62 protein-coding genes and 1 riboswitch (2 of these 63 cut by a window edge) are annotated in these 57,671 nt (G+C 34.6%); of the genes, 51 read left to right on the top strand and 11 right to left on the bottom strand.

All coding sequences use genetic code 11. The annotated features are described in order from the left end of the window. From DPQ31_RS15150 to lepB (DPQ31_RS15060), 19 genes are all read left to right on the top strand, one after another. Window positions 1–946: the 3' portion of an alpha/beta hydrolase gene (locus DPQ31_RS15150; protein ID WP_208730600.1), read on the top strand. Its footprint begins 182 nt before the window's first position; only the last 946 of its 1,128 coding nucleotides appear in the window; its start codon lies off the left edge, out of view; the stop codon is at window positions 944–946. Window positions 947–1,117: 171 nt separating this feature from the next. Then, on the top strand, window positions 1,118–2,446 hold the full coding sequence (locus tag DPQ31_RS15145) for a YjiH family protein (protein ID WP_208730599.1): 1,329 nt from the start codon (window positions 1,118–1,120) through the stop codon (window positions 2,444–2,446). 114 nt (window positions 2,447–2,560) lie between these two features. After that, entirely contained in the window at window positions 2,561–3,148 is a 588-nt protein-coding gene (locus DPQ31_RS15140; RefSeq protein ID WP_000402594.1) for a GNAT family N-acetyltransferase, read from the top strand. Window positions 3,149–3,473: 325 nt separating this feature from the next. After that, window positions 3,474–4,106: a YdcF family protein gene (locus DPQ31_RS15135; RefSeq protein WP_000662220.1), complete on the top strand. Its 633-nt coding sequence runs from the start codon at window positions 3,474–3,476 to the stop codon at window positions 4,104–4,106. A 238-nt stretch (window positions 4,107–4,344) separates the two neighbouring features. Continuing rightward, window positions 4,345–5,493 (top strand): acyl-CoA dehydrogenase family protein, encoded by a 1,149-nt coding sequence (locus DPQ31_RS15130; protein WP_208730598.1) that lies wholly within the window; start codon window positions 4,345–4,347, stop codon window positions 5,491–5,493. 316 nt (window positions 5,494–5,809) lie between these two features. Continuing rightward, window positions 5,810–6,265 (top strand): VOC family protein, encoded by a 456-nt coding sequence (locus DPQ31_RS15125; RefSeq protein ID WP_000414361.1) that lies wholly within the window; start codon window positions 5,810–5,812, stop codon window positions 6,263–6,265. A 741-nt stretch (window positions 6,266–7,006) separates the two neighbouring features. Beyond that, on the top strand, window positions 7,007–7,684 hold the full coding sequence (locus tag DPQ31_RS15120) for a copper homeostasis protein CutC (RefSeq protein WP_000895104.1): 678 nt from the start codon (window positions 7,007–7,009) through the stop codon (window positions 7,682–7,684). 23 nt (window positions 7,685–7,707) lie between these two features. Beyond that, complete coding sequence (lepB, locus tag DPQ31_RS15115) at window positions 7,708–8,259, top strand: signal peptidase I (protein WP_097954340.1); 552 nt, start codon at window positions 7,708–7,710, stop codon at window positions 8,257–8,259. 159 nt (window positions 8,260–8,418) lie between these two features. Continuing rightward, window positions 8,419–9,252: a DNA alkylation repair protein gene (locus DPQ31_RS15110; protein WP_208730597.1), complete on the top strand. Its 834-nt coding sequence runs from the start codon at window positions 8,419–8,421 to the stop codon at window positions 9,250–9,252. A 442-nt stretch (window positions 9,253–9,694) separates the two neighbouring features. Then, window positions 9,695–10,447 carry an IclR family transcriptional regulator gene (locus DPQ31_RS15105; RefSeq protein WP_208730596.1) on the top strand — a complete coding sequence of 251 codons (753 nt, stop codon included), beginning with the start codon at window positions 9,695–9,697 and terminating at the stop codon, window positions 10,445–10,447. Window positions 10,448–10,461: 14 nt separating this feature from the next. Beyond that, a complete protein-coding gene (gene pxpB, locus DPQ31_RS15100) occupies window positions 10,462–11,175 on the top strand; it encodes a 5-oxoprolinase subunit PxpB (RefSeq protein WP_000672292.1) in 714 nt (237 codons plus the stop codon). Further along, on the top strand, window positions 11,166–12,155 hold the full coding sequence (locus DPQ31_RS15095) for a 5-oxoprolinase subunit C family protein (protein ID WP_097954336.1): 990 nt from the start codon (window positions 11,166–11,168) through the stop codon (window positions 12,153–12,155). The genes pxpB and DPQ31_RS15095 overlap by 10 nt, the downstream gene beginning before the upstream one ends. 18 nt (window positions 12,156–12,173) lie before the next feature. Then, window positions 12,174–12,935 (top strand): 5-oxoprolinase subunit PxpA, encoded by a 762-nt coding sequence (gene pxpA, locus DPQ31_RS15090; RefSeq protein WP_208730595.1) that lies wholly within the window; start codon window positions 12,174–12,176, stop codon window positions 12,933–12,935. Between the two features lie 22 nt (window positions 12,936–12,957). Next, complete coding sequence (locus DPQ31_RS15085) at window positions 12,958–13,653, top strand: DUF969 domain-containing protein (RefSeq protein ID WP_000593386.1); 696 nt, start codon at window positions 12,958–12,960, stop codon at window positions 13,651–13,653. Between the two features lies 1 nt (window position 13,654). Next, on the top strand, window positions 13,655–14,617 hold the full coding sequence (locus DPQ31_RS15080; protein ID WP_001021667.1) for a DUF979 domain-containing protein: 963 nt from the start codon (window positions 13,655–13,657) through the stop codon (window positions 14,615–14,617). A 15-nt stretch (window positions 14,618–14,632) separates the two neighbouring features. Beyond that, on the top strand, window positions 14,633–15,280 hold the full coding sequence (gene pcp, locus DPQ31_RS15075) for a pyroglutamyl-peptidase I (protein ID WP_087970888.1): 648 nt from the start codon (window positions 14,633–14,635) through the stop codon (window positions 15,278–15,280). A 75-nt stretch (window positions 15,281–15,355) separates the two neighbouring features. Beyond that, window positions 15,356–16,081, top strand: coding sequence for an NAD-dependent protein deacylase (locus DPQ31_RS15070; RefSeq protein WP_140158614.1), 726 nt, complete (start codon window positions 15,356–15,358; stop codon window positions 16,079–16,081). A 368-nt stretch (window positions 16,082–16,449) separates the two neighbouring features. Then, a complete protein-coding gene (locus tag DPQ31_RS15065; RefSeq protein ID WP_087970886.1) occupies window positions 16,450–18,603 on the top strand; it encodes a peptidoglycan D,D-transpeptidase FtsI family protein in 2,154 nt (717 codons plus the stop codon). Between the two features lie 74 nt (window positions 18,604–18,677). Next, complete coding sequence (lepB, locus tag DPQ31_RS15060; RefSeq protein WP_000656825.1) at window positions 18,678–19,199, top strand: signal peptidase I; 522 nt, start codon at window positions 18,678–18,680, stop codon at window positions 19,197–19,199. A gap of 34 nt (window positions 19,200–19,233) precedes the next feature. On the opposite strand, the gene DPQ31_RS15055 is transcribed toward lepB (DPQ31_RS15060), so the two are convergent. Beyond that, complete coding sequence (locus DPQ31_RS15055) at window positions 19,234–19,857, bottom strand: cephalosporin hydroxylase family protein (RefSeq protein ID WP_073990597.1); 624 nt, start codon at window positions 19,855–19,857, stop codon at window positions 19,234–19,236. A 167-nt stretch (window positions 19,858–20,024) separates the two neighbouring features. On the opposite strand from DPQ31_RS15055, the gene DPQ31_RS15050 reads away from it, so the two are divergent. Then, complete coding sequence (locus DPQ31_RS15050; protein WP_315969871.1) at window positions 20,025–20,567, top strand: NUDIX hydrolase; 543 nt, start codon at window positions 20,025–20,027, stop codon at window positions 20,565–20,567. A 177-nt stretch (window positions 20,568–20,744) separates the two neighbouring features. On the opposite strand, the gene DPQ31_RS15045 is transcribed toward DPQ31_RS15050, so the two are convergent. Then, window positions 20,745–21,506: a class I SAM-dependent methyltransferase gene (locus tag DPQ31_RS15045; protein WP_000817560.1), complete on the bottom strand. Its 762-nt coding sequence runs from the start codon at window positions 21,504–21,506 to the stop codon at window positions 20,745–20,747. 197 nt (window positions 21,507–21,703) lie between these two features. Here DPQ31_RS15045 and DPQ31_RS15040 point away from each other — a divergent pair, with 197 nt between their 5' ends. Then, window positions 21,704–22,195 (top strand): DUF2716 domain-containing protein, encoded by a 492-nt coding sequence (locus DPQ31_RS15040; RefSeq protein ID WP_208730593.1) that lies wholly within the window; start codon window positions 21,704–21,706, stop codon window positions 22,193–22,195. A gap of 80 nt (window positions 22,196–22,275) precedes the next feature. On the opposite strand, the gene DPQ31_RS15035 is transcribed toward DPQ31_RS15040, so the two are convergent. The 3 genes from DPQ31_RS15035 to DPQ31_RS15025 form a co-directional block, all read right to left on the bottom strand. Continuing rightward, a complete protein-coding gene (locus tag DPQ31_RS15035; protein ID WP_208730592.1) occupies window positions 22,276–23,046 on the bottom strand; it encodes a DNA alkylation repair protein in 771 nt (256 codons plus the stop codon). 33 nt (window positions 23,047–23,079) lie between these two features. Further along, window positions 23,080–23,385: an iron-sulfur cluster biosynthesis family protein gene (locus DPQ31_RS15030; protein WP_208730591.1), complete on the bottom strand. Its 306-nt coding sequence runs from the start codon at window positions 23,383–23,385 to the stop codon at window positions 23,080–23,082. Window positions 23,386–23,498: 113 nt separating this feature from the next. Continuing rightward, window positions 23,499–24,965: an amino acid permease gene (locus tag DPQ31_RS15025; RefSeq protein ID WP_208730590.1), complete on the bottom strand. Its 1,467-nt coding sequence runs from the start codon at window positions 24,963–24,965 to the stop codon at window positions 23,499–23,501. A gap of 112 nt (window positions 24,966–25,077) precedes the next feature. Beyond that, a riboswitch (Lysine riboswitch) is annotated at window positions 25,078–25,270 on the bottom strand. A 384-nt stretch (window positions 25,271–25,654) separates the two neighbouring features. Between DPQ31_RS15025 and DPQ31_RS15020 the strand changes: the two genes are divergently transcribed. Further along, window positions 25,655–26,104, top strand: coding sequence for a GNAT family N-acetyltransferase (locus DPQ31_RS15020; RefSeq protein ID WP_000764584.1), 450 nt, complete (start codon window positions 25,655–25,657; stop codon window positions 26,102–26,104). Window positions 26,105–26,144: 40 nt separating this feature from the next. On the opposite strand, the gene DPQ31_RS15015 is transcribed toward DPQ31_RS15020, so the two are convergent. Then, on the bottom strand, window positions 26,145–27,155 hold the full coding sequence (locus tag DPQ31_RS15015) for a sulfite exporter TauE/SafE family protein (RefSeq protein WP_043323018.1): 1,011 nt from the start codon (window positions 27,153–27,155) through the stop codon (window positions 26,145–26,147). 98 nt (window positions 27,156–27,253) lie between these two features. Here DPQ31_RS15015 and DPQ31_RS15010 point away from each other — a divergent pair, with 98 nt between their 5' ends. From DPQ31_RS15010 to DPQ31_RS14965, 10 genes are all read left to right on the top strand, one after another. Then, window positions 27,254–28,054 carry a VOC family protein gene (locus tag DPQ31_RS15010; RefSeq protein WP_208730589.1) on the top strand — a complete coding sequence of 267 codons (801 nt, stop codon included), beginning with the start codon at window positions 27,254–27,256 and terminating at the stop codon, window positions 28,052–28,054. A gap of 10 nt (window positions 28,055–28,064) precedes the next feature. Beyond that, window positions 28,065–29,003: an aminoglycoside phosphotransferase family protein gene (locus tag DPQ31_RS15005; RefSeq protein WP_208730588.1), complete on the top strand. Its 939-nt coding sequence runs from the start codon at window positions 28,065–28,067 to the stop codon at window positions 29,001–29,003. A gap of 13 nt (window positions 29,004–29,016) precedes the next feature. Next, window positions 29,017–29,760, top strand: coding sequence for a metallophosphoesterase family protein (locus DPQ31_RS15000; protein ID WP_208730587.1), 744 nt, complete (start codon window positions 29,017–29,019; stop codon window positions 29,758–29,760). A gap of 123 nt (window positions 29,761–29,883) precedes the next feature. After that, on the top strand, window positions 29,884–30,552 hold the full coding sequence (locus tag DPQ31_RS14995; protein WP_208730586.1) for a nucleoside/nucleotide kinase family protein: 669 nt from the start codon (window positions 29,884–29,886) through the stop codon (window positions 30,550–30,552). Between the two features lie 27 nt (window positions 30,553–30,579). Then, entirely contained in the window at window positions 30,580–31,041 is a 462-nt protein-coding gene (locus tag DPQ31_RS14990) for a hypothetical protein (RefSeq protein ID WP_097954325.1), read from the top strand. A 92-nt stretch (window positions 31,042–31,133) separates the two neighbouring features. Further along, a complete protein-coding gene (locus DPQ31_RS14985) occupies window positions 31,134–31,958 on the top strand; it encodes a DUF2785 domain-containing protein (protein ID WP_208730585.1) in 825 nt (274 codons plus the stop codon). A gap of 105 nt (window positions 31,959–32,063) precedes the next feature. Further along, entirely contained in the window at window positions 32,064–33,050 is a 987-nt protein-coding gene (locus tag DPQ31_RS14980) for an alpha/beta fold hydrolase (RefSeq protein ID WP_208730584.1), read from the top strand. Between the two features lie 36 nt (window positions 33,051–33,086). After that, the gene (locus DPQ31_RS14975) at window positions 33,087–33,758 is read left to right on the top strand and encodes a response regulator transcription factor (protein ID WP_098711466.1); all 672 of its coding nucleotides are present in this window, start codon (window positions 33,087–33,089) and stop codon (window positions 33,756–33,758) included. Continuing rightward, window positions 33,755–34,744 carry a sensor histidine kinase gene (locus DPQ31_RS14970; protein WP_098711467.1) on the top strand — a complete coding sequence of 330 codons (990 nt, stop codon included), beginning with the start codon at window positions 33,755–33,757 and terminating at the stop codon, window positions 34,742–34,744. Before DPQ31_RS14975 ends, DPQ31_RS14970 begins: the two co-directional genes overlap by 4 nt. A 69-nt stretch (window positions 34,745–34,813) precedes the next feature. Next, window positions 34,814–35,128, top strand: a complete 315-nt coding sequence (locus tag DPQ31_RS14965) for a DUF3892 domain-containing protein (protein WP_098711468.1) — start codon at window positions 34,814–34,816, stop codon at window positions 35,126–35,128. A gap of 86 nt (window positions 35,129–35,214) precedes the next feature. Here the strand turns inward: DPQ31_RS14965 and DPQ31_RS14960 are convergent, their stop codons facing one another. After that, window positions 35,215–35,655, bottom strand: a complete 441-nt coding sequence (locus DPQ31_RS14960) for a YaiI/YqxD family protein (protein WP_000708763.1) — start codon at window positions 35,653–35,655, stop codon at window positions 35,215–35,217. A gap of 374 nt (window positions 35,656–36,029) precedes the next feature. Between DPQ31_RS14960 and DPQ31_RS14955 the strand changes: the two genes are divergently transcribed. Beyond that, window positions 36,030–36,623 (top strand): cupin domain-containing protein, encoded by a 594-nt coding sequence (locus tag DPQ31_RS14955; RefSeq protein WP_208730583.1) that lies wholly within the window; start codon window positions 36,030–36,032, stop codon window positions 36,621–36,623. A 302-nt stretch (window positions 36,624–36,925) separates the two neighbouring features. On the opposite strand, the gene DPQ31_RS14950 is transcribed toward DPQ31_RS14955, so the two are convergent. After that, the gene (locus DPQ31_RS14950) at window positions 36,926–38,368 is read right to left on the bottom strand and encodes a MocR-like pyridoxine biosynthesis transcription factor PdxR (protein WP_208730582.1); all 1,443 of its coding nucleotides are present in this window, start codon (window positions 38,366–38,368) and stop codon (window positions 36,926–36,928) included. Between the two features lie 125 nt (window positions 38,369–38,493). Between DPQ31_RS14950 and DPQ31_RS14945 the strand changes: the two genes are divergently transcribed. Continuing rightward, window positions 38,494–39,405, top strand: a complete 912-nt coding sequence (locus tag DPQ31_RS14945) for a DMT family transporter (protein ID WP_085450340.1) — start codon at window positions 38,494–38,496, stop codon at window positions 39,403–39,405. Window positions 39,406–39,439: 34 nt separating this feature from the next. Here DPQ31_RS14945 and DPQ31_RS14940 read toward each other — a convergent pair whose 3' ends face one another. Continuing rightward, window positions 39,440–39,892 carry an NUDIX hydrolase gene (locus DPQ31_RS14940; protein WP_098911275.1) on the bottom strand — a complete coding sequence of 151 codons (453 nt, stop codon included), beginning with the start codon at window positions 39,890–39,892 and terminating at the stop codon, window positions 39,440–39,442. A 97-nt stretch (window positions 39,893–39,989) separates the two neighbouring features. Here DPQ31_RS14940 and DPQ31_RS14935 point away from each other — a divergent pair, with 97 nt between their 5' ends. Genes DPQ31_RS14935 through DPQ31_RS14920 form a run of 4 tightly spaced genes read left to right on the top strand, consistent with a single transcriptional unit; the run spans window position 39,990 to window position 42,782 of the window. Further along, a complete protein-coding gene (locus tag DPQ31_RS14935) occupies window positions 39,990–40,391 on the top strand; it encodes a DUF3980 domain-containing protein (protein ID WP_085450492.1) in 402 nt (133 codons plus the stop codon). Between the two features lie 17 nt (window positions 40,392–40,408). Further along, a complete protein-coding gene (locus DPQ31_RS14930) occupies window positions 40,409–40,879 on the top strand; it encodes a GNAT family N-acetyltransferase (protein WP_001266061.1) in 471 nt (156 codons plus the stop codon). A 47-nt stretch (window positions 40,880–40,926) separates the two neighbouring features. Further along, window positions 40,927–41,817 carry an AraC family transcriptional regulator gene (locus tag DPQ31_RS14925; protein WP_087970873.1) on the top strand — a complete coding sequence of 297 codons (891 nt, stop codon included), beginning with the start codon at window positions 40,927–40,929 and terminating at the stop codon, window positions 41,815–41,817. A 23-nt stretch (window positions 41,818–41,840) separates the two neighbouring features. Beyond that, complete coding sequence (locus DPQ31_RS14920; protein WP_000846448.1) at window positions 41,841–42,782, top strand: serine hydrolase domain-containing protein; 942 nt, start codon at window positions 41,841–41,843, stop codon at window positions 42,780–42,782. Between the two features lie 219 nt (window positions 42,783–43,001). Here DPQ31_RS14920 and DPQ31_RS14915 read toward each other — a convergent pair whose 3' ends face one another. Continuing rightward, a complete protein-coding gene (locus DPQ31_RS14915; RefSeq protein WP_085450339.1) occupies window positions 43,002–43,757 on the bottom strand; it encodes a CPBP family intramembrane glutamic endopeptidase in 756 nt (251 codons plus the stop codon). Between the two features lie 229 nt (window positions 43,758–43,986). Here DPQ31_RS14915 and DPQ31_RS14910 point away from each other — a divergent pair, with 229 nt between their 5' ends. From DPQ31_RS14910 to DPQ31_RS14900, 3 genes are read left to right on the top strand one after another with little or no spacing between them, the layout of a single operon-like run. Then, window positions 43,987–45,012 (top strand): SDR family oxidoreductase, encoded by a 1,026-nt coding sequence (locus DPQ31_RS14910; protein ID WP_208730581.1) that lies wholly within the window; start codon window positions 43,987–43,989, stop codon window positions 45,010–45,012. Between the two features lie 30 nt (window positions 45,013–45,042). Then, window positions 45,043–45,579, top strand: coding sequence for a hypothetical protein (locus DPQ31_RS14905; protein ID WP_098711474.1), 537 nt, complete (start codon window positions 45,043–45,045; stop codon window positions 45,577–45,579). A 31-nt stretch (window positions 45,580–45,610) separates the two neighbouring features. Next, window positions 45,611–46,042 (top strand): SMI1/KNR4 family protein, encoded by a 432-nt coding sequence (locus DPQ31_RS14900; protein ID WP_000265757.1) that lies wholly within the window; start codon window positions 45,611–45,613, stop codon window positions 46,040–46,042. A gap of 61 nt (window positions 46,043–46,103) precedes the next feature. On the opposite strand, the gene DPQ31_RS14895 is transcribed toward DPQ31_RS14900, so the two are convergent. Next, entirely contained in the window at window positions 46,104–46,895 is a 792-nt protein-coding gene (locus DPQ31_RS14895) for a DUF4240 domain-containing protein (protein WP_000449135.1), read from the bottom strand. Window positions 46,896–47,091: 196 nt separating this feature from the next. Between DPQ31_RS14895 and DPQ31_RS14890 the strand changes: the two genes are divergently transcribed. The 10 genes from DPQ31_RS14890 to DPQ31_RS14845 form a co-directional block, all read left to right on the top strand. Next, the gene (locus tag DPQ31_RS14890; protein ID WP_199631328.1) at window positions 47,092–47,559 is read left to right on the top strand and encodes an NUDIX hydrolase; all 468 of its coding nucleotides are present in this window, start codon (window positions 47,092–47,094) and stop codon (window positions 47,557–47,559) included. Between the two features lie 21 nt (window positions 47,560–47,580). Beyond that, window positions 47,581–48,222, top strand: a complete 642-nt coding sequence (locus DPQ31_RS14885; protein WP_016091171.1) for a hypothetical protein — start codon at window positions 47,581–47,583, stop codon at window positions 48,220–48,222. A 269-nt stretch (window positions 48,223–48,491) separates the two neighbouring features. Next, window positions 48,492–49,850 carry an MFS transporter gene (locus tag DPQ31_RS14880; protein WP_199633539.1) on the top strand — a complete coding sequence of 453 codons (1,359 nt, stop codon included), beginning with the start codon at window positions 48,492–48,494 and terminating at the stop codon, window positions 49,848–49,850. Between the two features lie 129 nt (window positions 49,851–49,979). Beyond that, window positions 49,980–52,184 (top strand): helix-turn-helix domain-containing protein, encoded by a 2,205-nt coding sequence (locus DPQ31_RS14875; protein ID WP_208730580.1) that lies wholly within the window; start codon window positions 49,980–49,982, stop codon window positions 52,182–52,184. Window positions 52,185–52,333: 149 nt separating this feature from the next. Continuing rightward, window positions 52,334–53,155: a MerR family transcriptional regulator gene (locus DPQ31_RS14870; RefSeq protein WP_208730579.1), complete on the top strand. Its 822-nt coding sequence runs from the start codon at window positions 52,334–52,336 to the stop codon at window positions 53,153–53,155. 351 nt (window positions 53,156–53,506) lie between these two features. Next, window positions 53,507–53,809 carry a PTS sugar transporter subunit IIB gene (locus DPQ31_RS14865; protein ID WP_001244593.1) on the top strand — a complete coding sequence of 101 codons (303 nt, stop codon included), beginning with the start codon at window positions 53,507–53,509 and terminating at the stop codon, window positions 53,807–53,809. A gap of 42 nt (window positions 53,810–53,851) precedes the next feature. Beyond that, window positions 53,852–55,144 (top strand): prolyl oligopeptidase family serine peptidase, encoded by a 1,293-nt coding sequence (locus tag DPQ31_RS14860; protein WP_208730578.1) that lies wholly within the window; start codon window positions 53,852–53,854, stop codon window positions 55,142–55,144. A gap of 91 nt (window positions 55,145–55,235) precedes the next feature. Continuing rightward, window positions 55,236–56,018, top strand: coding sequence for a histidine phosphatase family protein (locus DPQ31_RS14855; RefSeq protein WP_199631324.1), 783 nt, complete (start codon window positions 55,236–55,238; stop codon window positions 56,016–56,018). Between the two features lie 33 nt (window positions 56,019–56,051). Further along, entirely contained in the window at window positions 56,052–57,353 is a 1,302-nt protein-coding gene (locus tag DPQ31_RS14850; RefSeq protein WP_208730577.1) for a PTS sugar transporter subunit IIC, read from the top strand. 116 nt (window positions 57,354–57,469) lie between these two features. Beyond that, window positions 57,470–57,671 carry the 5' portion of a PTS sugar transporter subunit IIA gene (locus DPQ31_RS14845; protein ID WP_199631323.1) on the top strand. 119 nt of this gene lie beyond the right edge of the window, so only the first 202 of its 321 coding nucleotides appear in the window; it begins with the start codon at window positions 57,470–57,472; the stop codon falls past the right edge of the window.

The following is a 57,671-nucleotide window of genomic DNA, read 5'->3' as shown; positions in this document are numbered from 1 at the left end:
AAATATGATGAAAATGGACGCTTCTGAAAAATCGGTAAAGAATATGAGAAAGCAGTTTAATGGTATTAAAAGCGTTCCAATCGTAACGAAAGATATAAATATTACGAATGAAACGGTTAAAGCGGAAGATGGATATGACATTCCGATAAGGATTTATAATAGTATTTCAAAACGAGAAAACGCGCCAATTTTATATTTTATTCATGGTGGTGGATTTATGGCAGGATCACCAGATGTGGTAGAAGAACTTGTGAAATTAATAGTAGAAAAAACAGATATATTAGCCTTTTCTATAGATTATCGATTAGCTCCAGAACATCCTTTTCCAACTGGACATACAGATTGTTACACTACTTTAAAATGGATTTATGAGAATGCTGAAGCATTCGGCGGTGATAAGAATAATATTTTTGTTGCGGGTGATAGTGCTGGAGGGAACTTAACACAGTATTGTACAACGAGAGATATGGAAGATGGTAGAAACTTCGTTAAAGGGCAATTACTTCTGTATCCTACACTTAACATGTGTGACTATGAAGACGAGTTTTATTCTTGGAGTATAGATAAATATGAGATTGCTCCGAAATATAAAAAAGGATTAGAAAAAATGCTTAATATGATGCATGCAATGGTCGGAGGGATGGCAGAAATACTTGGTACGGAAGACATTCATTCGAAGTATTTAAGTCCATACGTTGATGTATCTTCAGATTATCCAAGTACATTTATTACGGTAGGAGAACATGATTTTTTAATGATTGAATGTTTAGCGTATGCAGCTAAATTGACGAAACAAGGAGTGGATACTGAAACGATTCTCTATCGTGGTTTAGGGCACGCGTATGGAGATAATGTAGGTGTCTATCCTCAAAGTGAAGATTTAGCGATTGAGATGGGGAGTTTTATATTGAAGAATAGTAAGAAAGACTCGTACTTCGAGCAATGATTTTAAACTCTACTTTGTGCTTTAAGTGAGAATATCTAAAAAGTATATAAAAAGCCTAATTTGATCTAAATGTTTCAAATTAGGCTTTTTTATATGATTAAATATTCAAGATCAAAAGAAGGAATAAAACTACATTATACAGAATATTTAGATAATGGGAGGTGTCGAATTTTGAGTGAAATTGAATTAAAAAGTAATGTAATTAAGACAGGACGAGAGAGGAGTATGATTCTTCGGTTTATACTTGCTAGTCTCGTTGGGATGTTTATGTTTTTCGTACCTGTTACGATAAATGGAGCTTCTTCTATTATGATTGATCATATCGTATCGTGGATCCGTACTTCAGTTCCTGGCGTAGTACCTTATTATGCATTGTTTGTTATGGTGATTGGTGCGATTTATCCATTTTATACGAAGAAATGGAATGCATCTATCGTAGACATTTGCTTTTCTATTTTAAAAGTAGTTGGTGTTGTTTTTGGCGTATTATATTGTTTTAAAGTGGGACCAGCTTGGTTTTTTGCACCAGATGTTGGGTCGTTTTTGTATGAGAAACTAGTTATATCGGTAAGTTTACTCGTTCCAATTGGTTCGGCGTTTTTAGCGTTATTAGTCGGATATGGGTTGCTTGAATTTATCGGTACATTTTGCCGTCCGATTATGAGACCTTTATGGAATACGCCGGGACGATCGGCAATTGATGCGGTTGCCTCCTTCGTTGGAAGTTATTCACTAGCCTTATTAATTACGAACCGTGTATATAAAGAAGGAAAGTATACGACAAAAGAAGCAGCCATTATCGCTACAGGATTTTCTACAGTATCCGCAACATTTATGATCATCATCGCAAAAACATTAGACATTATGCATTTATGGAATGTTTATTTTTGGACTACACTTGTAGTAACATTCATCGTGACTGCTATCACCGTAAGAATCCCACCTCTTAGTAGAAAACCCGATACATATATTACGAAAGAAGGGTTCCCAGAGCCCGTTTATAAGGAAAAAATGTTAGAACGTGCTTGGGAAGATGCATTAGAAGTATCAAAATCTGCACCGAGCATTATGAAAAATATTGCAGTGAACTTAAAAGACGGTTTTATTATGACGATGGGAATTTTACCATCTATTATGTCAGTAGGGTTAATTGGTATCGTCTTAGCGAAGTTCACGCCAATATTTGATTGGATCAGTTATATTTTTTATCCATTTACATGGGTTTTACAATTACCAGAAGCAGACTTAGCTGCTAAAGCGGTATCAGTTGGTATTGCAGAAATGTTTTTACCATCATTATTAGTTGTAAGTGCGCCGCTCGTGACAAAGTTTGTCATTGCGGTTGTTTCGGTATCATCTATTTTGTTTTTCTCCGCTTCAATCCCTTGTATATTATCGACAGATATTCCGTTAAAAGTATCTGAACTTATTATTTTGTACGTGCAGAGAACGATATTAACGTTGCTTATTATTACGCCGATTGCTTATTTGGTGCTTTAATAGGAAACCCTCGCTTTCTATGTGAGCGAGGATTTTTGTTGTTAAAATCATTGTATATATTAATTTTGCGATTTTGATTCGTATGTTATAGTAACAAAAGAAGGGGGCTTACAAATGGAAATCATTCACGAAAGAGCAAAATTACGGTTAATGGATAGTGGTGATGTCGAAACTTTGTTTTCGATTGTAGAAGGAAATAGGCAAATTTGGGCGTATTTAATCTCTAAAATGGAAACTGTTCAAGATATGCAGCAATATGTTCAAAAAGCGATAAAGAGTTATGGAAAGGGTACACAAATCCCTTTCGCTGTAGTGGATCAACAGACGAACAAGATTGTAGGGAGTACACGTTTATATAATATTTCAGTAGAAGATAAAACAGTGGAGTTAGGGCAGACGTGGTACCATCCAAGTGTGCAACGTACGAGTATAAATACAGAATGTAAGTATATGCTTCTCCAGTATGCTTTTGAAAAACTGCATATGCTACGAGTGCAAATTAAGACGGATGTAAGAAATGAAAAAGCACAACGAGCAATTGAAAGGTTAGGCGCGGTAAAAGAAGGTGTGCTAAGAAATGAAAGAAGATTGCCGAGCGGTCATGTGAGAGATGCAGTTGTGTACAGTATTATTGCGAGTGAATGGTCAGGCGTGAAAGGAGAATTGTTAGAAAAATTAGAGTTATACAAAGAAAAGCTATAATTCGTATTTTGTAAGGTATATGATCGTAATTTGCGAATAATATACCTTTTTTTCTTACAAAACACTAACTTATTTAATTTACTTTTGTTTCATCATTCCCTTCTGAGAAAAAATTCGTTACAATGTAGTTGTATGGTAATAAACTAATGAATTAAAATTGTAATGAAAACCGCAAATGAAAAATGAATTGATAATCCTCAATTTTAAATGAAAACCCTTTTATATATAATAAGTAAAATACCTTCTTTTAAACAAACTCAAACAAAACGATTTGATATAAATGTTTTTTTATAGAAGTATGGATGATGTACGGAGGCAATTACAAATGAAAGAAAATAAGAAGAGTAAAAAAAGACGAATCTTTCAAGTGTTTTTATTAATGATTTGTTCTGCTATTTTGTATGTGAGCTATGCAGCTTACGATATTTGGAGTTATCGCTTTAAAACGGATGATGATGTGAAGACAGATGCTGGTATCGTGCTAGGAGCAGCTTCATGGAACGGAAAACCATCTCCTGTATTTAAGGAAAGAATTAATCACGCGATTTCTCTATATAAAAACGGAAACATTAAGAAAATTATTTTTACAGGTGGTACAAAGTTTGAAGCGGAGCTTGAGGAAGCTCGCACTGCTAGAGTATATGCATTGAAACAAGGTGTAAAAGAGGAGGATATTTTAATTGAAACAAAATCCCTTTTCACTGAAGAAAATTTAAAGAATGCGAAGGAAGTTGGAATAGAGAACGGAATACACTCATACACGATTGTAAGTGATCCACTTCATATGAAACGCGCAATGAGAATCGCAAAACATATTAACATTGAGGCATATGCTTCACCGACTCCAACATCAGCATATAAAACGTTAGATACAGAAATTCCATTCTTTTTTAAAGAATTATTCTCGTATATCGGATATGTAACCTCTTTGCCGCTAAAGGCATTGAAGGGGGATTAATATAAGAAAAGGACCTGTTTTTCTATAGGGATTTTTCTTATAATCCAAAAACATTGTATTTTTATCGGAATAGTGAAACAATAGAGAGGTAGCTTCATATAATCATAATGACAAAATGAACGGTTTATGAATCGAGCATTTACGGGCAGCCCGACTCCCACTGAACTTCTTTGCTCCACCTGAATTTTGAGGTGGGAGTTTTACTGCCCGCAAATAGCGGGATAAAGGAGATTATAGTATGGCACTCTCATTTGTTGAAACAGAAGAACAATCTTTCATTATTGAACAAATAAATAAATTGATTCCGAAGTTCATGGAAAGGGAGCATCAATTAAGTGAGTTAGGATCATTTCCGCATGAAAATATTAATAATTTAAAAGATATCGGATATACGAAATTAACGTTACCGAAGGAATTTGGTGGTAGTGCGATTTCTTTATATGACTTCGTTTTATTTCAAGGGAAAATTGCAGAAGGCTGTGGAGCTACTGCATTATCGATTGGATGGCATATCGGTATTGTAAAAGAGCTAGCTGAAAATCGCTCTTGGAATGATGGAATGTTCAAATGGTTTTGCGAAGAAGTGCGTAATGGTGCACTCTTTAATCGGGCAGCAACAGAACCGAAAACAGGAAGTCCGACGCGTGGTGGTAAACCAGAAACAATCGCGGTGCAACAAGGCGAGAAGTGGATTATAAATGGAAGGAAAACTTTTACAACGATGGCACCAGTACTTGATTATTTTATTATTTCTGCAAGTATGGAAGGCCGAGAAGAAGTTGGTGAGTTTGTCATTCCAAGAAATACGCTCGGTGTATCAATTGAAGAAACATGGGATAGCGTTGCGATGCGAGGAACTGCTAGCCACGACCTTGTCTTACAAAATGTGGAGATAGAAAACCGCTTCTTTACGAATGTATTGGGCGGGAAAGTGAAACAAAAGGGTATTGGCTGGTTGCTACATATACCAGCATGTTATTTAGGAATCGCACAATCAGCAAGAAATTATGCAGTTCAGTTTGCGGAATCATACAAGCCAAATAGTTTAAACCATTCTATTAGTTTATTACCGAGTGTTAGAAGATTAGTTGGAGAAATAGAGCTTGAGCTTATGCAAGCTCGCGTCTTTTTATATCAAATTGCGAAAAAGTACGATGAGGCAGAAGATAAACTATCACTACAAGCAGAACTAGCGGCAGTGAAATACGCAGTAACAAATGCGGCGATATCTATAGTAGATAAAGCAATGCGTATCGTAGGGGCAAAAAGTTTATCAGAAAAAAATCCACTTCATCGTTATTACTTAAATGTCAGAGCGGGTTTACACAATCCGCCGATGGATGATGCAACATTGTCTATACTGGCGGATGCAGCATTTCGGTCGTGATGTTTTAGGAGTAGATCTTATGAATTTAAATGTTATTGTTTATGGACAATATAGTTGTTTTGAAAGCACGTGTTTGATTAGTAATCGAACACGTGCTTTTTATTTGTTTGCCATCCTAGTTTGAAATGTAGTGTTTTCATATAAATGATTATCATGATTTGATGAATGTTCCTGGATGAAAAATATTTATTGTAATGCCAGTTTGAATGTAAACGGTGATAAGGTGTTTTTTGTTGGGAAGGAATTTGTAACTTTTAATAGAATAATTTATGAAGATGATTAGATAATAAATGTTTACACATAAGGAGATAAAACTATGGAAAAGAACAAATTACTAAGAATGGACAATGTCAGTATCGTTGTAGAATCTCTTGATGACGCAATCTCTTTCTTCGAGGAGATTGGCTTGAAACTCGAAGGGCGAGCTACTGTCGAAGGTGAATGGGCTGGTCGCGTAACCGGACTGGGCTCCCAGTGCGTAGAGATTGCTATGATGGTTACGCCAGATGGTCACAGCCGAATTGAACTTTCGCGATTTCTCACCCCACCTACTATATCAGATCACCGGACTGCTCCTGTAAACGCCCTCGGTTATTTACGCGTCATGTTCACTGTTGAAGACATTGACGAAATGGTATACAGACTCACGACTAAGTGTGGTGCTCAGCTCGTTGGCGAAGTGGTTCAGTACGAGGACTCGTATCGACTCTGTTACATTCGTGGAACCGAAGGGCTTCTAATTGGTTTGGCGGAACAACTCGGTAACAAATAAGAAAGTGACGTTTTATAAAAAAACTTTACTGAAATATATTACTGAAGTGAAAATTGAAACAGAATAGTAGTGTGAAAGTAACTTTAAGAAGTAGGGTACGTCATATAACATAACATGCAAGCGAAAGGACTCTCCGAACCACTTGGTCGCCGGGGAAGAAGCAGGGAAGAGATTCGGGCAACATCTCTGTGAAAACGTTATATGCTCATTCCTCTCAATTTGAAGAAATTTATTATTCAATAAAAGGGCTCTTCTCCAGAGCGACAAAAAAGCCAAATTCCTTAATTTTAATATTGAGAAATTAGGCTTTTAATTTTGGAATTTCTTTAACGTTGTAAATTCGTATTTTCCTGAGCTACCCTATGCTCATCAAACTAAGAAGAGCAAATACTCCAAAGCGAGAAAATTGACATCTCCAGATGAGGATGTACAATTTTTTGTTTTGAGGATGCGCCAAAATATTAGCTTGATAGCAATAGGCAGCATCCCTTGAATAGCTTCGAAGAACTCAATTCTAAAAAATACATCTGAACGAGAGATAATGGAATGTTCTTTTGTAAGATGTATATCTTTTTCTCTTTTTAGTAGTATTGTTCATGAAAAATAGCACATTACAAATAAGTGTTATCAATTGAAAAAATCTTTCTTTTCATTCTTCTTTTTATAGTTTTATAGGAGAAAGCTAGGCTTCTTATTTTTACTAATGTATAATAAGAAAAAAGCACGAAAAGAGGTTATCTCATGCTAGAGGTTATTGCAACATGTTTAGAAGATGTGAAACGAATTGAAAGCGCGGGTGGGAAGCGGATTGAATTAATTTCATCTTATACAGAAGGTGGATTAACGCCGAGTTATGCATTTATTAAAAAAGCGGTAGAAGCAGTAAATATACCGATTCACGTTATGATTCGTCCGCATGCGAAGTCTTTTACATATACGGAAGAAGAAATTGAAATGATGAAAGAAGACATTAGCGTTGCGCAGAAGTTAGGTGCAGCAGGCGTTGTATTAGGCGTATTAAACGAACAAAAAGAAGTTGATAAAGAGAAGCTAGCAGATTTGTTATCTGTTGTAGATGGAATAAATGTAACGTATCACCGTGCGATAGATGATATAGAAAACCTAGTAGAAGCGATGAGAACTTTAAAGGAATTCCATAAAGTGACTCACGTGTTAACTTCAGGTGGACAAGGAAATATAGTAGATAATATTCCAGTGCTTAAAGATATGCAAAAGGTAAGCGATGGTCAAATTCAACTTGTAGCTGGAAGTGGTGTAACGAAAGAAAATATAAAGCAGTTATTAGATGAAACTGGAATTTCGCAAGCTCATGTCGGTACAGCGGTAAGAGAAGGTAAATCATGTTTTTCTGAAATTGATCGAAGTTTAGTGCGAGAATTAGTTGAAATAATAAAATAATTGCATAAGAAAGAGGAGAAACGATGAAGGAAAATACGAAGAAAGAATTATTCTCATGGGCTAAAACGATAGGATTTACCCTTGTATTAATCGCAATTATTCGCGGTGTTTTATTTACACCTTCTTTAGTGCAAGGTGAATCAATGATGCCTACTTTAGAAAATAATGAGCGCGTTCTCGTGAATAAGATTGGTTATAGTATAAGTGGATTAGATCGCTTCGATGTTATCGTCTTCCACGGAAAAGAAGGGTACGACTTAGTAAAACGAGTAATTGGTTTACCAGGTGATACAGTTGAGTATAAAAACGATGTTTTATACGTAAACGGAAAAGTGATGGAAGAACCATATTTAAAAGAGTTTAAAGAAAAAGCAGTAGGCCGAGTATTAACTCCAGACTTTACGTTAGAACAAATCACAGGAAAAACGAAAGTGCCAGAAGGCCAAGTATTTGTTTTAGGAGATAATCGTGAAGTTTCTAAGGACGGTCGCATGTTTGGCTTTATTTCAGAAGATGAAATTGTCGGAAAAGGACAAGCTGTTTTCTGGCCGTTGAAACAAGTAAGAGCGTTATAAAGAAAAAGTATGGGAGAAATATTCTTCCGGTGGATTTAAATCACATTTTTTGTGAAACTGAATGTTTATTTAAGAAAGACAGACAGAGGTCATTTTGATTATTATTTTTCAAAATGGCCTCTGTTTATTTGAAGATAGTATTGCAAGGAGGGAATTTAAATGATAACGAAAGAATCAGAAGTTATCTTAAACAGGAAAGGAGCCAGGAAAGTAAACGAAATTCCTAAAGAGGTCTTACAATTACTACAGCAAGGGAAAGTAGAAAGTGTTAATCTAACAGAATGGCTAGCTATAAATCATATTGAACTACTCAAAAATGTCTTACCTTTAATAGGACTCAAGAATAGTTTGGAAAGCATAGTAGCTGAATTAGAAAAACAGAACGTGGAAACAGGGATGAAAGTCATACGAATAACAGGAACTTTATTGGATGAAATTATACTCAAAGAGAATGAAGGAAACAAGGAAGATGTATTGTTAAAATTATCTAATCATATTTCAGATAGTGTACGATGTTGGGCAGCGTTTATGAATAAAAAATCAAATAACACATTAAAAGATACATTAACGTACATTCGACCTTTTGCAGCGGATCATCATTTTGGTGTTCGAGAAATTGCTTGGATGTCTATTAGAGAAGATCTTTCACAGAATATAGAAAAAAGTGTGGAGTTGTTAGTAGAATGGGCAAAAAGTGAAGATGAGAATATTCGCAGGTTCTCTGTAGAATCTATTCGTCCTCGAGGTGTATGGAGTAAACATATTGAAACATTAAAACAAGAACCTGAAAAAGCACTGCCCATTCTTAATTTACTTAAATCAGATCCATCAAAATATGTCCAAGATTCGGTTGGAAACTGGTTAAATGATGCAAGTAAAACGAAACCAGATTGGGTAATGAACCTGTGTGAAGAATGGGAAAAGGATACTGACATAAAATCAACTAGTAGAATTATTAAAAAAGCTAAAAGAACGATTTTGAAAAATAAGTAATATGTAACTAATAGACTTGTTAGTTGAACGAAGGAACAATCAATCATGTTAAAAAAAAGAATACTTTGAATAACTATGAGAAGAGCATGTTTTGATCAAAAATTGATTCAAACATGCTCTTTATATTTTCTTTTATAGCAGTGTTATTAATGAAAAGTGATCAAATTTTATTTCAAATCTAAACTTCCGTACTTTTTTATTGTAACTATTATTCTAATAGTTCGTTCTTCACGTGTTAAAGTTTTGTCAATCATTCAAGGGCCTTTTATTTTATATAAATCACTTATTATTTGTGTTTTTTTAATAACGGACAAAATATATCGGATTATGTACGTGAAAAAAATATTGATAGAATTGAAAGAATATTTTATAATTTTAAATTATATCTTTGTTTCGAAAAATGGAATTAAAGTTCCGAAATTCGGAACAAAAAGGAGATAGGATGAGTATAAATAAAACGGCAGTGAAGACAATGGATATTTTAGAGTTATTTTATGAGCATGAAGAGTTAAGTTTAACAGAGATGGTTCAGCTTACAAATATGCCGAAAACATCTGTTTATCGTTTAATCGGTTCGCTAGAAGAAATGGAGCTTTTACAAAAAAATGAGAAGGGGAAATATCGTCTTGGAGTCGTTTTTTTAAGGTTTGGGCAACTTGTTTCACAAAGATTATCAGTAAGAAATATTGCGATTCCATATATGAAAGAGCTTAGAGATAGTTTAGGGCAGGCAGTTAATTTAATTATTCAAGATGGTAATGATGCAATTTACGTTGAAAAGATGGAAGGAGTTCAGCCGGTACGTGTTTATACAGCGGTTGGAAGAAGAGCACCTCTTTATGCGGGGGCATGTCCGAGAATTTTACTATCTTATTTTTCTGAGGAAGAGAAAAGGAAGTACATAGAGGAAACCGATTTAAAACAGTATGCGGATGGAACAATTGTGAATAAGGAACATTTGCTAGAAGTATTACAACTAGCGAAAAAGGAAGGTTACACAATTAGTTATTCTGAATTAGAAAATCATACAGCGGCTATAGCAGCTCCGATTTTTGCGAATGATGGAACGGTTGTAGCAGGTATTAGTATTTCAGGTTTAGCAATTGAGTATGGCGAAAGTAACATTTCATATTTTACTGCGAAAGTGAAAGAAACAGCATACCGCATTTCGAAAGAACTCGGCTTTTTGGCATAGAAAGAGGGAATGGGATGAAATTTTCTGCGTTAGGGGATCAAGCGATTATTGTTACGTTTGGTGAAGAAATTAGGATGGATATATACGGAAAAGTGCAGCGATTATTTCAAGCGTTGAAACAACATCCATTTACAGGAATGGTTGAATGTGTGCCATCGTTTACTTCATTAGCAATTTACTATAATTTGTACGAAGTATGGATGCAAAATGAGAGAAGTGAAAGGTCATATGATTACGTTTGCCAATATATACAGGAGCTGTGTGATTCATATAAAGAAGAAGTGAACCAGAATGTGAAACATATTTCTATACCAGTTTGCTACGGAGGCGAATATGGGCCGGATTTAGAAGAGGTCGCACATTATCAAGGTTTGCAAGTAGAGGATGTTATTCGTATACATAGCGAAACAACATATTTTGTGTATATGTTAGGTTTCACACCAGGATTCCCATATTTAGGGGGATTATCAAAACAATTAGAAACACCTAGAAAAGAAACACCACGGTTACAAATTGCTCCTGGTTCGGTAGGGATTGGTGGAAAGCAAACAGGTATTTATCCGCTTGAAACACCGGGTGGATGGAATATTATCGGCCGAACACCGATTTCATTATTTAATCCAAGAGAAGAATCACCTACCTATATTCAAAGTGGTATGTATTTACGTTTTATCCCGGTAACAAAGGAAGAATACGTATCGCTAGAGGGGGCTAAAGAATGGATGTAGAGGTTTTACATGCAGGGATGTTTACAACAGTCCAAGATTTAGGACGATTTCATTATCAACAGTATGGTGTACCAGTTGGCGGTGCGATGGATAAAAATGCACTTAGGCTAATCAATATGTTAGTCGGTAATGAAGAAAATGAAGCAGGTTTAGAAATGACGATAATGGGACCTAAATTGTTACTAAAGAAAACGACTTTGCTCGCGATTGGCGGTGCGGATTTGGAACCGTTATTGAATGGAGAACGAATTCCGTTATGGCGTCCTATTTTAGCAGAAGAAGGCAGCATGCTTTGTTTTGGAAAAGCAAAACGTGGGTGCAGAGCATATGTAACATTTGCTGGTGGTATTCATATTGATCATACAATGGGAAGTAAAAGTACATATATGCGAGCTGCTATTGGCGGGATTGAAGGAAGGATGCTCAAAAAGGGTGACTATTTTCAAATTGGTACGCACGCAGAAATGGCGAGTCGTTTCATTCAGAACTTACAAAAGGAAGAGCGAATAAAAACAAAATGGGCAATTCGAAATAACGTCTTACCAAAATATAAGAAGCATCCTACGCTTCGCGTCATAACAGATTTTGAATATAATCAGTTTACAGAAAAAAGTAAAGAGTCATTTTTTATGAAAGAGTATAAAGTGTCCAATTATGCTGATCGCATGGGATATAGGTTTGATGGGGAAGTTTTAAATAGAGAAATAGAACAAGAAATTCTATCAAGTCCTGTTACATTTGGAACCATTCAAGTTCCAAATGGTGGGCAGCCTATTATATTAATGGCAGATAGGCAAACGACAGGTGGCTATCCGAGAATCGGAAATGTCATTTCAGTAGATTTACCTCTGCTTGCCCAGCTGAAACCAGGGGACTATGTAACTTTTGAAAAAGTTTCTATAGAAGAAGCGGAGCGATTGTACATAGAGCAGGAAGAAAATATGAAACTATTAAAGAAGTTCATCGCTTTACGAAGCTGAGAGTAGGAGGGAAATATCGTGACGACAATCGATTTGAATTGTGATTTAGGAGAAAGTTTTGGAGCTTATAAAATGGGGAATGATGATGAGATTCTTCCGTTCGTTTCCTCTATAAATGTTGCTTGTGGTTTTCATGCGGGTGATCCGATCGTTATGCGTCAAACAGTTGAAAAAGCTTTGAAACATAACGTAGCAATAGGGGCGCATCCTGGATTTCCTGATTTAATTGGATTTGGAAGAAGAAACATGAATGTTTCAGCAAGTGAAGTATATGATTACGTTTTATATCAAATTGGTGCATTAGACGGGTTTGTGAAAGCGGCAGGGGCGAAGATGCATCATGTGAAACCGCACGGTGCCCTATATAATATGGCGGCAACTGACCCAGCAATTGCAGATGCAATCGTAAAGGCAATTTCTCATATGAACCCGGATCTATTACTTTACGGATTAGCAAATAGCGAGGCGTTTATACAAGCTGCAGAAAAATATAAAGTAACATTCATGCAAGAAGTTTTTGCTGATCGTACGTATAAGCAAGATGGGACATTAACAAGTCGTACAGAAAAAAATGCACTTATAACAGATGAAGGCGAAGCGATAAAACAAGTGCTTCAAATGGTAAAAGAAGGATATGTAGAAACGGTGAATGGAGAGAAAGTAACAGTTCAGGCGCAAACAATTTGTTTGCATGGCGATGGAGAGAAAGCGGTACAATTTGCGGGGAGAATATACAGAACATTCGAACTTAATGGTGTTTCTATATGTGCACCGAAATAAAAAATGAGGGGAAGTGCTGGAAATGATTAAATTAATTGGGATACTACTTGTTGCAGTTGGCTTTCTATTTAGGTTAAATACACTATTAGTAGTAATGGTTGCAGGAATTGTTACTGGTATGGTTTCAGGATTAAGTTTTTATGACGTCATCAGCATGTTCGGTAAATTTTTTATAGAAAATAGATATATGTCTATGCCTATTATACTAACTTTACCTGTAATCGGAATTTTAGAGCGTTATGGTTTAAAAGAAAGAGCAGAAGCACTTATAACGAAATCAAAAGGGGCAACAACTGGAAGAGTATTAATGTCATATTTTACAATAAGAGAATCATCAGCGGCACTAGGGCTGAATATTGGTGGTCATGCGCAAACAGTAAGACCGCTCGTTGCACCAATGGCAGAAGGAGCGGCACAAGGTAAATACGGTAAACTTCCGGAAAAATTAAGAGAAAAGATTAAAGCAAACGCAGCTGCTGCGGAAAATACAGCTTGGTTTTTCGGAGAAGATATTTTTATCGCAACTGGTGCGATTTTATTAATGAAAGGATTCTTCGATTCAGTAGGTATGCATGTCGGAGTATGGGATATGGCGCTTTGGGGTATTCCAACAGCAATATCCGCACTAATCGTAAGTTGGATTAGATTCAGAAGGTTTGATAAATATATAGCGAAAACAATGAAGGCAGAAGGAAAACAAGAGAAGGAGGCTATATAAGATGAACATCATAACTATGGATACAATTTATTATGTATTAGGTATAATCGTTGCCTTTATCGCTGTGCGTATCGCATTCGATCGTGAACATCCAAACCGATTCGGTTCTAGCTTATTTTGGGCATTATTCGCAGTTACGTTTTTATTCGGAAATGTAATACCTTCGTTTTACGTTGGGTGTATCGTGCTCGCTATGGTCGTGTTAGCTTCATTGAATAAAGTAACAAAATCTCAGGAGAAAGAAGTACCTGTACAAGAACGTGTGAAACATGCTGAGAAATTAAAAAATAAAATTTTCATGCCTGCACTTTTAATTCCTATTTTTACAATTATCGGTACGTTAACGTTAGGGAAAATCAAATGGGGAAATGTATCCCTTGTAGATCCAGATAAAGTAACGTTAGTTGCATTAGCGTTAGGAGCATTACTCGCATTCGTTGCGGCGATGCGTATTACAAAATCGAAAATAACGACGCCTGTTCAAGAAGGAAGTAGATTATTACAAGCTGTTGGTTGGGCAGTTATTTTACCACAAATGTTAGCAGCACTTGGCGGTATTTTTGCGAAGTCTGGTGTTGGACAAGTCGTTTCTGATTTAGTTGGAAAAGTGTTACCGACAGAGTATCCATTCGTTGCTGTTATGGCGTACTGTTTAGGAATGATGCTTTTCACAGTTGTAATGGGGAATGCATTCGCAGCGTTTGCAGTAATCACTGGCGGAATCGGATTACCTTTAATTGTTCAAATGCACGGCGGGAATCCAGCGATTATGGCCGCACTCGGCATGTTTGCTGGATATTGCGGAACACTGCTTACGCCAATGGCAGCAAACTTTAATATCGTTCCAGCAATGCTTTTAGAGTTAAAAGATAAAAATGCTGTTATTAAAGCGCAAGTACCCATCGCGCTTTCAATCTTTATCATAAATATGTTTATTATGTACGGCTTAGTATATCGTTTCTAATTAGGAGGGAAAACGATGAAAACAGTATTATTAACAGGGTTCGATCCGTTCGGCGGAGAAAGTATCAATCCAGCTTGGGAAGTCGCAAAAAACTTGCATGGAAAAACAATCGGAGAGTACAAAATTATTAGTAAACAAGTACCAACTGTATTTCATAAATCAATAAGCGTATTAAAAGAGTATATAGAAGAACGAAAGCCTGAAATGATTATATGTATCGGACAAGCTGGGGGTAGACCAGATATTACGATAGAGCGTGTCGCAATTAATATTGATGATGCAAGAATTGCTGACAATGAAGGGAATCAGCCGGTAGATGTACCAGTTGTAGAAGAAGGACCAGCAGCCTATTGGTCCACACTTCCGATGAAAGCAATCGTAAAAAAACTTCGCGAAGAAGGCATACCGTCATCTGTTTCACAAACGGCAGGTACATTCGTTTGTAATCACTTATTCTATGGACTTATGCATGAACTAGAAAAATGTGATATGAAAATAAAAGGCGGATTCATTCATATTCCGTTCTTACCAGAACAAGCGAGTAGCTATCCAGGGCAACCGAGTATGTCACTTTCTACTATTAGTAAAGGGATAGAGTTGGCAATCGAGGTAACAACGGAAGTAGAAGTAGATATTGTAGAAATTGGGGGCGCGACGCATTAAGTAAAATGAAATGTACAACACCTCCTGTAAACAACTGGTATAATAAGTATAGGAATATACATAGAGGTGATTTTTGTGCAATTTGAAAAAGTTCGTTCAATTTTAGAAAAAGCGAAGAAAATTACTGTATTAACAGGCGCGGGAGCCAGTACAGAAAGTGGCATCCCAGATTTCCGTTCAGCAAATGGGTTGTATGCTGATGCGAATGTGGAGATGTACTTATCGAGAGGGTACTATAACAGAAGTCCGAAAGAGTTTTGGAAGCATTATAAAGAAATATTTCAAATTAATACGTTTCATCAATATAAAGCTAATCGTGGACATCGCTTTTTAGCTGAGCTAGAAGAACAAGGAAAAGATATAACAATTTTAACGCAAAATATCGATGGTTTACATCAATTAGGTGGTAGTAAACATGTCATTGATTTACACGGAACACTTCAAACAGCACATTGTCCGAAGTGTAAAACGGGTTATGATTTACAATATATGATTGATCATGAAGTACCGCGCTGCGAGAAGTGTAATTTCATTTTAAATCCAGATGTTGTTTTATACGGAGATACACTGCCGCAATATCAAAATGCGATTACACGTTTATATGAAACAGATGTGTTTCTCGTTATGGGAACGTCATTAAAAGTACAGCCTGTCGCATCTTTCCCGGAAATTGCAAAGAGGGAAATTGGAGCAACAACCATTTTAGTAAATGAAGAGTTAACAGGGCAGGAATATAACTTTGATTTTGTTTTTCGACAAAAGATTGGTGAATTTGTTGAAGGGTTATCTTCAAATAAATAAGTTATCGTAAAAAAACTGAGGTGCAATGTATCTACCTCAGTTTTTTGTATTCATGATATTGTATTGTAAGGGGAATGGTAATAAATAGGATACAAAATCCGAAAACTGAAAATTAAATCTTTTCTTTCTTTTGTAACTAATATAAAATTCTATATATATCATATAAATAAATTTGATACATAATGAGTTATCCCGTTATTTGCGAGCAGTAAGACTCCCATCTGAAAAATTCGGCACAGGAGAAGAAGTTAGGTGGGAGATTACCTGCTTGTAAAAGCCCGATTGGTGTGGGCTAATAAACAGAGGACCACTCTGTTTAAAGTTTCAATTTATGCGTAGAAGTTAATAGAATGAAGCGAGGGAGCGAAATGAGACAGAACAAGGAGAAAAAGAAACAGCCGAAAAAGAAAAAGACTCATATTCCATTTCGGTTAAATGTACTATTTTTTATCGTCTTTCTTTTATTTTCAGCTATTATTATTCAACTAGGTAAAGTGCAAATCATTGATGGAGAAACGTATCGAAATGAAGTGAATAAAAAGGAAGATGTGACGGTGAGCACGCCTGTTCCTAGAGGGAAAATGTTTGATCGAGAAGGCAAAGTGATTGTAAATAACAAACCGCTACGAACCGTTACATATACGAAAATGAAAGGAGTAGACTCGAAAGAAGTTTTAAAAGTAGCGAGAGAGTTAGCAGGGCTAATTGAAATGTCGCAAGAGGATATGGATAAGTTAACAGAGACAGATAAAAAAGATTTTTGGATGCAGTTAAATGAAAAAAGGGCTGCAGAAAAAGTAACGAAAGCAGATGAGAGTAAATTTAGGAAGCAGGAAATAGAAGGGAAAGAATTAGATAAAAAAGTAGAAGAGTTGCGTCGGGAGAGAATTACACAAGAAGAATTAAAGGAGCTTTCAAAAGATGATTTAGAAGTATTAGCAATTAAAAGTAAAATGAATGCGGGATATAAAATGACGCCGCAAATCGTTAAAAAAGATGTAAGTCAAAATGAATATGCAATCGTTAGTGAAAGATTAGCAAGCTTGCCGGGGGTAGATACGACAGTAGATTGGGAACGTGAATATCCAAATGATAAAATCCTTCGTTCTATACTTGGTAGCGTTTCTAATGAAAATGAGGGATTACCAAGAGAACAATTAGAGTATTATTTAGTTCGTGATTACAACCGAAATGATCGTATTGGTAAGAGTTACATCGAAAAGCAATACGAAGATGCATTACATGGAACGAAAGAACAATCTAGAAATATTACAGATAAAGCAGGGAATATTATTCGGACTGAAAAAGTGACTGAAGGAAAAAGTGGAAATAACTTAATGTTAACGGTTGATATGGATTTGCAAAAAAAGGTAGAGGAAAGTCTTGAAAAAAATTTACGAGCGTTTCATTCTTCAGAACCGATGATGGATCGTGCTTTCGTTGTAATGATGAATCCGAAAAACGGTCAAATTTTATCAATGGCAGGAAAGAAAATTGTAAATAAAGATGGCATGATGCAAATAGAAGACTACGCATTAGGGACGATGACAAGTTCCTATGAGTTAGGATCAACTGTGAAAGGGGCTACTTTATTATCTGGATACCAAGCAGAAGCGATTAAACCGTTTACGCATTTCTTTGATGCGCCAATGTACTTTAAAGGAAGTACTAAGCCGAAAAAATCATGGAAAGATTTTGGTGATATTGATGATTTAAGAGCTTTACAAGTTTCGTCGAACGTTTATATGTTTAATACAGCATTAAAAATGGCGGGGATTAATTATGTGCCAAACAATCCGTTAGATATTAAACAAGAGACATTTAATAAAATGCGTTACTATTTTAGACAATTTGGTTTAGGTGTATCGACTGGTATTGACTTGCCAAATGAATCAATTGGTCAAATGGGTAGAACTGATAATATACCAGGCTTTTTACTTGATTATGCAATTGGACAATATGATACATATACACCGCTACAGCTTGCTCAATATATTTCAACAATTGCAAATGGCGGTTACCGAATGAAACCACAAATTGTGCAAGAAATTAGAGAGCAGCCAAACCGCCCAGAGGATGTCGGAAAAGTTATTCGATCAATTGAACCGGTTGTTTTAAATCGAGTGGATATGGACACGTCATACATTGATCATGTAAAAGAAGGGTTTAGAAGAGTTTTTCAAGAAGCTGACGGAACAGGTACAGGAACGTTTAAAGGCTTACCGTATAAACCAGCTGGAAAAACAGGAACAGCTGAGACGGTATATGGTGGAGAAAGTGATATTGGAAGAGATGAGAACTATAACCGAAAAAAATGTTATAATTTAACTCTTGCCGGCTATGCGCCATATGATGCTGATCCGGAAGTAGCTTTTTCAGTTGTTGTACCATGGGTGAATAATGATAAATCAGGGGTTAATTCCGCGATTGGTAAAGAAATTTTGGATGCGTATTTTGACTTGAAAGCGAAAAGATCAAATGCAAATTCAATCCCGGTAGAACAGCCGAACAAGGCCCAGTAAAAATGATATCACTGCACAGGAATATATTGTGCAGTGATATATTTTTTGAGTTATTTTATAAGGTGGGAATGGATATGAAAGAGGAGATTAAGAGAGGTTGGGGGAAGTACATACTATTTATACTTGTTATGGTAATAGCCTATCATTCTTTTACGTTATGTAAGGTAGAAGGGAAATCCATGCAGCCGACTTTAAATGAAGAAGACTACGTATTTGTAAATAAAGCAGCAGTACATTTTTCTAACATACAGCACGGGGAAATTGTCATTATTAAAGAAGAGGACGAATCGAAATATTATGTGAAAAGGGTAATAGGGCTACCTGGTGACGTAATTAACATAACGAATGGAACTGTATATGTAAATGATAAAAAACAAGTAGAGCCGTATACAAATAAAGATTTATTCAACAATACACAAGTATTTTACAATTTCCAAAAGACAAAGATTCCACCAAATAAGCTATTTGTCATGGGAGATAACCGTGAACTTAGTAGGGATAGTCGCAATGGCTTAGGATATATTGAAGAAGATAACGTGATAGGAAAAGTAGAATTTGTGTATTATCCTTTTTCAAAAATGAAAATTATAGAATAAGTGGGGAATTCATAAAGCCCCACTTATTAAAGTTTCACTTTATTTTCTTTAAAAAACCTTTTGGATTAAAAGATATGAAAAATTTATGTTTAGATTCATCGATTATGAAATTGTTATTTTTAGCTAAAAACTCTTCCACGGCTTCCATCGGGCCAGGGCCCCAATCTGGAAGGAGAGGATTTCCATTAATACATGTATCCTCTACAATAATGTAACTACCAGTGGTTACAATAGATTTATAAAGTAAAAGTTCTTTTGATACATGTTCTTTACTATGATCAGAATCTAAAATAACTAAAATCACATCATCAGGTTTGCGCATACTTACTATTGTTTGGACGGCCTGCACAGAAACAGAAGATGCTGTTAAATACGTAATCCGATTATGTGATGGCCGATTTGGCTGCGGAGTTATATCGATAGTAAGTACGTGACCTTTTCCGATTAAATCTAACATAGAAGCTAAATACAGTGCACTACCACCATGAAAAGTCCCGCATTCAATAATTAAATCGGGCTTTAATTCATAAATGATTTCTTGATACAAAAAGAGATCAGAGGGAAGTTTGCAGATGGGAACACCGAACCAGTAGGTATCTTTTAACCAAACGTGGCTGTCGTAATACTGTTTTAAAAATTCACTGCTTGTAGTATCGATTTTAAATGCTCCTTTCTAAAAAGGATTCTTTCGTTTGACGTAAAGTATTTACGTATGAAAGTTGTACTATATATTATGTGATAAGGAATTGTAAGGCGAGTGTTTTCACTTGAAAATAAGCCAAATAACTCATGTGGAAAATCAATTGCTTACAAAAGAAGGTGTAATTGAAAGGAAATGATAGTATGTATACATACACAATTTGCTTCATTAGAAAAGGAAATAAAATACTCTTACTAAATAGAAATAAAAAGCCGAATATGGGAATGTGGAATGGTGTTGGGGGAAAAATTGAAGATAATGAAACGCCATATGAAGGAATAATTAGAGAAACGCTTGAGGAAACAGGCATAGGTCTTCCAAGTGTAACGTATAAAGGGAATGTGATTTTTAAAAGTAAGGACGAGCCTCGAGGTAGTGAAGGGATGTACGTATTCCTTGCTGATTTGCCAGAGGGAGTACAAATGGATACACCGTTAAGTACTGATGAAGGTATATTAGAGTGGAAGGAAATTGGATGGATATTAGATGAGAATAATAGAGGTGTAGTTAGTAATTTACCAAAATACTTACCGCTAATATTAAAAGAAGAAAATATGTTAGAGCATATATTCACGTACGATAACCGGAATATTATTAATTACACAACTGCATTTTTGACAGAAGATGATGCGAACAAACGATATGAAAAACAACTCGTTTCTCAATAGAAGATAGGATGAAAAACTACATTTATACTTTAGTTGAAAAAATATATATGTTAGGTGATTACATGCTGAAAAAATATACTTTATTAGCCAAAGTTGTAACACAAACTTTCGTTACTTAAATTAAAACAAAAAAGAGATGGCATATCCATCTCTTTTTTGTTTTCGTATGCTCCATGATTAGTTGCGAATCGCTTTAATGATAAAGCGATGTTGCTTCACATCAAAATAGCCTTTTTGCAACATAATCTCATGTATGCGATATAATTCCTCATAATACCTTTCGACAGTAAAATCAGGAATTTGCCACGGAATCGCTTTTAAATAATAGACGATAGCGCCAATATCATAAAAGCGTTGAAGAGGGAATTCTTCCTTTGCATCTAAAATAGTAAATCCATTTTCCTTTAGCTCATTACAGGCAGTTTCGAGTGACCAACTTGCAAATTCGCTATTTAGTGGTGTGCCAAACTGCTTATTAAGTTCTGCGCAATCAAGACCACCAGCTTGTTGTGTAAGAAATATTCCATTAGGAGAAAGGATTCGGTTTACCTCAGAAGCAGCATAGGATTCATGTTGGTTCACAATTAAATCAAATTGAGCATCTTGAAGCGGTAGGGCATCATCATCCTTTACTTCTACAACAATAACCCCTAAAGGCTCTAATTTCTTTCGGGAAATTGGCACGTTTGGAGCGTAGCCCTCAGTAGCATAAATAGTTGGCGGGAACGGTTGTAACATAGATAAAAGCTCTCCACCGCCAGTGCCCATATCTAGCATTGATTTTGCGTGTTGTATAAGCTGGAAAGCAGTGCTACCGTACGACCACGATAAAGGCTCACTTTTCATTCGACCCGTTTCTGAAATGAAAGAAAAATCCCAGCCGCTAAAATTTGTATTTGCACTGTCTAATAAAGTTAAAAATAATGGATCACGTTTCATAATTGTACCCTCCTATTTTGTAAATGAATGATATGATGAGAAAAGTAAAAAGGAGGACCTCTTATAAAAGTGAAACGGATTTACGTTTCGTGTTCGAATAGATGCATATAAATTCGCTCCTTGCGAGAATGATTATTTATATATTCGGGATTTTTGAGTGGAATTCCTTTGAAATATAAAGAGAAGGTATATATTTAATGAAAAATTGGATTGAGTTTACAGATAAAGAGTACGATCGAATTTGGGATAAAGTATATAGTGACTATGAATTTTCACCAAGTGTTTCAATATTTCCATCGTTTAAAGTACCAGGACCGTTTATCACATATGACATCTCTCATTATTTTGGAGAATCGGTAGATTTAAATGTATATGATGAACTTGAAGAAAAAGCATTAAAAGTTTTCAAAGAGAATACAGCATTGAATGAATATATGATGGCACTAGATTGGCAACATGAGTGTTATTGGGTAAATCCACACTTAGAGTTTGAAAGAAATGAATTTTATGAGTGGCGTATACCAATATTTCCGAATGGTGATTACTATTTCTTTATTCAGAAAGACTGTAAGTGCGGGTATTTAGGCCATCCTTGGGAGAAGAGTATAACGATATTTGGAAAAGAAATAATAGAGAGTTTTAAACAAAATAAACCGGAAATGTTTCAAAATATTTTAAGGCAGGGATAATGTTTTAAAGAGAAAAAACGCTTATACTTCATTCTTGAAGCATAAGCGTTTTTGTTTTGGCCGTTTTCATTTAAAAATACTTAAAAATAAAAATCTTTTGGTAAAGTACCATTTTTTATCACCGTTCTTAACCCATGTTTTATAATCCAAGGGTTAACAGGATGCTGTTTATCACGTAATTGCTGCAACCATTGAAAAACAAGTTCGTTATCTTCTTTCGTAATATCGTTAATATGATTGGCTACAGATTTTTGAACATACTTAGAAGGGTCATTCATTAATGGTTCAAGAAGCTGTAAATTGTTCTTAAAGTTACCTTTTAGAGCTCCTGTTTTTTTTGCCCAAGGAAGTCTTGGTCTTGTACCTTCAGAAACTAGTCTCCTAATGTGGCTGTTTTCGTCATGAATCCACTGTTGTAAAATATTTAGTGTGTCTTCATGGTACGTTTCAAGAAAAGGCCGAATGGCATATTCAGCAGTATTCCTTTTTGTTATTTCATACATTGCGTGGAATGAGGAGTCAAAATCGTTAAGCCCATATTTTTCAACGTATTTTGCGATAGGCATGTACATATAGCCGTTTGTAAATGTACCTACTTCTGTTGTATTTTCTGGTCCCAATGTTTTCAGTAATATATGTATTGCTTCATTAAAATCTTTTTGTAAAGCATTGTGTAATTCATCTGCTATTACTTCAATCCGTTGCTTTAACTCTAAACCTTCAACTTTACATGTTACGGAGGCTATAAAGTTTTTTTTAAAGAAAGTAGAATCGTGTTTACAAATAGAATCAGCCATTTTTTCTGCTAATTCATCATTAAATAAAAATTTTAATGGAACATATTTACCCATTTTTCCACCTCATTGGTCAGCTAAAAACAATTTTTATTTTTTAATCGACAATCCATAAACTAACGTTTCACTAGGAGTCGTAATACTAAAACCAGTCGTCTTATAATCAAGTTTCACTGTATCACCAGTGTAATCTTTCGTGAATGAGTCCATTTGTACAATAAGCATTTCATCCTCATATACAACATCATCTGCATTGTATGTATCCCAAACTAAATCAACATCAACGAAAATGCTACAAGAGTTTGTCATTGTTCCTCTAATGCGAATGATCTTTTTATCTTCACGTTCTAATCTATGTATAGCTGCTTTTGCTTCATCAGTAATACGAATGTTCATTGTATCCCAACCTTTATTTATATTTCCTTTATTATTGCAAAAACAAGAGCAATAGGGAAGCAAAGAGGTTTGCAACAAAAAACGAGCAAACAAATTTGTTTGCTCGCGCTACTTTATTTTAGTTCACATTTATCAAGTGGAATCACTTTTGTTTTCTTTGTAAATTTATATCCTAACCATAGTACTAAGAAGAGTGGTAAACCGATGTAAGAAACGAGTACGCCGTTCCAATCGATTGATTCACCCATAAATGCGCCGTAGTTTTGTCCTAAAATTACGATGACGCAAAGTGCAAATGCGAAGATTGGACCGAACGGGAACCATTTTGCTCTATATGGTAAGTCCTTTAAATCTTTTCCTTGTGCGATATATGCTTTACGGAAGCGGTAATGACTAATTGCAATGCCAACCCATGCGATAAAGCCAGACATACCAGAAGCGTTTAATAACCAAATATATACAACACCGTCACCGAATAAAGAAGCGATGAAAGCGACGCTACCAACTACTGATGTTGCGATTAGAGCGTTAACAGGTACACCACGGCTATCTAATTTGCCTAAAAACTTCGGTGCTTTTCCTTGACGAGCTAAATCCCAGAGCATACGAGTTGATGCGTACATGCCAGAGTTACCAGCAGATAAAACTGCCGTTAAAATAACAGCGTTCATAACAGAAGCAGCAAAGGCAACGCCCGCTTTTTCAAATACAAGTGTAAATGGACTTACTGTAACATCACTTGCTGCAAGACTTTCAGTTGTATAAGGAATTAATAAACCGATAACGAGAATTGCAAGGATATAGAATAAAAGAATGCGCCAAAAGATCGAACGAATTGCTTTTGGGATATTGCGTTCTGGATCAGACGTTTCACCAGCAGCTACACCTAATAATTCAGTTCCTTGGAAGGAGAAACCAGCAGCCATAAATACACCGATAATTGCCATGATACCGCCGTTAAATGGAGCATCTGCAACAGTGAAGTTTTTAAAGCCGACAGATTCGCCGCCCATAATTCCAAAAATCATCATGAAGCCGACAACTAAGAAGATAATAATAGTAACTACTTTAATAAGTGCGAACCAATATTCAGATTCACCAAAACCTTTAACAGATAAATAGTTTAAGAGAAAAATAATAGCTAAGCATAATCCACTCCAAATGAGGGAAGGGGTATCAGGGAACCAAAATTTCATAATTAATGTTACGGCCGCTAGTTCTGCCGCAATTGTAATCGCCCAGTTATACCAATAGTTCCATCCAAGTGCAAAGCCAAGTGATGGATCAACAAATTTTGTTGCATACGTGCTAAAAGATCCAGTAACAGGCATGTAAGCTGCAAGTTCAGCTAAGCTTGTCATTAAGAAATACACCATAATTCCAATTGCGGCGTATGCGATTAGTGCACCGCCAGGACCAGCTGAATGGATTACACCACCGCTGGCAAGAAATAGTCCGGTACCGATTGTACCACCGAGAGAAATCATCGTAAGGTGACGAGATTTTAATCCGCGTTTTAATTCACCTTGTCCTTGTGTAGTTTGCGTTTTAGAGGTAGATTGATTTGTTGCGCTATTCATGTTCAACACTCCTTTTCTTGTAGGTTAGGAAGGAGCGGGGGAGAAAAATACAAAAAACCGCCAAAGGAATTAGGCGGAACGTTTCACAAATAACCACCCCATCATACCCTTCCGTTAAGATAGCACCCCACGTTTACACGGTAATTTTGTAAACGTGACAGTTCTGTTCCTTTCGGAGACAGCCCCAGCTCATACTTCCAGAGAAGAAATACCAACTTCGGCAACTTTTCCTTTCAAAAGGAGTCAGTGACATTCTCTGTGTCTCGTCCGTTTTACTTTTAAAAGTCGCAACCTCTACCTCATCGGATTGATGAGGATTTATATATTGCTAAGATATTTAATATATGGCAATTGTAATGAGTTTCTGAATATATTGCAAGGAATTTTGTTAGGAAAAGTCAAAAAATATCGGTTATTGTATAGGAAACGCTTGCATAACTCCACCCGAACCTACTATTATGTAGCAATAAACAAAGAAAAAATTGTTATACAAATGTTTCGCAAAAAATAATGAAAAACCCTTTAAAATTAAAAGAAAATTCAGAAAATATAATTCGACATAACGATTGAAGGGTATCACTTCTTTTATTTTGTTCTAAAGAAAAAACATATGTGCAAATAAAAAGAGTGAATATTCTTTCTTTTTGTAGTAAAATTGAAGTACTGTTTAATTAAAAGGGGACATCGTTATGAAATTAGAAACAGAAAGATTACATATTATCCCGTGTACGGAGGAATGGGTTCAGATTGCGAAGAATCAAGGATACAATAGCGGCCCGCATATTGCAGGGCATGTAGAAAATATAAAACAAGATAAGGATTTATTACCGTGGGGTGCGTGGTATGTCATTCGAAAAGAAGATAACATCGTACTAGGGGATATAGGATTTAAAGGGAAACCGAACGAGAAACGTACAGTAGAAATTGGTTACGGTTTTATTGAGAAATATTGGAATAAAGGGTATGCTACAGAATCTGTAGATGAATTAATAAAGTGGGCTTTCCAGACAGGAAAGGTAGATACAATTATTGCGGAGACACTCTTTGAAAATGGTAGTTCGATTCGTGTATTAGAGAAATTACATATGAAGAGAGTAGATACAACAGATACGATGATTAATTGGAAAATAGAAAAATAAAAAATACCGCTCGATATAGTTCGAGCGGTATTTTTTATCATTATGGTAGCATTTGTTTTTGATCTTTCGGATAGCCGCCTGTTGATGCGTTAGAACGATTGGAATGATTACGGACAGCAATGAAAATAGAAATAATAACGACAAGACCAACTGCCACGTAAGAAAGTGAAATAATAGTTGGATCCACTTTAAATGTTGTAAGTAGTGTACGAATATTCGTAAAGATAATAAGGCCACCAACTAATACCCCAAGTAAATGAGGTGGAACGATACGTACTAACCATGCGGCAATTGGAGCTGCGACAATACCGCCAAGCATTAAGGCGAATACCCAAACCCAGCTTACTTGTTCCCAGCCAAGTGAGATGAAGAAACCAATTGTTGCAGCGAGCGAAACAGGAAACTCACTCGTATCTACAGATCCAATAACTTTTCTAGCTTCATTTCCTCTTGCTAGCAGTACAGGTGTCGTAATTGGACCCCAGCCACCGCCACCAGTTGAATCGACGAATCCAGCGAATAAGCCGAGTGGCACAAGTTGTTTGGCAGACATGCGCTTTTTGGAAGTAACAATTTGTTTTTGAATAATGAATCGTAATAAAATATAAACGCCTAAAGTGAATAAAAATATTGAAATGTACGGTTTAATCACATCGCCAGGTAAATTACTTAAAAAACATGCCCCAACAAATGCCCCAATTGCTCCGGGTAATGTTAATCTGGAAACTGTATATTTATCAACGTTTCCAAATTTGATGTGCGATGCACCAGAAGCTGCGGTTGTAACGACTTCAGCTAAGTGAACAGATGCGGATGCTACAGCTGGTGCAATACCAAACATTAATAATAGTGAGGTAGATGTTACCCCATACGCCATTCCAAGTGCCCCATCAATCAATTGAGCGAAAAATCCAATAATAGCAAAGACAATTAATTTCTGCATAAATAATCCCCCTGTAATAATAAATGAAAAAAGCACTTTTCCCGTATGAGAAAAGTGCCTTTGGTTTTTCCAATCAGCAATAATTAAATTTGTTTCATTATAATACATATTAATCATATAAATCAACTGGGTTTTTAAGTTTTTTGAATTGAATGAAAGAAAAATAAAATATACAATAAAAGGATGGAGAGAAAGGGGAGAAAGACATGTTACGATTTGATCATCTCGTTCACGCAGTGCCTTGTACACCGGAGGAAGCAGCAAAACAAATGCAAGAGCGTGGATTTCATACTGTATTAGGCGGAGAGCATACTACTTGGGGAACTTGGAATAGTTTATGTTATTTTGATTTATCATACATAGAATTTTTAGCTGTGCAGCATGAAGAAAAAGCGAAAGAAGCAGAAAATCCATTAGTACAAGAAACGGTGGTGAAATTACAAAATGGAGAAGGAATGCTACAAATTGCAATTCGAACAGATGCAATTGAAGAACTAGCAGTTAAGTTTAGTAAGCATGGCTTACATACGATAGGGCCATTTGAAGGGAAACGTATGAGAAAAGATGGCCGGCTTTTAGAATGGAAAATGTTATTTGTAAAGCAAGAAGAAAGCGGGCCGAGATTACCTTTTTTTATACAGTGGAATGAAACCGATGAAGAAAGAAGAAACGACTTACGCAACATAGGGACGATCACGGAACATAAAAACAAAGTGCAACACATTGAAGTGATCCATTATGCAGTGAAAAATGTTCGAGACACAGTGCGAAAGTGGAAAGAAGTAATGGGGCTAACTGCAAGTTCAGTCACAAAAAATGAAAAATGGAATGCTGAGTGCCAAAGTGTATCATTTGGTGATATTCATGTACAGTTTTGTGAACCGATTGGGGAAGGACTAGCGACAGAACACTTGAATAAGAATGGTGAATATCCTTTTGCAGTGGAGTTTAAAGGGGAAAATAAACGAGAATATGAAGTGTTAGGTAGTTTGTACATATATGAATAGAGGGGATGTTTTGGAAGAAATAGTAAGAGAGCTAGAAAGAAAACTAGAGTGGCCCTGTATTGTAAAATGTATAGCCATTACAAAAGGTTTTTCGCATGAGGAGAAATATAAAATTGAACTAGAGAATCGTGAAACGTATTTTGTAAAAGTGTGTGATTCTGCTAATTATGAACGAAAACTAGAAGAATATACGTATATGAAACAAATAGAGTTATTACATATTCCAACGCCCAAGTTAATTCATTTTATAAAACTTGAAGAATTAAATAAATGTGTTCAAGTATTTGAATGGATTGACGGAGTAAATGGTGAAGAGAGCTTACGGAAGTTATCGGTGGAAGAACAGTATGATGTAGGGAGAAAAGCAGGAGAAGTATTAAAGAGAATTCACTCAATTGAAAGAGAAAGTGCAAGTAATAAATGGGAAACATTTAGATGGAATAAATACGAAAGATACATAGAGGCACTAGCAGACTACGAGGTGAATTTTCTGGATTTGAAGCCAGTATTAACCTTTGTAGAAAACCATAAAGACTTATTAAAAAATCGTCCAATCACACTTTTACACGATGATTTCCATCCAGCAAATAGTATGATTCATAACAAGGAGTTTATCGTTATCGATTTTGGAGGATATGATTTTGGTGATCCAATACACGATTTTTATAATGTAGCGATTTTTACTACAAGAATAAGTAAACCATTTGCGGTTGGACAAGTTCACGGTTATTGCGGAGGCGAACCATCGCTTCATTTTTGGCAACTGTATTCCTTATATGCAGCAATGACATTCCCAGCGGACATTGTTTGGACAAACCGAAGCACACCGCACCTAGTAGATGATATGAAGGAAAGACTAAATGGAATTTTAGAAGAACATAATCATTTTTCGTCCTATGTTCCAAGATGGTATCAATCCTATCATATGGATATAATGAAAAGTAAATAACGGAGGGATTCATTTGGATAAAATAGCGGTAATTTCAGATATTCATGGTAATATTCCGGCATTAGAATCTGTGCTGAAAGATATTAAATTAAGAGGAATCGAGCGCATTATTTGTCTTGGAGATTTAGTAGGAAAAGGCCCTCATTCAAGCGAAGTAATTGAAATCATTCGTAAAGAATGCGAAGGCGTTGTAATGGGGAATTGGGATGATTTCATTACAAAACCGACTGAATTTGAAGCATTAAAATGGCATCAAAAACAATTATCAGAAGAACAAAATGACTATTTAAGAAGCTTACCATTTTCGATCGAATTTTTTATGAGCGGAAAACTCATTCGTATGTTTCACGCTTCACCGAGAAGTTTATATGAAAGAATTCAACCACACGCTTCAAGAGAAGAACGTATTAGTATGTTCGAAAATAGTGATCTGACGGAAAATATAGAAGGGGAAAGAAAACCAGATGTCGTTTGCTATGGTGACGTTCACCAAGCGTTCGTTCAAAATTTCAGAGAGAAAACGTTATGTAACGCTGGTAGTGTAGGAAACCCACTTGAAATAACGCAAGCTTCCTATTTAATCTTTGAAGGAACTTACAACGAAAAAGAAGCAGCGAGTTTTTCCATTCAGCTTGTAAGAGTACCATATGATATTGAATTAGCTATCAGACTAGCAGAAGAACTCGAAATGCCAGAAATTGAGGAATATAAGCAAGAGTTACGAACTGCTTTGTATCGAGGGTTTAAGGGGAAGTAAGAAATATGTAAAGCAATAAAACTATATCAACGTTTTGACAAATAGTATCGACTTACCTACAAATAGTGATCAAACGTGTTTAATGTAATTGTATTATGTGAACTGAATTAGGGAGGGAAGATAATGATTCGCCAAAAACGAATGAAAGAAATCGCTAATCATATTTTAAAGTTAAACTTAACGCATCCAATAAGAGTGGGAGTAAGTGGTATTACAGCATCAGGAAAAACAACATTTGCAAACGAACTAGCGGAAGAAATAAAAAAACGAGGTTTACCAGTAACACGCGCCAGCATTGATGATTTTCATAATTCAAGAGTGATTCGTTATACGCAAGGCAAAGAATCAGCAAGAGGGTATTATGAAGATGCACACGATTATACAGCTTTCAAAGAAAGGTTATTAAATCCTTTAGGACCTAACGGGAATTTACAATATGAAACGATTTCTCATAACTTAGTAACGGATATGCCTGTACAGAATGAACCGCTAGTAGCCCTGCAAAATATGGTATTAATAGTAGATGGAACGTTTCTATTGAAAAAAGACGTTGCGCATTTATTTGACTATAAAATTTTCGTAGATACAGATTTTGAGATTGCGAGAAAACGTGGTGCAGAGCGCGAGACTGAGGCTTTTGGAAGTTATGAAGAAGCAGAGAAAATGTTTTTGAACAGGTATCATGCAGCTTGTAAAATGTATATAGATGAGCATAATCCGAAAGAGTGTGTAGATGTTGTATTTGAAAATAGTAAATTTGATGATCCGGTAGTTCTATTTAAAAGACATTAATACAGTTTATATAGGAGGAATGAGCATTTGTTTAGATGGTTTCAAAAAAATAATAAAGTGAATGAAGAGGAGGAGGGACAATATTTAGAAATCAAAAATGAACAGATTAATGAACAATTAAAACAAAAAATAATGGAACTAGAGAGTATAAGTGAAGACATTTGCAGTAAGTATCAAAAAATATATGAAGAACGTTTTGCGCAAAATGGTAAATTAAATTTGAAGCTGTCAATTAAAAGAGATATAGACGGTGATGAATTAGAAGAACTAACATCTAATAATTGTTTAGAGTATGAATATAGATCAGAAATTAATTTTGAATATGATGCTTCAAAATTATGGGAAGTCTGCACTATTTCGCTTTGGTACTATTACCAAGGATATCGAAAAAGTAGTAGCATAGGAACACTTTATAGCGGAACGATTAATGAATTAGAAGAAGAAGTTAAAGTAACATTGGAAGAACTGTTACATAGTGAAGATAATTAATGATTCCATTTTATATTGCGTTAAGAATGGGTTTAATTTTATGATACTAATAGGGAATAATTTAGGAAGAGAAATTTAAAGGGGATAAAAAAATGACAGAAGTACTAGAACTAAAAGAAGAACTACTACAAATTAAAAATAACAATTATGCTGTACCAGAAGACGTAGATGCATATCCATATGCGCAGTGGATGCTAGATTATATCGGATCACCTGATGCTGAACTGCGTGATGATTTGATATATAGTACGCTTCACAAATGGATTACAAATGATGTATTTAGACAAAAAGAGTTACGAGGATTAATGCTGCAAGCAATTAGCCCTGATTATTTATTTTATAAAATTGGTGAAAAGGGAACAGACTCTGTGTTTAAACGTGCATTCTCTGTATTAATTCCACCACTTATTTTATCTGTTCATGAAAGAGAACCACTGTTATCTGAAGAACAACTGTACAGTGTGGCAGAACAAGTGCTGGAATATGTGTATTTAGAAGAAGATGTAAGAGGCTACGTAGAAGGAAAAGGCTGGGCACACTCTACTGCACATGCAGCAGATGCGCTTGATGCTTTAGCACGTACAATTCAAAATCGTGAGTTCTCATATGCAATACTAGCTGCCGTTCGTCAGAAGGTACGCTTACATGACTACGTATACATTCACTTTGAGGATGAGAGATTAGTAGCACCAATTATGTCGTTACGTAACCAAAATCTTTTAACTGAAGAAGAGTGGAGCAACTGGTTACATAGTATAGCAACTGTTGAAGACATCCGACATCCACAGCATGCTATTTTAGTACAAAATATTAGAACTTTCCTAAGAAGTTTTTATTTCAGAGTTTTAGAGACAGAAGGTAGTACAGCCTTTACAGATGATATATTGGAGACTTTGAAGGATTTGCGTAGGTATTAAAAATGGTCCGTCCTTAGAAACAATGAATAGATATTAATTTTGAAAATTTATTAGAAATTTATTTTTACATTGTACCCTTTCAGTATAGGTTGAAAGGGGTGTCAAATGAAAAAAATATTGAAGATAGGAAAAATAATATTTTTTGTTTGTATTAGTATGATTTTTCTTGGAACTGGCGCTGTATTCATATATCATAACTATCAATTAAAAATGGAATCGAAATTAATGAACAATAAAGGTGAACTTATTAATTTCAATAATAAAAAAGTGAATGTTTATAATGAGGGGAGCGGGGAGGATACGTTTGTATTTATGGCCGGATCTGGAATTGCCGCTCCTGTTTATGAATTGAAAGGCTTATATAGTAAATTTTCGAAAGAAAGCAAGATTTCTGTAATTGAGAGAGCTGGTTATGGATACAGTGATGTTTTTCAAGATGATAGAGATATTGATACGATATTAGAACAAACGAGAGAAGCGCTTATTCGAAGTGGAAATAAACCACCTTACATTTTAGTACCACACTCTCTATCGGGTATAGAGGCTATTTATTGGGCACAAAAATATCCAAGTGAAGTAAAAGGGATTATTGCGTTAGATATTGGTTTACCTAAACAGTACGTAACTAATAAAATAGGTATGGTTGATTCATTAAAAATAAAAGGGATGAATATTTTAACGAAAATTGGTTTTCAGAGATTAGCTCCCTCTATTACTTATAATCCCGAAGTCATTCGTCAAACCTTTTTAAACGAACAGGAAAAATATATTTATAAAGCGCTTACGTATAAGAGGGCTTTTAATGATGATATGAAGCAAGAACTTTTACAAAGCTACAATAACGGTAAAAAATCAAATTCTTTATCGAGCCCAAAAGAAACACCTATGTTATTTATAGATGCGATTGCTAGGCAATATAAAGATTCGAAGTATACAAAGCAAAAAAACGAAGATTATAAGGAGTTTGCTAGCAAGTTATTAATAGCTGATGTAAAAATAATTGAAGGTACACATAGTATTTATTTATATGCTCCTGATGAAATATACAAAATTGCTATGGATTTTATTAATAATAAAGTAGTGAAGAACTAAGCTATTGTTATTTTAGCGACGAAAGGTCTATACATAATGAAAGTATATAACATATTAATTGTTGAAGACGATTTGATTATAGGAGATTTATTACAAAAAATTTTGCAACGCGAGAAGTATAATGTGTATTGGGAGAAAGAGGGAAGGAAAGTTCTTGATGTAATTCATGACATAGATTTAGTCATAATGGATGTTATGTTACCAGGCGAAGATGGTTATCAAATTACAAAGAAAATAAAAAATCTAGGACTAAATATTCCAATTATATTTCTATCAGCTAGGAATGATATGGATAGTAAACTAAAAGGTTTGACTATTGGAGAAGAATACATGATAAAACCTTTTGATCCTAGAGAGTTGCTGTTAAGGATTCAGAAAATGTTAGATAATCAATATGGTACTTTCGCGCAAATTAACCATTTATTTATAGATGCAGAATATAAAAGAGTTTTCATAAATGGTTTGCGTGATGAAGTTGCTTTTACTGCAATTGAGCGTAAAATATTCTTCTATTTATATGAAAATAGAGATAGAATTCTAACAAAAGAACATTTCTTTGATTACTTATGGCAACTTGAAGATAGAAATCAAAATATCATGAACGTACATATAAAAAAAATTAGGGCCAAAATCGATGATAAAACAGGTGATATTATTCAAAATATTTATGGAGAAGGGTATAGACTAAATACCTATATGAAGAAATGAACTTAAAGAAAAAATATCAGTTACTACTATTCTCCGCTATTGTTAGCGTACCTCTGTTATTGTTGTCGATTAGTATTTTTGTATCAGTTATTTATAATGTTGCCTTTAAAACTAAAAATAAGAACATTCCTTTTCACGAATCCTTTGCATATCCTACTATGTTAATCATATTTTTATTATCACTATTAGTATTAGCTTTTGTATTTTCAAAATCGATAAACTCATTATTAAATAAAATTAATGTATTAAATCAAACGATTCGAGATTTAGCTAGTGATAAAAAAATCCCTAATATAATAGATGTCAAAAGTGATGATGAGATGGGAGAACTGATTAGGTCAGTAAACCTGCTTATAGAAAGAACAACTTATCGAGAATTAGAACTACAACAACAGGAACAAATAAAAAAAGAGCTATTAAATAAATTACGGCATGATATTAATACACCCTTAACTGCAGTTAGATTACAATTATATTATTTAGAAGGCGAATACGAAGCACAAGCGCCAGTACTTGAATCACTGTATGAGCAGATACAATATATAAGTGATTTAACTAACGAATTTAATATTCAATCTACAGAGACCTTAGAGAATACTTATATTGTGAATGATGAAGTGAATATACATAATTTAATAGAAAATATGATTAAAAAATGGAGCTATTTGTATAGCATTCATAAAATTGAATTAGTATATAATTCACAAGATAAAGAGTTGACATGGAATAGTAATGAGTTATGGATTCAAAGGCTATTTGATAACATTTTTCAAAATGTCCTTAAACATTCACAAGCTAAAAAACTTGAGATCCTCATAGACAATGATATTGTTTCCTTTAGAGATAACGGGGTTGGGTTTGATATGAATAGTAAAGGAACGGGACTCGGTTTGAAAAATATTGAAGATATATCAAAGATGTTCGATATAAAATACACTTTACAATCAAATAGTGAGGGGACTATGTTTTCATTTGAAAACACTTAAGTTTAAAACAAATTACATAAAACCAATACTTCCCAACCATACTAATAAAATGTGTTGGAGGTGAGTTTTATGGATAAAAAAGACTTTGAAAAAGTTTATAATGAATACTTACACCAAGGGGAAGAGCAAGCTCAATTAGAAGTAGCTCAGGAAGTTGATTCAGGAGCAGAACAAATTGTTGCCGTTCGTAAAAATGATGATGGGGATTTAATTGCCTTTAAAACAAGTAGCGGGAGAGAGTTAGATTATATTACTGCTCTTGATGAAGCAAAATCAGGAAAGCTAGCTCATGTGGACGTATTTCATAAGTATGGTAGAGATATTATACGTAGTGAACCGGATGGTCTAAAGGAAAATAACTTAGATAATTTACCATCATTTTAAACGGGTAAACTCCAAGAAGAGAATGTTCATTTTGATATTCTCTTCTTTTTTTTACAAAGCTTTCCCTACAAATAGAAGGTTCATTTCTAAAGTGAAATTATACTTTTAAAGAGCTCTCTAAATTTCTCTTTATCTTCTGCTGTAAATGGTTTTGGCCCCTTTGTGCGCTTGCCGCTTTTTCGAACCATTGCACTTAAATAACGTGTTTGTAACAATTGTTCAATGTTATCATTCGTATACTTATAGCCTTTATGGTGTAGAACGATACAGCCTTTTGCTAATGCAAGCGAAGCAAGACCATAATCTTGTGTTACGATTAAATCTTCTTTTTTTGCTAATTGCATAATTCGGTAATCTGCAGCATCTGCTCCGGAATCAACATATATTGTTTCCACACCTTTTGGTTGTTCCGCATTAGAATAATGAGAAAAGCTAGTAACGAGGGTTACAGGGATTTCTGCATTCGTAGCTTCAAAAATAATTACATCTTTTACAGGACAAGCATCTGCATCAACGTAAATTTTCATTATTATCACTCCTATAAATAGGTTCGTGTTGATAATAATGGTAGAATTAGGTTTTGTCAAACGAGTAATATCTTCCGCAATTTAATACGTATGTATTTTTATAAGATAAACGAATATTTCGAACTAAATAACGAATGTACTATAGATTTTAATAAGTGGTTATATGTAGTGATGTGAAAATTTCTTAATACGAAAGTATTAGGAAGTTTTATTTGAATTTCATTCTGCGGATTGATTTTTCATAGTGTTTATTTGGATAAGATAGTAATAGAATATAAATAAAATGTATTTTAAATTAGAAGATTATTTCATGTTATTGCTCTATGAAATGGTTTCAAAAGATAAGTAAGTCTGAAATTAATCAGGAGGGCCGAATGAGGAGTTTCGATTTATCACAAACAACTATTAATATATCAAAAAATGATCTTATTTATAAAACGAATGATGATAAGTATTGGGGGTATGAAGTGATTTTTCAATCGCAAGAAGGAATACCACCTCATAGTCATCCGTTTGGAGAAGATTGTGCCGTTGTGTTGTCAGGTCATTTGGATTATTATATTTCAAATGAAAAAATGATTCGTGCATCAAAAGGAGAGGTAGTGTTTGGATGGAAGAACCATATACATGGCTATAAAAATAATGAAACGGAACCACTGCATCTATTAATTTTCGTTGCGCCGAATAAAATCGGACTAGAATATTTACCCGATGATGATCCGAAAATTGTGCACGTACCGGAAGGAAAGCGAATGATGAAGCTTTCCGAATATCAAGTAGTACATTCTCCTTTTTCTTCTTTTGAAAGAATAAAAATAGATGGTGAATATTCAGAAGCATATAATGAGAATGGACTTATGTCATTTATTGATATTGAAAATAAACAAATATATATATTTGAGGGTGAGAATGCGGAGATAAAAACTTCAAATCCCATAGTATTTATTAAGTATACAGCTAGATTGTGAGAATGGAGAGTTGATTTTCTCTATTTATAATAAATGTGTAGTTAGGAATATGAAAGAGGACTATTAAGGATGGGCGGAAAGGTGAATGAATCATAATGAGTTACAATTTATAAGAATCATTCGTAGAAGTAGGGAAGAAAGATAGAGAAAAACGAAAAACCTGGAAAAGAAAGCCCCTGTATCAATCATCAGGAGCTTTCTTATAATTTAATTTTGGAATGAAGCTTCTTTTCATTGTTTTTTGCTAACTTATTATCTGGAGTTAATGAATAAAGAAGTTTTAAATGTATTAAAAAGTTATTTTATTTCCCGCAAACCAAAATAGCCTTCCGCAAACGAGAAATACCTTCCTCAATTTGATCAATATTCACTTTTCCATAAGATAAACGAATATAACCATCTTTCGCACCGAAAATACTACCTGGCATAAATGCGATTTCTTGTTTTAAACTTTGCATAATAAGTTGTTTTTCGTTTATCGGTTCGTTTAATTTTCCCCATATGTATATACCACCGGTCGGGTTTGAAAAAGAGATTTTATCGTGAAGTAGCTCGTTTAAGGCGCGAACGATAACGTCTCTTTTTTCTGCTAGTTGTTTTCGTAACGGTACGATATGAGACTGAAAAGGTACAGTTTCGAAAAATTGTTGCATAAGCCACTGCGGGAAAATACTCATACCTAATTCCATTTGGTGCCTTGCGTCGGATAACCTTTCTACTACAGACTGCGGGGCGACAAGCCAGCCGACTCGTAAACCTGGTGCAATCATTTTTGATAAAGAATGTACATAAATGACAGTTCCGTTTTCATCAATTGATTTTAAAGTAGGGCAAGGTTGTTTCTTTTCTAGCGTAAGTAAACTAGACGGATCATCTTCAACAATCGCAATTCGTAAGTCTGCGCAAAGTGATAACAGTTTTTTTCTACGGTTTGGATGCAGCATTGTGCCCGTAGGATTTTGGAAGTTTGGATTTAAAAAGATCATTTTAATACGATGCTTTCTATATAATTCTTGCACATCGTCTGGATTAATACCGTGTTCATCGACAGGTAACGGGAAAATACGAATACCTGCTGATTGGAATAACGGTAAGGAATAACAGTGTGAAGGGCTTTCGAAAGCGACCGCATCACCGGGGTTTAATAAACATTGAACGATAAGGTGAAGTGCTTGCTGTGCGCCGGATGTAATCATAATGGATTGCTCAGTCGCTTCAACTTTTAAATATTCCTTCATATATTTTACGACCGCTTGTCTTAGCGGGAGATACCCTTGCGGATGATCGTAACTTAATGAATGCGTTAACGGTTGTTCTCGTAAAATCGTTTGTAGTTGATCATGAGGATAGAGATTACAACCGAGTTCGCCGTTTGCAAAATCTATCATATTTTCATTTTGTTGTACTTCTGCCCGAATATGGCGAAGTAACGGTAAGTTTGGTAAAAACGTACCACCTTCTACGAAATTTCTCCAGTTTGGTGTTAATGTTGGAGAAACACCCCACATATGTGTACTTACACGTGTACCTTTACCAGTTGTACTTTCTACAATTCCCATAGCACGTAGTTCATTATAAGCAGTCGTTACTGTACTTCGGTTTACATTTAACTGTGTAGCTAATTTCCGTTCGGAAGGGAGGAAGCTACCTGGAGGAAGTTCTCCATATGTAATACGTTTTTCAATAAAGTCAACAACTTGCTGATAAATAGGGATTTTACTGTCGTTATCTAGCTTCCATTCCATAAAAAACGCCTCCGTATCTTTTCAATACATTAAGTATAGCAAATTGGCTGGGTAAAAAAACAGCCAATTGGACGGTGTTATATCCAGCCAATTTTACTATGCTAAATAGGGAAGGGGAGATTCGGATGAAACGATGGCAAATGGAATGGCTCCTAGTATCAGTAGCATTAGTATGGGGAGCAAATTATACAATTGGAAAGTATGGCGTGGCATTTATGTCATCCATTCAATTTAATAGTTTACGATTTTTAGTAGCATCACCGGTATTATTACTTATTACATTTTTTATGGAACGCTCATTACGTATTGAAAGAAAAGATTGGTTACGATTAGTAGCAGTCGGCATCGTTGGAACGACAATGTATCAAACGATGTTTATGTTATCTGTGAAATATACTTCAGCAACGAACGCCTCATTACTAATTGCAATGTCACCTATTTTTACAGGGATATTAGCAGTATTACACAAACAAGAACGTTTTTCGATGAAAGTACAAATTGGTTCAATAATAGCGTTTATTGGTGCAGCATTCGTTTTATTAACAGGGCATACAGGAGGAGCTACTTACGAGTATGCGTGGCTTGGAAATATAATTGGATTAGTAGCAGCAATAGCGTGGGGATGGTATCCAATTTTAGCACAACCTCTTATTACAAAATACTCTGCAATGAGAGTTACATCATGGTCTACATTAATTGGAATTGTACCTCTTGTTATATATTGTTTATTCAACGTAAACACATTAACGTGGCCAGTAGACATGCCAAGCTGGGGTTCACTAGCATATTCAATCATCTTTGCGACAATATTTGGACTAGCAATGTGGTATGTCGGTATTAGTCAAATCGGTTCAACGAAAGTAATGGTTTATATGTATCTCGTACCATTATTCGCAGTGATCTTTGCAGCTGTAACAATTGGAGAGCAAATCAATATGATGCAACTCGTTGGCGGACTTATAATCTTTGTGGGTTTATATGTTGTAAAAAAAGGCGGAATCAAAAAGCCAGCTCTCAATTTAAAAAAGGTAAGCTAACAATAAAAAATGATCTCTTTCATATAGAAGGAGATCATTTTTTGTTTCGTACTAAAAGCGCGTGTTCAACAGCCCAATTTTGATGATCATGAAGTAAATATTCTATAGCAAGTAGTGGAGGTAACCACTTTAAAACATGATCTTTTTCAGAGGTTTCAGTTTGTTTATGTACTATGTTCGCAATGTAAAAGAACCCATCGTTTAAATAATATGTCCCTTCTTTTTCTGCATAAAAATATCGCGCTGCATTACCGATATATTGATCAATTTCAATTGCCCATCCTAATTCCTCTAGTATTTCACGATGCAAACATTCTTCTTTTGTTTCATTACCTTCCATACCGCCACCTGGTAAAAAATAACGGTCTCCTTTTTCGATGATAGCTATTTTTGAGCAAGTATTGTTAAAAATAACCGCATAGCAACTCGGCCGTAATACATAATGAACGGTGGGATTTTTAGAACCAAATGTGAGTTTTGAAATCATAAAACACGATCTTTCTCTATAAAATACATAAAAGGGATAATAAGGTAAATGTTGAATTATATTTAAGATAATCCTTGGTGATTGGAGTGATATCAAAATGATAAATCGAAAATGTTCAAGGTGTAAAGAAATAACGGGTACAATACATGGTGGTAAAAAAATTAAGGAAGAATTTTTGTGTGAAGATTGTCTTCAAAAAGGAATTGCGAGTGGGGAAATCGAATTATCACAAGTGGAGAAAGAACAAACTTCGTATCTTTCTATAAAAATATTAAAAATAATGAGTGTTATTTATTTAATCGTATCTATTATAACAGCTTTTTCTGCTGGATCACTTATACAAGATCCAGGGTTTGGTGGCGTATCATTTTCAATATCAGGTGCGATTGGTATTATGATACTTGGATCGATATTCCAGTCGGTGCTTGTATTTTCTGGTATTTGGGTATTCATTCTATTAGTAGAAACGGTTATTAAAATATATGAAAAAATGAAGTGAGTGAGAGGGAGAAATACATGCGAGTAAGAAACATTCAAGGGGAAGATTATGTAAAGATTCATTCTGTATTAAATGATTGGTGGGGCGGGAGAGATATGGCTCATATGTTGCCAAAATTGTTCTTCATTCACTTTCAAGAAACGAGTTTTATCATTGAAGAAGAGGGAGAAACGTTAGGTTTCTTATGCGGATTCTTCTCACAAACGCATAAAGAGGAAGCGTACGTTCATTTTATCGGTGTCAATCCGAAGTATAGAAGAAGAGGAATTGCATCGACATTGTATTCTTATTTCTTTGATATTGCTCGTGCAAATAACCGTAAAGTTGTAAAAGCAATCACATCACCAGTTAATAAAAAATCGATACAATTTCATCAAGAAATTGGCTTTCGAATTGAGGCTGGGGATGATGAAATAGAAGGTGTATCCGTACATACAAATTATGACGGGAATGGCGGGAGTAGAGTTTTATTTTTAAAAAATGTATAAAGTGGGCTAACATGAAGTTAGCCTTTTTGTTGTGAGGAGGCAAGGATATGGAGAGTTCTCAAAGTAGAAATGAGTACATAAGACGCATATATAAAGTGCAAGATTATATAGAATCAAACATAAATGATTCACTTTCAATTGAAGAGTTAGCCAATGTAGCAGGATTTTCAAAGTTTCATTTTCATAGAATTTTTAAAGGGATAGTAGATGAGCCTTTATCTCGGTATGTAAACCGATTGAAACTAGAAAGGGCAACTCACCTTATTACATATCGTCCGGATATGACGATTACAGACATTGCGTATCACTTCGGGTTCACAGATTCAGCTGTTTTCTCCCGTACATTTAAAAATTATTACGGAGTAAGTCCGTCTCAATATCGAAACTACAATAGCAAGAATTGCAAAGACGTAAGTGAACCTTCTCAATACAATGAATGTAAGAAGGTTCGGGGAAATGTTGAAATTGTAACAGCGGACGATAGAAATGTCGCATACATAAGACATATCGGTACATATGAAGAGTTAGCTATAGCTTTTCCGAAAATGATAGAGAAATTATTTCGTTATGCAACGGAGCAAAACTATCATATATTTGGGGATACGAAAGTATTAACCATTTACCACGATCATCATGAATTTACTGAGGACTATCATTTAAGAACAAGTTTATGTATAACAATTCCCGATGAATCCGCAGTAGGAACGAGTGATATTGGAATAATGGTAATACCTTCAGGAAAATATGCGGTAGGCCATTTTGAAATACGTCAAAATGAATATAAAGGTGCATGGGATTTTTTATACGGCGAATGGCTCCCAAATAGCGGATATAAGCCGAGAGATTCGTATCCTTTTGAAGTGTATAGAAATGATCCAAGAAAGCATCCAGAACATAAACATATAGTGGATATATATGTACCGATCGAACCTTTTTAATCATAGATTAAGGGGGAAGAATAATGAAAACTTTTGAAGAGTTGGATTACAAGATAAAAGAAGACTATAAAAATATAAACGGTATGTTAGTAGTGCAGAAGGATAACATTATTTTTGAAAAATATTATAACGGCCACGGTCCAGATGATGCATTTCATGTAGCATCTGTCACAAAAACGATAATCTCTGCGCTAATTGGGATATGTATAGGTAAGGGCTATATAAAAAGCGTTAATCAAAAAGTAATAGAGTTTTTCCCTGAATATAAACTTAAGGCATCTGAAGTAACAGTGCGACACCTACTTACAATGACAGCACCATACCCTTTTACAGATTGGCAGGAACCGTTAGAAGAACTATGTACACAACAGAATTGGGTACAGTATACACTTAATAGAATGGGGCACGGCGGAGAAATTGGATCTTTTAAATATTCATCTGCAGGAGCACATGTACTATCAGCAATTATTTCGAGTGCAACAGGGAAAAGTGCGCGTGAATTTGCGAATGAACAGCTATTTCAGCTACTCGGTATGAGAGAAATTCCAAACTACAATATGAAAGCATTTGGATTCGATGACTTATTCGGAAAAGATGTAAAAGGATGGGTTCACGATCCAAATGGTATTTCGACGGGCGGCTGGGGACTTACGCTAACAGTTAAAGATATGGCTAAGTTTGGACAATTGTATTTGAACGAAGGCATTCATAATGAAAAGCGAATCATTTCAAAATCATGGGTAAAAGAATCAACGGTGATGAATCCAAATCAATATGGGTACTTATGGTGGTTACGAGAAGAAAATGGAAGCTTTTCATACTGCGCAATGGGCGATGGTGGGAATATGGTTTGTTGTATTCCAGAGAGAGAATTGGTAGTGGTGATTGCTTCTGAGGTTATACCAAATGCGGTGGATAAATGGGAGTTAATTAAAGAGTGCATACTTCCTTATTTAAAAGATTAATGTGGTTAATTTTGGAAATGAGAATTAAAGGGTTTAGTTAAATTTGCTTTGTTTTTCATGATAGAAAAAAGTGTTGTGATAACAAAGTTGTACAACTAAGGTTATAAAACTTCAACACCTATACGATTTTTAAATAATTGCAAGGTGTTGAAGTACTTCATAATCTATTAAAGGTACTTTCAAATAAAAGCGGAAACACCTTTTTTCTTTGCTTTTTAACTATTTTCTAACTTTGTGATGTATAAGATACATCATGCCGAGTATGATTGCTAGTATTATAAATTTAATTAATTCTATTAGGCTGGCATCCCATTTGTTTTGCGCTACATCTGCTAAATAAAATACATTAAACATACCATGTAAAATTGCGGGTGATATTGCAGAACCACCATATTCTCTCGTGTACGTCAAAATTAAAGACAATATAAATAATAAAGAGAGATAACTTAATATTCCTACAAACTGAAACTCATAATTTTTATAAAAGATAGCTACTGGTAAATGCCATGAAGACCAAAGCGAAGCTATAATAATAGCTGTTTGCATGAATGAATATTTTTTTCGTAAATAGTAATGAAAATTCCCTCGCCATATAATTTCTTCTAATAATGCAGATAAAGATCCAATTGTAAGACCAACGAGCAAGAGAAATCCTAATTCATTCCAATCATGATATAAGAACTTTATATCATAAATATGAAAATAAAAATGGAGACATAGTCCTAGAAGTAGTGGAAATAATATGGAGAAAATTAGTGTTTTTATTTTTGGACGTGAAATTCCAAATGTATGAACTATTTTTTGTTTCTTAAATAATTTTTGATATAAAATAACTGCTAAAAGCGGAAGAACCATTGTAAACCCCAAATAATTACGACCATTTTCTATGTTCAGCAAGATGATATATACAAGTGATGTGAGAAAATAAATACATAATGTTGAATGATAAACTATGTGTTTATTAATATTTTTCACCTGCCTAAGTATGTATAAGTGGTTAATCGAATATCCGATATTTTAATTATATATGAAATGGAAATCGACAGAATTAATATTTTCATATTATTGCTTTTAAAAATAGGAAAAGTGTCGAAATTACATATATTGAACTTGTAGAAAACAATTAAACTATCCCCCGTAACTTTTCACAACAAAAAATCGTTAAACAAAAGAATAGATTTTTAATCATGAATGGGGGAGAACCATGAAAATTCTAATACTAGGCGGTACACGATTTTTAGGAAGAGCATTTGTAGAAGAGGCGTTGAAAAGAGGGCATGAAGTTACATTATTTAATCGCGGATCAAATAAAGAACTATTTCCTGAAGTGAAAAAGTTAATCGGTGACAGAAATAACGATGTATCAAGTTTAGAAAATCGAAAATGGGACGTTGTCATAGATACATGTGGATTTTCTCCGCACCATATTCGGAATGTTGGCGAAGTATTACAAGATAATGTAAAGCAATATATATTCATCTCAAGCCTTTCCGTATATAAAGATTGGATTCCCCATCATATAAAAGAAGACTATATATTACAACCTGAACCAACAAGTGATCGGATAAAAGCTGTAGAGAATGGTGAAATATCGCCTTATGAGCATTATGGTGCGCTAAAGGTATTATGTGAAAAAGAAGCAGAGAAGTATTGGGCGGGGCGTGTTTTACATGTAAGAGCAGGACTTCTTTCGGGAACGTTTGATTATACAGATCGCCTTCCATACTGGGTTCAGCGTGTAGCAAAGGGCGGGAAAGTGTTAGTACCAGGAAGAAAAGATCGTCCAGTGCAATTAGTTGATATAAAAGACGTCGCAAGCTTTGGACTAAACATGGCAGAAAATAATAAAGCCGGTACATTCAATATAACAGGTCCAAATGATGAATTGACGATGGAAGAGCTATTAAATACGTGTAAAAGGGTTACGAATAGTGATGCTGAATTCGTTTGGGTCGATGAATCATTTATGAAGGAACATAAAGCACAGCCTTGGACAGAGATGCCTTTATGGCTTCCGGAAACTTTTCCATTAGAAGGGGAAACGAAGCCGTGGAAAGGTGGATTTTCTATTAGTATTGAGAATGCTGTTAAAGCAGGGCTTACTTTTAGAAGATTAGAAGATACTGTTACAGATGTGTATGACTGGGTGAATGAAATGAAAGAGAGGGGATTAAAGGCAGGTATTTCAGTTGAAAGGGAGAAAGAATTATTAGAAAAGTGGAATGGATAGTTTTTATAGATAATAGGAATGGAGAGAAATATGATACGTCAATTAAAAAAGGTTAGAAAAAGGACAATAATTTCAACAGTTATAATGCTCTTGCTAACGGTCATTCTCGTAAGAAATAGTACGTGGTATATCTCTCATTCCTTTTCTTCTGAATTTTTTCAATTGCCGATGCCTTTGGATAGTAAGCTAATTAAAGATTATGAAGCAGATGAGAAGAATTGGATTGAATTAGCAAATGGCGGATATTGGGAAGTAGTAGCGAATCGTGTTATAGAAACGAAGCAATCGAAGGCAGAAGTAATCTCATTCTATCAAAAAAAAGGGAAGTTAAAGTATCCAAATTCTAACGAGGCTGGTGTAGAAATTCAGCTCTATTTTTTAGATGATAGTACAGTAGTAGAAACCGAAAAGGGGAATTATTACCGAGATAAGATAGGAGATACTCGTTATGTAAATGAATATGATATTAGAGATAAAAAGAAGGAAAAACAACCTAGTGATCCAGAGATAATAACATATATAATCCAAGTACATACCCAATTTGATTATTGGTATAAACTTGATTGAACATGAAGGACTATAGGAAGGATAAAAGGTTATGTGGAAAAATATCATTCGAAGTATTTCTTTAAACTTAAGTATGAAAAACCCAGCAACGAAGGATGAACTTGCTGATATACAAAAATGGTTACACGTGGAGTTACCTAATGAGTTATATCAATTATTACAGGAAACAAACGGTATAGAAGGTGAGTACGGGGACTTTATATGGTCTGCTTCAAAAATTAAAACTGAAAATATGAATATGAGAAATATAGTGGATTTTAAAGATTTATATATGCCTTTTGACTGTTTATTATTTTTTGCTGATGGCGGAAATGGTGATTTGTTTGGCTATTCTATTTTGAATGGAATGGTACAAAGAGATGATATATATGTGTGGAATCATGAAAATGATAGTAGAACGTGGATTGCTCCTTCTTTAAAGCCTTTTATGGAGTGGTGGGAGAGTGGGAAGATAACAATTTAAACATAGTATCAATAAAAAACGCCTTGTTACTAAAAAAACAAGGCGTTTTTCGTATGTAAATCTACCACTCAATCGGTTCTTCTCCGTACAGTTCCCACAGCTTAGGAAACATCTTTTTCAGACTTTCTTCGTCATCTTGATCCCAGTCGAATTCAATGTCGTCATTATGAGCTCTTTCATCAGTTAGTACATGGTAAAGTGTAAAGTAAGTATCTTCTTCATCTCCAGTTTTTTCTGCATATACAGTGAAACCGAAATATAGAGAAAGTTCTTCAATGTTTGGTACGTCATACTCACTCAAATTTTCTAATACATGTATTAACCGTTCTGGATCTTCAATACACGCTTCGTAAGTTTCTTTTCCTTGATATAATAACCACCCGCGGAAATAATCAAAACAATCATCCGAACAACCGCCTAAAATAATATAGGCTGCTGCCCATAAGCGAGATGTATAGGAAGCTTTTAATATATGATGCATATGTGTATCAAAAGCAACAATTTCATGTACTGTACGCTTAGAGAGATGAGAAGTAAGCCATTCTATTTGTTCTTCCTGGTCTTCACCTTTCGTTTTAGCGCGAGCGAGTAGCCCCCAAAATTCTTCTTCTGTTATCGTTTTTTCTTTTATATAATCTTCCCCAGGGCACGGGTCTGTATATCCTTTTTTACGTTTGGAAGCAACTAGTTTGTTAGCTTCTTTTATGCACTCTTCTTCTGTTTCAAACTCTTTCGCTTTCACGCTACCAGCTGTGCCAATTTTCCCGTAAAACACAACGTAGTCGCTTTCTTTCACAACGATTTTCCAAAACTTATTTGATTTCTCAGTTTGCTGGATTAATAACGTTTCCATTCGTACCCCCATCATATTTTTCTAGTATGCAATGTGATTGTAACATATGTATATACACTTGTAATGATGAAAAATAAGCGTTTGGAAAATTCGAAAATGATTGAATGAAGTGGATAAATTTAGTAACCTTATCTTTACAGTAATTACATAATTGTTTTGCAATAATTCGATATTTAATAAATAGGGGGAATTCGGGATGGACCTTACGTTTAAAGTAGAGGAAACATGTTTTAATTACCGAGTTGGAGCAATTTGTAAACATGATAATAAAATACTCATTCTGCAAGGTGACGGTGAAGATTTTTGGTACGTACCGGGTGGACGCGTGAAAATGCTAGAAAATAGTGAAGATGCGTTAAAACGAGAGCTTGCTGAAGAACTAGCTGTTCCAATTGAAGTAAAGAGATTAATATGGTCAGTAGAAAATTTCTTTACACTTTCTGAGCGAAAGCTCCATGAAATTAGTTTTTACTATGAAGTAGAGCTGAAAGAATTACCTGCAAATGGGGCAGATCAATATATTCTGAATGAAGAGGATAGAACATATATGTTTAAGTGGGTGCCGGTAGAAGAGTTACATGCATATAACTTACAGCCAGCGTTTATAAAAGATAAAGTAAAGGATGTATCAGTTCATACAGAACATATCGTTTTACAAAAGTAAATGTATTCGGAGGGGAAAAGAGTGAAGGGGACTAAAAAAGAGATACATATAGATGATAAAGTTATTCGTTACACACATATCGAAAAAGCTTCTAATGCAATCTGTTTTATGTTCTCAGGTTCAGGCTACAATTATGACAAGCCGTTATTTTATTATGCAACGATGCTTATGCTTGAAAATAAAATAGATGTAGTACATATTCATTATTCCTACGATGGACAATTATTGGAAAAACCAATGGAAGAAATAACGAAAGTAATGATGGATGATATAAATCCCGTAATAATTGAAGTGTTAAGAAGTGGGCAATATAGCAATTCAATGTTTTTAGGAAAGTCACTCGGAACAATTCCAATTGCAAATGATTTAATGAAGAGAGAAGAATTTTCACAGTCAAAAATGGTACTACTTACACCTTTACTAACTTTTGATTTCGTTTTTGATTCTATTTTACATAGTCGTCACGAAGGGCTTTTAGTAATTGGGGATAAAGATCACCAATACAATGCGGAGCAAATTGATCAGTTACAAAAAACGAATTTAAAGATTGCTATTGTTAAAAATGCAAATCATTCTGTAAATGTTGGCGAATTTGAAACAGAAAATACAATTACAGCGATAGCGAAAATAATAGGAAAACTGGAAGAAACAATTACAGTTTGAATGAGTAATATACATGAAAAAGAGGTGCTTATTGCGCCTCTTTTTTTATGTTCAAGCTTTAATTCCTATGAAGCAACGCCCGCATTAAAGAGGAATATTACTTTTCTATTTCCTATAAAAAACGGATAACAATTTTTAATAGTAGTTATTACAATTTAAATACGGAAAATTCAGAAATATTTTTAGGAACTTAAGAGGAGGCAATTGAAAGCGTTTACCGATATTGAAATACAAGAAAGGGAAAATTCCCATATAAGGAGGCTATTAAGATGAAATCGATTAACCCGATGAATGTGATAGACGAGAGTCGTATTCATTCCATGCATATTTGGTTAATATTTTGGTTATTTATCGTAATTGCATTTGATGGATATGATGCTGTTATTTATGGGGCAACAGTACCTTCGCTCATTAAGGAGTGGGGAATAACAGATGTTACAGCAGGGGCAATTGGTAGTTATGCAGCTATAGGAACAGCAATTGGAGCTGCTTTTTTTGGTTTATTAGCTGATAAAATAGGTCGTAAAAATATCATAATAGTAACTACAATCTTATTTAGTCTATTTACCTGTTTAGCTGGTTTTGCGAACGGTCCTGTAGTGTTTGCGATTTTCCGTGTTATCGCAGGTATAGGGCTTGGTGGAGTTATGCCGAATGTAATTGCTATAGCAACAGAATTCTCACCGAAACGAGCTCGAACTGCTATCGTATCTTTTGTTTTTTGCGGATATTCAATTGGAGCAATGGCAGCGGCGCTTACAAGTCGTTCCCTTCTTACTACAGCAGGATGGGAGCCTGTTTTTTGGTTAGCGGGAATTCCATTGTTATTTATCCCGTTTTTAATGAAAAGTATTCCTGAGTCTGTTAGTTTCCTATTAATGAAAGGAAAAATAGAAGAAGCTAAAAAAGTAATAGCGAAGATAAATCCACAATTAAGTAAAGATGTGACAATTGAATTTATAAAATCACCAACTAAAGAAGCTGGATCTCCTGTAGTTAAATTATTTGAGGAGAAGCGCGCCGTAAGTACAATTATGTTTTGGATTTCATGTTTTAGTGCTTTCGTACTCATTTATTCTATGAGTACATGGTTACCAAGGCTTATGATGCAGTCAGGATACGATCTCAAATCAAGTCTCACATTTACAGCTGTCATGCAAATTGGAGCTATTATTGGAACACTCATATTCGGTCCAATAGTAGATAAAATCGGATTTAAAAAAGTACTTGTCCCATTATTTTTCTGTGGAGCAATTGCGTTATCACTCATCGGATTTGTAAATAATATGTTTATTGGATTTTTGTTAATTTCAGTCATTGGTGCTTCTTCTGTCGGACTACAAAATATGTCAAATGCATTTGTTTCTCAATATTATCCTAGTAATATGCGCTCAACAGCGGTAGGAAGTACAATGGCTTTTGGGCGTCTTGGAGGTGTGGTAGCTCCAACTTTGGTAGGTATTCTTCTTTCCATGCATTTATTGCCTCAATATAATTTTGCAGCAATTGCGACTGCTGCTGTAATTGGTGGCATAGCATTGATATTTGTTAAAGAAGAACATGGAATTTATTATAAAGAGAAAAAAGAAATCGCTAGTGGAAATAACAATGTAACGACAGCCAAATAGTGAATAATCAATCCCGGGGATATATTTCTTCGGGATTCGTATTTGTTTAGTTAATAGTTAGAATATTTACTTTTCTTTTGTATAACGTTTCTTATACAATAGAGAGAAAAGGTGAAAGGGGGATGGGGCGTGTCTAGTAATAAGAGAGAGAGATTAATGAAAAGAATAGAATATCATTTGCGAAATACATCACGCCAGCTTATTAAAATCGATACGGAAGAAGAGGCGCTTCAGTATTTAACTCATTCCTTTTGTGCAGAATTACATTGTGATTTCGTCGCTGTAATTTTTAATGAAGGTGGACAGTTTTTACCAAAAGCTTGGAGTGGTAATTTAACTTCTTTAGCTTCAGCGTTTCCACTTCATTCTGATGAATGTTCCTCCAAACTACAATATCAAAGCATGACAGATCAAACGGCAGATTTACCAGAAGTGTGTCTTCTATCTGAAACATTGAAAAGTGCTGGGGTAGAGACTTGGTTCACTGTCCCATTAAAAGATGATATCCAGCATTTTGGTTTTTGTGTTGTTGCATTTTCAAGTTACGTTCCACTTTTAGATATGGAAATATCATTTGAAGAGTTTGGAAGAGATATAGCAGTGGCGATTGCTGTGGCTAGACAAAAAGAATCGCAGTTGAAAAAGATTGAAGGTTTTGGATGGATTAGTAAAAACCTGTCGTTAGATGTTCCGTTAGAAAAGCATGTTTATGAGGTAACTTCTAAAGCCGGAAATGAAACAAATTCGAATTTTGCATGTGTTTATTTATATAACGAGACTGAAAACTGTTTTGTTTTTCAAGCACCTGCATATGGAGAAATGAGAAAGCCATACAAAATTATGGTTGAGGATAAATATGTATTAAAAGAACACTTTCCATTTTTTGAAACGATTGGTGGTGAACAGTATACTGCTCCAATCATTATTGATATGAAACCAATTGGAGTATTACATATTGAAAAGGAATGCGAAGGGTTTTTTACGGAGGCAGATTCAAAATCACTTGAAATGATTGCAAATCATTTAGCAACCATACTAGATAATGCAAGGTTATATAATGGTGAGAAAGAACATAAGCAACGTCTTCATTTTCTATTAGATTATCAGCAAGCTTTATTAAAAGAAACGGTCGATGATAATAATTTTGAAGGTATTACAACAATGCTCGGTAGTTTATTTCAAGATACAGTGTTTATTTTTGATAGATTTATGCAACCAATAGCATTTCATGATGAAAAGGATAGTCGCTTAGCGGAACAATTAGCTGAATTAACAAGAGAAGAACGTAAAAAGAAAAGATTTACTGATACGTTCCAAATTCATGATCCGAATAATAGTGATTATTGTTTTTCATTTTGGATTATTAATGGGGGCGGTAACTTTTTAGGATATTTAGCAGTACGAAGAGCGAATGGGGGGATGGATGAATTTGATCAATTAACGGTCGATTTAGCCCGAAATATATGCTCCATCCAGTTTATTAAACAAAAACTCGTTCTAGATACGAAAGAACAGATGAAAGACAGCTTTATTAGTAAATTATTAACTGAAAAAATTGAGGACCGAGATAATATTTTGCAATATGCTAACTTATATCAATGGAATCTTTTCAAAAAACATCGAGTGGCGGTATTATCAATTTCACTCGATGAGAACGAATTAAAGAAAGGAAACCTACTCGAACAACAAGCGAAAAAGTCACTTATATGGGATTTGATTAAGACGCGTCTTCCAGAACTAGGGACAGGCATTTTAGCAGTATCCCATAATGATGAACAACTGTTAATTGTTCCAATTGAAACTCAGAAAAAGGGCACGGATACATTTTGGGAATCGATGTTTTATAGCATAAAGAAATGGATTGGCTCATCACCTATAGGTTGTCGTGTTTTATTAGGGATTGGCGGTGTTACAAAACAGTTGGAAGATTATTATACTAGTTATCAGCAAGCTATACAGACTTTAAATATTTTAGATAGTCGCTTTCGTAAACAAGGATTTGCATTATTTGAAGGGCTTGGATCGTATGCTATTTTACATCATTTAAACCATTCAACCGCTGTAGATCTTTTTGTAAAGAAACAAATTGGTCCACTAATTCAATATTCAGAAGGAAAGAATATTGATTTATATAACACATTACATGTATTCTTACAAAACAATGGAAATGTAAAAAGTGCTGCAGAAGAACTTTTTATTCATAGAAGTTCTCTTTTGTACAGGTTAGAAAAAATTGAATTGCTCATTTCAGTCGATTTAAATGATGCAGAAGTGAGATTTAATTTAATGATGGCGCTCAAACTTTATGATATGTATGGAGAAGTAGTAGGGTAATAGAAGTTTATATTTTCAGTGATGTTCTATTTGATAAAAGGAGATTTTGCTTTTGTACGAAATCTCTTTTTATTTTTATACAATTGTTTTTCAAAACTTGTTACACTATATCAGTATGTAAAGGAATTATAGATTTGAAGGTGATAGGTATGAAGAAATATAAAATAGGAGAAGTAGGAAAGGAATTTGGAGTTTCAATAGATGCTTTACGGTTTTATGAAAAGAAAGGATTCCTAAAACCACAAAAAGACAAAGATAACGGTTTTAGATTTTATACATATGAGGATTTTGGAGTATTTTTAGCAATTAGAAGCTTTAGACAAATGGGATTTCATGTTAAGGAAATTGGATCGGTTTTTAACGGTTTAGAATATGATGACATAATGAAAAAATGTAATGATAAAATAGCTGAAAAAAATGAAGCGATAAAACAGTTAGAGTTAGAAACAAAGCAAATAAATGAATTTATGAACTTATTACAAGAATATAAGCGGGAAGATAGGAGATGGGTTATAAAACAAGCTGAGACTTATTATTTTCTCAAACATGTTCATCTAAATGAAGGAACGTTATGTGTAAATCCTCTATTAAAGACATGGTTAAATTTCTTGCCAACAGTTTCCACGGCATTATGTATTCCACTTGAAGAATATAAAATGAAAAATATAGAGAATAGTTACTGGGCAATGGCAATCTCTGAATCAAAGGTGAAAGAATGTCAATTACCTATGGATGATTCGGTTATTCAAATACCTATGGGAGAGTGCTTGCATTATTTATATGAAAAAAATGTGGATGAATCGTTATCATCTTTGATATTAGATGAACCATTCCATATTATGCAGGAACAGGGATACGCTCTTAACGGAGATGTTTTATGTCGATATGTTTGTGAAACAAAGAGTCAAGACAAAACAGTTGAACATTATATTATTATGATTCCTATTATTAAATCAAACGGTACAAAGTGACTTGAAGTAGAGAAGGACATGAAAAAAATGCATGTAATTGTTAGACACAGTCTACAGTTACATGCATTTTTTTTGAAACAAAAGAGTTTTCACACGGTGTTTAGCTAGGTTTATCCAGCTATTTGTGGGCTGTAAACGCCCGATTGGTAGGGGCTGATAATCAGTGGGGAATGAACAAAATCCCGTTGATTGAAGTTGAGCTTTATACAAATTATACATAATAAATGGATTAATTAAATTAAGCTATTGACCCTAGTCTTAGACCATAGTTTATATTGAACTTATAAAGAAAGCGCTTGCATAAATAGAGAGTATGCAAAGCACTTAAAATAAATATTGGAGGTTTTTATTATGAGAAACATTGTACTTTTATGTAATGCAGGTATGTCTACAAGTATGTTAATGAACAAAATGAGAGGATATGCAGAATCAGCGAATTATAACTGTGAAATTAATGCTTATGCATTAACTGAAGCGAAAAATGTTGGGCAAGCGGCAGACATCATTTTATTAGGACCACAAGTTCGATATGCATTAAATAATGTGAAAAGTCAATTGCCAGAGAAGCATATTGAAGTGATTGATATGGCAGCTTATGGCATGTTAGATGGGAAAAAAGTAATTGAACAAGTGAAAAAGGTTTTAGGTGATTAATAGTTTATACATGGGGAACGATTTACGAGCCTTACACGATTTATGTCAGTTTTGAAAAGTACATATTCTGAGGGAGGTCATCGTCTGAAAAAGATAAGGGAATTTCCAATTTTATGTATGGTAGTAGGGAGCCTGGTAGGTGGTTTGGTACTGTCAGGATGTACATCAGAAAGCAAAGATAAGGCTTTAAAAGATTCAGATATAACACTTATTACGAATGTTCTTCCGTATGGAGAAGTAGGGACTACCGTCGTTTGTGATTTTGGAGATACAATAGATAGCTCAAAATTAACAAAAGATAGTTTTGAAGTTGAGGTGGAAGTGAATGGGAAACCTCAAAATAGAAAAATAACTAAAGTGTATACAAATAATAAAGCTGAAGTATCAGAGACTTCAAAAGACGGACAATACGTCGTGATCGAATTATATGAAAGCGATAAACATGCATCTACCTCAACGTTTAATGAAGAAAAATTTTTAAGTACAAGAGATAACTTAGATTATAAGTTATCTCTTACGAAAGAAATTAAAACAAAAGAAGGTACAACTTTTAAAGCATCCGAACAGAAAAATAAAATTGCAAAAGTAGTTACTCCTGTTGTAGATGATTTTAAAAAAGGGGTATATCAAGATGCATCTGGAAGCAAAATGCAATACAGACTTTTTGAGCCTAAAAAAGAATCTAACAAAAAATATCCATTAGTCTTATTTTTACATGGATCAGGTGAACGAGGAAATGACAACTATATGCAAGTCGTAGGAAATGAGGGCGCTGTAGCGTGGGCGAATCCAGAACAGCAAAAGAAAAATCCTGCCTATGTGTTAGCTCCTCAGGTTGAAGCAGCTGAAACTCTTACAGCGTATTGGACCGAGGAACCTAACTATACTACTATGTTGAATTTACTCAAAGAAACTATCGATAAATATGATATTGATAAAAATCGCATATATGTTGTTGGTATGTCCAATGGTGGAATTGGGACTTGTAATGTTATTAAGAAGAACCCGAATCTTTTCGCAGCTGCTGTTCCGATTTGTGGAATAGGAGATTTGCCAGGAAATACGCTTGTTGGTGAATATGAACCGCTGCAAGATAATTCCGTATTCAAGGATATTAAAGATATGCCGATTTGGGTTTTCCATGCAGAAGATGATCCGCTAGTTGATGTGAGATATAGCAGAGATGCTGTACAAGCTATTAAAGAACTAGGTGGTTCTTTTGTTAAATATACAGAATATCCAACTGGAATCGTTAAACCAATGGGACACTTTTCTTGGGTACCAGCTTTGCAAGATAAAGAGATGATAAATTGGTTGTTTAATCAGTCAAAATAATTTTTAAATATCTTTATTATAAAAATATTATGTTACTCATGTGGTGTATGCATATTTTTATAAGCCCATAAGCCCTTAAGGAGAGTTCATAATGAATAAAAAAATGTTGTCGTTCTGCCTGATAGCTTCTTTGACCGTTTCTCTATTTGGTTGTTCACCTAATAAAACAGAACAAGGTAAGGAGAAAAAAGAAGAAAAACCAGTTGAGTTTTATTTAGTAAGACATGGAAAAACGATGTTAAATACGACGGATAGAGTACAAGGTTGGGCGGATGCACCACTTACGAAAGATGGTGTTGCAGTAGCAGAATACCTTGGAAAAGGTTTGAAAGGGACTAAGTTTGATAAAGCATATAGTAGCGATAGTGGACGTGCAATAGAAACAGCGAAAATTGTGTTAGATCAAAGTGGAAATAAAGATATGAATATTAATCAAAGTCAAAAGTTACGTGAAGTGTGTTTTGGTGAGTTTGAAGGGGAGTTAAATCATACGTTCAGGGAAAAACTTGCACAAACAAATAATATGACCTATGAAGAATTTATGAATAATTTCGACATTGATATTATGCAAAAAACTACAGCGAAGATTGATACGAGTAAACAGGCTGAAGATACTGAAACAGTTACAAAGAGAATGAAAAAAGAAGTTGATCAAATTGCAGAAGAAGTAGCAGAAGATGGCGGCGGTAAAGTTCTTGTTGTATCACATGGTATATCTTTAATGGATCTATTATATTCAATATCTCCTGAATCTTTAAATGAGGTTGAAGAAGGATTAGGAAATGCAAGTGTTTCAAAAGTTGTATATAAAGATGGGAAATATAAAGTTCAATCTGTAAATGATATGAGCTATGTAGAAAAAGGTAAAAAATAGACTTAATAAAATATGTAAATGTTGGAGGTAATTATGAAACTGTTAGAAGGGACTAAAAACGGACTAGAACGAATCATTACACCACTAACTAATTATCTCGGAAATAGCAAAGTAGTCAATGCGATTACATCAGGGATGATGATGACAATTCCTGTTACGATCGGTGTTACATTATTTGCTATTTTAGGTAATCTACCATTTGAAGGGTGGAAAGAATTTTTAATCCAAATTGGTATATATACGCATATGCAAGACATGATTAGTGCGACATTAAGCTTGTTAGCAGTATATATGGTTGTCATTATCGCTTATTCCTATGCAAAAGAGGAAGGCATGAATGGAATGACAGCTGCTGTTATAGCGCTAGGCAGTTTCTTATGCTTAATGCCAATGTCTATTAAGGTAGGAGAAGAACAAATTCCTGCTATATTAAATCAGTACTTAGGTAGTGATGGCATATTCGTTGCTATGTTTGTCGGTGTTTTCACTAGTAAACTGTATTGTTCATTGAAAAGAAAAAATATTGGAGTGAAATTGCCAGAATCAGTACCCCCTATGGTAGCTGATGCAATTAATCCAGTGTTTATTTCAATCATCATTTTCACACTTATCTTCTTTATAAGAGTAATATTTGGCTATACGCCATATGAAAATATTTTTAACTTTGTAAGTCAAGTTATAGCGTTACCTGTAAAATTCATTGGATCGTCTGTATGGTCAGTAATTGCTATCTTTACATTCATGAATATATGTTGGTTCTTCGGTTTACACCCAGCACCAATCATAAATGTATGGTATAGTGCGACAGCTCCATTATTTACGGCAGCTATTACAGCTTTTGCTTCAGGAACACCTTTTTCAGAAATTCCTTACTTAGCATTTACTTTAATGCATTTTGCAGTCGTTATTGGTGGAACAGGAAATACGTTAGGATTAGCAATAAATCTATTATTTGCGAAATCAGAGCAATATAAATCACTTGGAAAAATTGGTATCGTCCCAAATATCTTTAATATAAATGAGCCAATTGTCTTTGGATTACCGCTTGTTCTAAATCCAATCTACTTTATTCCATTAATAACATCTTCAATAGTAGGCGGATTAATTGGTATCGTATTCCTTAACATTACAGGGATTTTATCTAACTTTAATCCACTTATTGAATTACCATGGGTAACACCAGCACCATTTGCAGCTTATATTTCTGGTGGTTGGTTACTATTCATCATGACAGTATTAATTATTGTCTCTCAAATTCTATTATATTATCCGTTCTTTAAAACGGGAGATAAGAAAGCTTACGAGGCAGAACAACAAGCAGCATCACAACAATAATAATTTATTCCACACAAATTTGATTGGGCGGGATAGTAATCAGTGGGGATGGACTTCACTGATTGCATTCTCGATTTATAAGACTATAAAAATAAAAAAATGTTAGGAGAATCGTTATGGAACAAAATGAATTAGTAGTATTTCAAATTATATCAGCTGTAGGTAGCGCACGATCTTCGTATATTGAAGCAATTCAAGAAGCAAAAATGGGTAACTTTGAACAAGCAAGACAATTGATGAATGAAGGCAGTGAAACTTTTATTGAAGGCCATAGAGCACATGCTGGATTGATTAGTAAAGAAGCAGCTGGTGAAAAAA

Source organism: Bacillus sp. COPE52, from assembly GCF_003355115.1.
Taxonomy (GTDB): domain Bacteria; phylum Bacillota; class Bacilli; order Bacillales; family Bacillaceae_G; genus Bacillus_A; species Bacillus_A toyonensis.
The sequence above is the reverse complement of the archived record's forward strand: the minus strand, read 5'-3'. Positions and strand labels throughout refer to the sequence as shown.

Bases quoted from the DNA above. Each gene is read 5' to 3' on its own strand.
- DPQ31_RS15110 (WP_208730597.1), top strand. From the start codon at position 8,419: ATGATAACGAAAGAATCAGAAGTTATCTTAAACAGGAAAGGAGCCAGG.
- DPQ31_RS15030 (WP_208730591.1), bottom strand. From the start codon at position 23,385: ATGAACATTCGTATTACTGATGAAGCAAAAGCAGCTATACATAGATTA.
- DPQ31_RS15010 (WP_208730589.1), top strand. From the start codon at position 27,254: ATGTTACGATTTGATCATCTCGTTCACGCAGTGCCTTGTACACCGGAG.
- DPQ31_RS14995 (WP_208730586.1), top strand. From the start codon at position 29,884: ATGATTCGCCAAAAACGAATGAAAGAAATCGCTAATCATATTTTAAAG.
- DPQ31_RS14865 (WP_001244593.1), top strand. From the start codon at position 53,507: ATGAGAAACATTGTACTTTTATGTAATGCAGGTATGTCTACAAGTATG.
- pxpB (WP_000672292.1), top strand. From the start codon at position 10,462: ATGAAATTTTCTGCGTTAGGGGATCAAGCGATTATTGTTACGTTTGGT.
- DPQ31_RS15140 (WP_000402594.1), top strand. From the start codon at position 2,561: ATGGAAATCATTCACGAAAGAGCAAAATTACGGTTAATGGATAGTGGT.
- DPQ31_RS14890 (WP_199631328.1), top strand. From the start codon at position 47,092: ATGGACCTTACGTTTAAAGTAGAGGAAACATGTTTTAATTACCGAGTT.
- DPQ31_RS15020 (WP_000764584.1), top strand. From the start codon at position 25,655: ATGAAATTAGAAACAGAAAGATTACATATTATCCCGTGTACGGAGGAA.
- DPQ31_RS15125 (WP_000414361.1), top strand. From the start codon at position 5,810: ATGGAAAAGAACAAATTACTAAGAATGGACAATGTCAGTATCGTTGTA.
- DPQ31_RS14900 (WP_000265757.1), top strand. From the start codon at position 45,611: ATGTGGAAAAATATCATTCGAAGTATTTCTTTAAACTTAAGTATGAAA.
- DPQ31_RS14910 (WP_208730581.1), top strand. From the start codon at position 43,987: ATGAAAATTCTAATACTAGGCGGTACACGATTTTTAGGAAGAGCATTT.
- DPQ31_RS15105 (WP_208730596.1), top strand. From the start codon at position 9,695: ATGAGTATAAATAAAACGGCAGTGAAGACAATGGATATTTTAGAGTTA.
- DPQ31_RS14860 (WP_208730578.1), top strand. From the start codon at position 53,852: ATGTCAGTTTTGAAAAGTACATATTCTGAGGGAGGTCATCGTCTGAAA.
- DPQ31_RS15085 (WP_000593386.1), top strand. From the start codon at position 12,958: ATGATTAAATTAATTGGGATACTACTTGTTGCAGTTGGCTTTCTATTT.
- DPQ31_RS15120 (WP_000895104.1), top strand. From the start codon at position 7,007: ATGCTAGAGGTTATTGCAACATGTTTAGAAGATGTGAAACGAATTGAA.
- DPQ31_RS14920 (WP_000846448.1), top strand. From the start codon at position 41,841: ATGAAAACTTTTGAAGAGTTGGATTACAAGATAAAAGAAGACTATAAA.
- DPQ31_RS14870 (WP_208730579.1), top strand. From the start codon at position 52,334: ATGAAGAAATATAAAATAGGAGAAGTAGGAAAGGAATTTGGAGTTTCA.
- DPQ31_RS14945 (WP_085450340.1), top strand. From the start codon at position 38,494: ATGAAACGATGGCAAATGGAATGGCTCCTAGTATCAGTAGCATTAGTA.
- DPQ31_RS14965 (WP_098711468.1), top strand. From the start codon at position 34,814: ATGGATAAAAAAGACTTTGAAAAAGTTTATAATGAATACTTACACCAA.
- DPQ31_RS14960 (WP_000708763.1), bottom strand. From the start codon at position 35,655: ATGAAAATTTACGTTGATGCAGATGCTTGTCCTGTAAAAGATGTAATT.
- DPQ31_RS15035 (WP_208730592.1), bottom strand. From the start codon at position 23,046: ATGGGTAAATATGTTCCATTAAAATTTTTATTTAATGATGAATTAGCA.
- DPQ31_RS14905 (WP_098711474.1), top strand. From the start codon at position 45,043: ATGATACGTCAATTAAAAAAGGTTAGAAAAAGGACAATAATTTCAACA.
- DPQ31_RS14955 (WP_208730583.1), top strand. From the start codon at position 36,030: ATGAGGAGTTTCGATTTATCACAAACAACTATTAATATATCAAAAAAT.
- lepB (WP_000656825.1), top strand. From the start codon at position 18,678: ATGAAAGAGGAGATTAAGAGAGGTTGGGGGAAGTACATACTATTTATA.
- DPQ31_RS14985 (WP_208730585.1), top strand. From the start codon at position 31,134: ATGACAGAAGTACTAGAACTAAAAGAAGAACTACTACAAATTAAAAAT.
- DPQ31_RS14950 (WP_208730582.1), bottom strand. From the start codon at position 38,368: ATGGAATGGAAGCTAGATAACGACAGTAAAATCCCTATTTATCAGCAA.
- DPQ31_RS14935 (WP_085450492.1), top strand. From the start codon at position 39,990: ATGATAAATCGAAAATGTTCAAGGTGTAAAGAAATAACGGGTACAATA.
- DPQ31_RS15080 (WP_001021667.1), top strand. From the start codon at position 13,655: ATGAACATCATAACTATGGATACAATTTATTATGTATTAGGTATAATC.
- DPQ31_RS15130 (WP_208730598.1), top strand. From the start codon at position 4,345: ATGGCACTCTCATTTGTTGAAACAGAAGAACAATCTTTCATTATTGAA.
- DPQ31_RS15015 (WP_043323018.1), bottom strand. From the start codon at position 27,155: ATGTATTATAATGAAACAAATTTAATTATTGCTGATTGGAAAAACCAA.
- DPQ31_RS14925 (WP_087970873.1), top strand. From the start codon at position 40,927: ATGGAGAGTTCTCAAAGTAGAAATGAGTACATAAGACGCATATATAAA.
- DPQ31_RS15135 (WP_000662220.1), top strand. From the start codon at position 3,474: ATGAAAGAAAATAAGAAGAGTAAAAAAAGACGAATCTTTCAAGTGTTT.
- lepB (WP_097954340.1), top strand. From the start codon at position 7,708: ATGAAGGAAAATACGAAGAAAGAATTATTCTCATGGGCTAAAACGATA.
- pcp (WP_087970888.1), top strand. From the start codon at position 14,633: ATGAAAACAGTATTATTAACAGGGTTCGATCCGTTCGGCGGAGAAAGT.
- DPQ31_RS14855 (WP_199631324.1), top strand. From the start codon at position 55,236: ATGAATAAAAAAATGTTGTCGTTCTGCCTGATAGCTTCTTTGACCGTT.
- DPQ31_RS14895 (WP_000449135.1), bottom strand. From the start codon at position 46,895: ATGGAAACGTTATTAATCCAGCAAACTGAGAAATCAAATAAGTTTTGG.
- DPQ31_RS14850 (WP_208730577.1), top strand. From the start codon at position 56,052: ATGAAACTGTTAGAAGGGACTAAAAACGGACTAGAACGAATCATTACA.
- DPQ31_RS14975 (WP_098711466.1), top strand. From the start codon at position 33,087: ATGAAAGTATATAACATATTAATTGTTGAAGACGATTTGATTATAGGA.
- DPQ31_RS14930 (WP_001266061.1), top strand. From the start codon at position 40,409: ATGCGAGTAAGAAACATTCAAGGGGAAGATTATGTAAAGATTCATTCT.
- DPQ31_RS15045 (WP_000817560.1), bottom strand. From the start codon at position 21,506: ATGAAACGTGATCCATTATTTTTAACTTTATTAGACAGTGCAAATACA.
- DPQ31_RS15040 (WP_208730593.1), top strand. From the start codon at position 21,704: ATGAAAAATTGGATTGAGTTTACAGATAAAGAGTACGATCGAATTTGG.
- DPQ31_RS15095 (WP_097954336.1), top strand. From the start codon at position 11,166: ATGGATGTAGAGGTTTTACATGCAGGGATGTTTACAACAGTCCAAGAT.
- DPQ31_RS15025 (WP_208730590.1), bottom strand. From the start codon at position 24,965: ATGAATAGCGCAACAAATCAATCTACCTCTAAAACGCAAACTACACAA.
- DPQ31_RS14940 (WP_098911275.1), bottom strand. From the start codon at position 39,892: ATGATTTCAAAACTCACATTTGGTTCTAAAAATCCCACCGTTCATTAT.
- DPQ31_RS15065 (WP_087970886.1), top strand. From the start codon at position 16,450: ATGAGACAGAACAAGGAGAAAAAGAAACAGCCGAAAAAGAAAAAGACT.
- DPQ31_RS14970 (WP_098711467.1), top strand. From the start codon at position 33,755: ATGAACTTAAAGAAAAAATATCAGTTACTACTATTCTCCGCTATTGTT.
- DPQ31_RS14980 (WP_208730584.1), top strand. From the start codon at position 32,064: ATGAAAAAAATATTGAAGATAGGAAAAATAATATTTTTTGTTTGTATT.
- DPQ31_RS14880 (WP_199633539.1), top strand. From the start codon at position 48,492: ATGAAATCGATTAACCCGATGAATGTGATAGACGAGAGTCGTATTCAT.